Annotated in this window: 57 protein-coding genes, 1 pseudogene and 1 riboswitch (2 of these 59 running past the window's edge); of the genes and pseudogenes, 39 read left to right on the top strand and 19 right to left on the bottom strand. The window is 72.7% G+C overall.

All coding sequences use genetic code 11. The features are described 5' to 3' along the window. Positions 1-220, bottom strand: a pseudogene (locus tag ACQP26_RS23625) (phosphotransferase family protein); it reaches 856 nt to the left of the window's first position. Between ACQP26_RS23625 and ACQP26_RS23620 the strand changes: the two are divergent. The 7 genes from ACQP26_RS23620 to ACQP26_RS23590 all read left to right on the top strand — a co-directional run bounded on the left by ACQP26_RS23620 (position 219) and on the right by ACQP26_RS23590 (position 7,136). Beyond that, positions 219-755 (top strand): DUF4240 domain-containing protein, encoded by a 537-nt coding sequence (locus tag ACQP26_RS23620; RefSeq protein ID WP_433494029.1) that lies wholly within the window; start codon positions 219-221, stop codon positions 753-755. The pseudogene ACQP26_RS23625 and the gene ACQP26_RS23620 sit on opposite strands and share 2 nt — an antisense overlap. 127 nt (positions 756-882) lie before the next feature. After that, complete coding sequence (lepA, locus tag ACQP26_RS23615) at positions 883-2,760, top strand: translation elongation factor 4 (RefSeq protein WP_194802358.1); 1,878 nt, start codon at positions 883-885, stop codon at positions 2,758-2,760. 220 nt (positions 2,761-2,980) lie between these two features. Then, a complete protein-coding gene (locus tag ACQP26_RS23610) occupies positions 2,981-3,268 on the top strand; it encodes a GlsB/YeaQ/YmgE family stress response membrane protein (protein ID WP_116507974.1) in 288 nt (95 codons plus the stop codon). Between the two features lie 253 nt (positions 3,269-3,521). Continuing rightward, the gene (locus tag ACQP26_RS23605; RefSeq protein WP_013287983.1) at positions 3,522-3,806 is read left to right on the top strand and encodes a GlsB/YeaQ/YmgE family stress response membrane protein; all 285 of its coding nucleotides are present in this window, start codon (positions 3,522-3,524) and stop codon (positions 3,804-3,806) included. Between the two features lie 224 nt (positions 3,807-4,030). Next, positions 4,031-5,323, top strand: coding sequence for a sugar ABC transporter substrate-binding protein (locus ACQP26_RS23600; protein WP_281577016.1), 1,293 nt, complete (start codon positions 4,031-4,033; stop codon positions 5,321-5,323). Then, on the top strand, positions 5,320-6,306 hold the full coding sequence (locus ACQP26_RS23595) for a carbohydrate ABC transporter permease (RefSeq protein ID WP_281577017.1): 987 nt from the start codon (positions 5,320-5,322) through the stop codon (positions 6,304-6,306). Before ACQP26_RS23600 ends, ACQP26_RS23595 begins: the two co-directional genes overlap by 4 nt. Then, entirely contained in the window at positions 6,303-7,136 is an 834-nt protein-coding gene (locus tag ACQP26_RS23590; protein ID WP_128136489.1) for a carbohydrate ABC transporter permease, read from the top strand. The genes ACQP26_RS23595 and ACQP26_RS23590 overlap by 4 nt, the downstream gene beginning before the upstream one ends. A gap of 12 nt (positions 7,137-7,148) precedes the next feature. Here ACQP26_RS23590 and ACQP26_RS23585 read toward each other — a convergent pair whose 3' ends face one another. Together ACQP26_RS23585 and ACQP26_RS23580 are read right to left on the bottom strand one after the other, a co-directional pair. Continuing rightward, the gene (locus ACQP26_RS23585) at positions 7,149-8,009 is read right to left on the bottom strand and encodes a hypothetical protein (RefSeq protein ID WP_281577018.1); all 861 of its coding nucleotides are present in this window, start codon (positions 8,007-8,009) and stop codon (positions 7,149-7,151) included. 112 nt (positions 8,010-8,121) lie between these two features. Further along, positions 8,122-8,907 carry an enoyl-CoA hydratase-related protein gene (locus tag ACQP26_RS23580; protein WP_269704582.1) on the bottom strand — a complete coding sequence of 262 codons (786 nt, stop codon included), beginning with the start codon at positions 8,905-8,907 and terminating at the stop codon, positions 8,122-8,124. A 19-nt stretch (positions 8,908-8,926) separates the two neighbouring features. On the opposite strand from ACQP26_RS23580, the gene hemW reads away from it, so the two are divergent. Then, positions 8,927-10,150 (top strand): radical SAM family heme chaperone HemW, encoded by a 1,224-nt coding sequence (gene hemW, locus ACQP26_RS23575; RefSeq protein ID WP_269704583.1) that lies wholly within the window; start codon positions 8,927-8,929, stop codon positions 10,148-10,150. Between the two features lie 39 nt (positions 10,151-10,189). Here hemW and ACQP26_RS23570 read toward each other — a convergent pair whose 3' ends face one another. Continuing rightward, positions 10,190-10,837: a DUF4870 domain-containing protein gene (locus ACQP26_RS23570; RefSeq protein WP_269704584.1), complete on the bottom strand. Its 648-nt coding sequence runs from the start codon at positions 10,835-10,837 to the stop codon at positions 10,190-10,192. A 232-nt stretch (positions 10,838-11,069) separates the two neighbouring features. Between ACQP26_RS23570 and hrcA the strand changes: the two genes are divergently transcribed. From hrcA to ACQP26_RS23555, 3 genes are all read left to right on the top strand, one after another. Further along, positions 11,070-12,092 (top strand): heat-inducible transcriptional repressor HrcA, encoded by a 1,023-nt coding sequence (gene hrcA, locus ACQP26_RS23565; protein WP_135241584.1) that lies wholly within the window; start codon positions 11,070-11,072, stop codon positions 12,090-12,092. A 73-nt stretch (positions 12,093-12,165) separates the two neighbouring features. Next, entirely contained in the window at positions 12,166-13,311 is a 1,146-nt protein-coding gene (gene dnaJ / locus ACQP26_RS23560) for a molecular chaperone DnaJ (protein WP_269704585.1), read from the top strand. Between the two features lies 1 nt (position 13,312). Further along, positions 13,313-14,047, top strand: a complete 735-nt coding sequence (locus ACQP26_RS23555) for a 16S rRNA (uracil(1498)-N(3))-methyltransferase (protein ID WP_433494028.1) — start codon at positions 13,313-13,315, stop codon at positions 14,045-14,047. A 151-nt stretch (positions 14,048-14,198) separates the two neighbouring features. Here the strand turns inward: ACQP26_RS23555 and ACQP26_RS23550 are convergent, their stop codons facing one another. Continuing rightward, entirely contained in the window at positions 14,199-14,960 is a 762-nt protein-coding gene (locus tag ACQP26_RS23550; RefSeq protein WP_281577019.1) for an SDR family NAD(P)-dependent oxidoreductase, read from the bottom strand. 93 nt (positions 14,961-15,053) lie between these two features. On the opposite strand from ACQP26_RS23550, the gene ACQP26_RS23545 reads away from it, so the two are divergent. The 8 genes from ACQP26_RS23545 (at position 15,054) to ACQP26_RS23510 (ending at position 22,454) form a co-directional block, all read left to right on the top strand. Further along, a complete protein-coding gene (locus tag ACQP26_RS23545) occupies positions 15,054-15,398 on the top strand; it encodes a histidine triad nucleotide-binding protein (RefSeq protein WP_013475524.1) in 345 nt (114 codons plus the stop codon). Continuing rightward, entirely contained in the window at positions 15,395-16,771 is a 1,377-nt protein-coding gene (locus tag ACQP26_RS23540; protein WP_281577020.1) for a serine hydrolase domain-containing protein, read from the top strand. The genes ACQP26_RS23545 and ACQP26_RS23540 overlap by 4 nt, the downstream gene beginning before the upstream one ends. 131 nt (positions 16,772-16,902) lie before the next feature. Then, positions 16,903-17,961 (top strand): PhoH family protein, encoded by a 1,059-nt coding sequence (locus tag ACQP26_RS23535; RefSeq protein ID WP_269704589.1) that lies wholly within the window; start codon positions 16,903-16,905, stop codon positions 17,959-17,961. A 39-nt stretch (positions 17,962-18,000) separates the two neighbouring features. Continuing rightward, complete coding sequence (gene ybeY / locus ACQP26_RS23530) at positions 18,001-18,474, top strand: rRNA maturation RNase YbeY (RefSeq protein WP_269704590.1); 474 nt, start codon at positions 18,001-18,003, stop codon at positions 18,472-18,474. After that, positions 18,450-19,859: a hemolysin family protein gene (locus ACQP26_RS23525; protein WP_269707029.1), complete on the top strand. Its 1,410-nt coding sequence runs from the start codon at positions 18,450-18,452 to the stop codon at positions 19,857-19,859. The genes ybeY and ACQP26_RS23525 overlap by 25 nt, the downstream gene beginning before the upstream one ends. Beyond that, a complete protein-coding gene (locus ACQP26_RS23520; protein WP_194802347.1) occupies positions 19,852-20,238 on the top strand; it encodes a cytidine deaminase in 387 nt (128 codons plus the stop codon). Before ACQP26_RS23525 ends, ACQP26_RS23520 begins: the two co-directional genes overlap by 8 nt. After that, positions 20,235-21,131 (top strand): GTPase Era, encoded by an 897-nt coding sequence (era, locus tag ACQP26_RS23515; RefSeq protein WP_216928739.1) that lies wholly within the window; start codon positions 20,235-20,237, stop codon positions 21,129-21,131. Before ACQP26_RS23520 ends, era begins: the two co-directional genes overlap by 4 nt. Before the next feature lie 150 nt (positions 21,132-21,281). Next, the gene (locus ACQP26_RS23510) at positions 21,282-22,454 is read left to right on the top strand and encodes an acyltransferase family protein (protein WP_433494027.1); all 1,173 of its coding nucleotides are present in this window, start codon (positions 21,282-21,284) and stop codon (positions 22,452-22,454) included. Positions 22,455-22,497: 43 nt separating this feature from the next. Here the strand turns inward: ACQP26_RS23510 and ACQP26_RS23505 are convergent, their stop codons facing one another. Then, positions 22,498-23,295, bottom strand: a complete 798-nt coding sequence (locus tag ACQP26_RS23505) for a DUF4097 family beta strand repeat-containing protein (protein WP_269704592.1) — start codon at positions 23,293-23,295, stop codon at positions 22,498-22,500. Between the two features lie 102 nt (positions 23,296-23,397). Between ACQP26_RS23505 and recO the strand changes: the two genes are divergently transcribed. The 4 genes from recO (at position 23,398) to ACQP26_RS23485 (ending at position 25,706) form a co-directional block, all read left to right on the top strand. Further along, the gene (gene recO / locus ACQP26_RS23500; protein WP_433494026.1) at positions 23,398-24,270 is read left to right on the top strand and encodes a DNA repair protein RecO; all 873 of its coding nucleotides are present in this window, start codon (positions 23,398-23,400) and stop codon (positions 24,268-24,270) included. A gap of 32 nt (positions 24,271-24,302) precedes the next feature. Beyond that, positions 24,303-25,079 carry an isoprenyl transferase gene (locus tag ACQP26_RS23495; RefSeq protein ID WP_269707030.1) on the top strand — a complete coding sequence of 259 codons (777 nt, stop codon included), beginning with the start codon at positions 24,303-24,305 and terminating at the stop codon, positions 25,077-25,079. Positions 25,080-25,147: 68 nt separating this feature from the next. After that, positions 25,148-25,333 carry a hypothetical protein gene (locus ACQP26_RS23490; RefSeq protein WP_194802342.1) on the top strand — a complete coding sequence of 62 codons (186 nt, stop codon included), beginning with the start codon at positions 25,148-25,150 and terminating at the stop codon, positions 25,331-25,333. Positions 25,334-25,481: 148 nt separating this feature from the next. After that, positions 25,482-25,706 carry a thioredoxin reductase gene (locus tag ACQP26_RS23485; protein WP_269704594.1) on the top strand — a complete coding sequence of 75 codons (225 nt, stop codon included), beginning with the start codon at positions 25,482-25,484 and terminating at the stop codon, positions 25,704-25,706. 15 nt (positions 25,707-25,721) lie between these two features. Here ACQP26_RS23485 and gndA read toward each other — a convergent pair whose 3' ends face one another. Then, positions 25,722-27,164, bottom strand: coding sequence for an NADP-dependent phosphogluconate dehydrogenase (gndA, locus tag ACQP26_RS23480; RefSeq protein WP_433494025.1), 1,443 nt, complete (start codon positions 27,162-27,164; stop codon positions 25,722-25,724). Between the two features lie 343 nt (positions 27,165-27,507). Between gndA and ACQP26_RS23475 the strand changes: the two genes are divergently transcribed. Beyond that, the gene (locus ACQP26_RS23475) at positions 27,508-27,861 is read left to right on the top strand and encodes a hypothetical protein (protein ID WP_433494024.1); all 354 of its coding nucleotides are present in this window, start codon (positions 27,508-27,510) and stop codon (positions 27,859-27,861) included. A gap of 215 nt (positions 27,862-28,076) precedes the next feature. Here ACQP26_RS23475 and ACQP26_RS23470 read toward each other — a convergent pair whose 3' ends face one another. From ACQP26_RS23470 to ACQP26_RS23460, 3 genes are all read right to left on the bottom strand, one after another. Next, positions 28,077-28,877, bottom strand: coding sequence for an energy-coupling factor transporter transmembrane component T family protein (locus ACQP26_RS23470; RefSeq protein ID WP_433494023.1), 801 nt, complete (start codon positions 28,875-28,877; stop codon positions 28,077-28,079). After that, positions 28,874-30,307 (bottom strand): ABC transporter ATP-binding protein, encoded by a 1,434-nt coding sequence (locus ACQP26_RS23465; protein WP_433494022.1) that lies wholly within the window; start codon positions 30,305-30,307, stop codon positions 28,874-28,876. The genes ACQP26_RS23470 and ACQP26_RS23465 overlap by 4 nt, the downstream gene beginning before the upstream one ends. A 96-nt stretch (positions 30,308-30,403) precedes the next feature. Beyond that, positions 30,404-30,994, bottom strand: coding sequence for an ECF transporter S component (locus tag ACQP26_RS23460; RefSeq protein ID WP_433494021.1), 591 nt, complete (start codon positions 30,992-30,994; stop codon positions 30,404-30,406). A 75-nt stretch (positions 30,995-31,069) separates the two neighbouring features. Beyond that, positions 31,070-31,176, bottom strand: a riboswitch (TPP riboswitch). 76 nt (positions 31,177-31,252) lie between these two features. Between ACQP26_RS23460 and ACQP26_RS23455 the strand changes: the two genes are divergently transcribed. The 4 genes from ACQP26_RS23455 (at position 31,253) to ACQP26_RS23440 (ending at position 35,509) form a co-directional block, all read left to right on the top strand. Then, a complete protein-coding gene (locus ACQP26_RS23455) occupies positions 31,253-32,089 on the top strand; it encodes an alpha/beta fold hydrolase (RefSeq protein WP_433494020.1) in 837 nt (278 codons plus the stop codon). Then, positions 32,086-32,835, top strand: a complete 750-nt coding sequence (locus tag ACQP26_RS23450; protein ID WP_433494019.1) for a sugar isomerase domain-containing protein — start codon at positions 32,086-32,088, stop codon at positions 32,833-32,835. Before ACQP26_RS23455 ends, ACQP26_RS23450 begins: the two co-directional genes overlap by 4 nt. A 91-nt stretch (positions 32,836-32,926) precedes the next feature. Beyond that, complete coding sequence (locus ACQP26_RS23445; RefSeq protein WP_269704602.1) at positions 32,927-33,427, top strand: DUF6328 family protein; 501 nt, start codon at positions 32,927-32,929, stop codon at positions 33,425-33,427. A gap of 108 nt (positions 33,428-33,535) precedes the next feature. Continuing rightward, a complete protein-coding gene (locus ACQP26_RS23440) occupies positions 33,536-35,509 on the top strand; it encodes an acyl-CoA dehydrogenase family protein (protein ID WP_433494018.1) in 1,974 nt (657 codons plus the stop codon). A gap of 10 nt (positions 35,510-35,519) precedes the next feature. Here ACQP26_RS23440 and ACQP26_RS23435 read toward each other — a convergent pair whose 3' ends face one another. From ACQP26_RS23435 to ACQP26_RS23410, 6 genes are all read right to left on the bottom strand, one after another. Further along, complete coding sequence (locus ACQP26_RS23435) at positions 35,520-36,125, bottom strand: hypothetical protein (RefSeq protein ID WP_269704604.1); 606 nt, start codon at positions 36,123-36,125, stop codon at positions 35,520-35,522. A 52-nt stretch (positions 36,126-36,177) separates the two neighbouring features. Continuing rightward, the gene (locus tag ACQP26_RS23430; RefSeq protein ID WP_013287947.1) at positions 36,178-36,480 is read right to left on the bottom strand and encodes an ArsR/SmtB family transcription factor; all 303 of its coding nucleotides are present in this window, start codon (positions 36,478-36,480) and stop codon (positions 36,178-36,180) included. A 43-nt stretch (positions 36,481-36,523) separates the two neighbouring features. Further along, positions 36,524-37,399: a metal ABC transporter permease gene (locus ACQP26_RS23425; RefSeq protein WP_269704605.1), complete on the bottom strand. Its 876-nt coding sequence runs from the start codon at positions 37,397-37,399 to the stop codon at positions 36,524-36,526. Position 37,400: 1 nt separating this feature from the next. Then, a complete protein-coding gene (locus tag ACQP26_RS23420; protein ID WP_269704606.1) occupies positions 37,401-38,165 on the bottom strand; it encodes a metal ABC transporter ATP-binding protein in 765 nt (254 codons plus the stop codon). Continuing rightward, positions 38,162-39,109 carry a metal ABC transporter substrate-binding protein gene (locus ACQP26_RS23415; protein ID WP_269704607.1) on the bottom strand — a complete coding sequence of 316 codons (948 nt, stop codon included), beginning with the start codon at positions 39,107-39,109 and terminating at the stop codon, positions 38,162-38,164. The genes ACQP26_RS23420 and ACQP26_RS23415 overlap by 4 nt, the downstream gene beginning before the upstream one ends. 88 nt (positions 39,110-39,197) lie before the next feature. Further along, complete coding sequence (locus ACQP26_RS23410) at positions 39,198-39,461, bottom strand: DUF6703 family protein (RefSeq protein ID WP_269704608.1); 264 nt, start codon at positions 39,459-39,461, stop codon at positions 39,198-39,200. A 27-nt stretch (positions 39,462-39,488) separates the two neighbouring features. Between ACQP26_RS23410 and ACQP26_RS23405 the strand changes: the two genes are divergently transcribed. From ACQP26_RS23405 to ACQP26_RS23395, 3 genes are all read left to right on the top strand, one after another. Beyond that, the gene (locus ACQP26_RS23405) at positions 39,489-39,830 is read left to right on the top strand and encodes an antibiotic biosynthesis monooxygenase family protein (RefSeq protein ID WP_269704609.1); all 342 of its coding nucleotides are present in this window, start codon (positions 39,489-39,491) and stop codon (positions 39,828-39,830) included. 94 nt (positions 39,831-39,924) lie between these two features. Further along, positions 39,925-40,398, top strand: coding sequence for a hypothetical protein (locus ACQP26_RS23400; protein WP_269707031.1), 474 nt, complete (start codon positions 39,925-39,927; stop codon positions 40,396-40,398). 113 nt (positions 40,399-40,511) lie between these two features. Then, positions 40,512-41,891 (top strand): glycine--tRNA ligase, encoded by a 1,380-nt coding sequence (locus ACQP26_RS23395; RefSeq protein ID WP_194802327.1) that lies wholly within the window; start codon positions 40,512-40,514, stop codon positions 41,889-41,891. Between the two features lie 61 nt (positions 41,892-41,952). On the opposite strand, the gene ACQP26_RS23390 is transcribed toward ACQP26_RS23395, so the two are convergent. Beyond that, positions 41,953-42,276, bottom strand: a complete 324-nt coding sequence (locus tag ACQP26_RS23390; RefSeq protein ID WP_433494017.1) for a hypothetical protein — start codon at positions 42,274-42,276, stop codon at positions 41,953-41,955. Positions 42,277-42,476: 200 nt separating this feature from the next. On the opposite strand from ACQP26_RS23390, the gene dusB reads away from it, so the two are divergent. Beyond that, positions 42,477-43,640 carry a tRNA dihydrouridine synthase DusB gene (dusB, locus tag ACQP26_RS23385; RefSeq protein WP_269704611.1) on the top strand — a complete coding sequence of 388 codons (1,164 nt, stop codon included), beginning with the start codon at positions 42,477-42,479 and terminating at the stop codon, positions 43,638-43,640. A 56-nt stretch (positions 43,641-43,696) separates the two neighbouring features. Here the strand turns inward: dusB and ACQP26_RS23380 are convergent, their stop codons facing one another. Both ACQP26_RS23380 and ACQP26_RS23375 read right to left on the bottom strand, forming a co-directional pair. Further along, entirely contained in the window at positions 43,697-44,353 is a 657-nt protein-coding gene (locus tag ACQP26_RS23380) for a C39 family peptidase (protein ID WP_281577033.1), read from the bottom strand. 1,035 nt (positions 44,354-45,388) lie between these two features. Continuing rightward, positions 45,389-47,374, bottom strand: a complete 1,986-nt coding sequence (locus ACQP26_RS23375) for a family 20 glycosylhydrolase (RefSeq protein WP_433494016.1) — start codon at positions 47,372-47,374, stop codon at positions 45,389-45,391. A 311-nt stretch (positions 47,375-47,685) separates the two neighbouring features. On the opposite strand from ACQP26_RS23375, the gene ppdK reads away from it, so the two are divergent. From ppdK to ACQP26_RS23340, 7 genes are all read left to right on the top strand, one after another. After that, positions 47,686-50,394, top strand: coding sequence for a pyruvate, phosphate dikinase (gene ppdK, locus ACQP26_RS23370; RefSeq protein ID WP_433494015.1), 2,709 nt, complete (start codon positions 47,686-47,688; stop codon positions 50,392-50,394). A gap of 116 nt (positions 50,395-50,510) precedes the next feature. Beyond that, on the top strand, positions 50,511-50,864 hold the full coding sequence (locus ACQP26_RS23365) for a VOC family protein (protein ID WP_269704615.1): 354 nt from the start codon (positions 50,511-50,513) through the stop codon (positions 50,862-50,864). 163 nt (positions 50,865-51,027) lie between these two features. Beyond that, positions 51,028-52,257: a deoxyguanosinetriphosphate triphosphohydrolase gene (locus tag ACQP26_RS23360; RefSeq protein ID WP_433494014.1), complete on the top strand. Its 1,230-nt coding sequence runs from the start codon at positions 51,028-51,030 to the stop codon at positions 52,255-52,257. A 39-nt stretch (positions 52,258-52,296) separates the two neighbouring features. Then, positions 52,297-53,133, top strand: a complete 837-nt coding sequence (locus ACQP26_RS23355) for a siderophore-interacting protein (RefSeq protein ID WP_433494013.1) — start codon at positions 52,297-52,299, stop codon at positions 53,131-53,133. A 164-nt stretch (positions 53,134-53,297) separates the two neighbouring features. Then, a complete protein-coding gene (locus tag ACQP26_RS23350; protein ID WP_433494012.1) occupies positions 53,298-54,917 on the top strand; it encodes a BCCT family transporter in 1,620 nt (539 codons plus the stop codon). Between the two features lie 44 nt (positions 54,918-54,961). After that, positions 54,962-55,936, top strand: a complete 975-nt coding sequence (locus ACQP26_RS23345; RefSeq protein ID WP_433494011.1) for an ABC transporter ATP-binding protein — start codon at positions 54,962-54,964, stop codon at positions 55,934-55,936. After that, a protein-coding gene (locus tag ACQP26_RS23340) for an ABC transporter permease (protein ID WP_269704620.1) crosses the window boundary here: on the top strand, positions 55,933-55,961 show its beginning. It continues 823 nt past the right edge of the window; only the first 29 of its 852 coding nucleotides appear in the window; its start codon is at positions 55,933-55,935; its stop codon lies beyond the right edge, outside the window. Before ACQP26_RS23345 ends, ACQP26_RS23340 begins: the two co-directional genes overlap by 4 nt.

The raw sequence follows: 55,961 nt of genomic DNA, 5'->3' as shown, positions 1-55,961 counted from the left end.
TGAATCCCCCGCCCGTCACCCGTACCGCCGCCGGTTCGCCGCCGATCCGGGCGGCCAGCGCGCCGCGCAGCCCGGCCGGCAGGTCGGCCCAGCCGGGCCGGACCGCTGTCGACCCGTACGGAACGGGCGGTAGGGAGATCGCGCGCACCGCACCATGCTGCCGCACCGGCGGCGCGCGGCGGTCCGGCGCGTCGGTGGGCTCTGCCAGACTGCCCCCCATGAGGACCGACGAGTTCTGGCAGTTGATCGACGACGCCCGCGCCGGCGCCGGGGGAGAGCCCGACGCGGTGGCGGCCCGGGCGGTCGCGCTGCTGGCCGAGCGCGACCCGGAGGAGATCGTCGGCTACGCCCACCACCAGCGGCGGGTGCTCGCCGCCTCCTACCAGGTCGACCTCTGGGGCGCGGCGTACCTGATCAACGGGGGTGCCTCGGACGACGGCTTCGAGTACTTCCGGGGCTGGCTGATGACTCAGGGCCGGGCGGTGTTCGCCCGGGCGGTCGGCGATCCGGACGCGCTTGCCGAGCTGCCGCAGGTCCGGGCCGCGGCGCTCAGCGGCGAGGAGTTCGAGTGCGAGCAGATGCTCGCGGTGCCGTGGGACGCGTACCGGAAGGCCACCGCGTCCGACCTGCCGGCCGAGCGTGACCCGGTCCCGGTGCCCGACCTGAACGACTTCTGGGACTTCGACGACGAGGAGGAGGCCCGCCGCCGGTTGCCGAGGCTGGCCGCCCTCTTCGTCGAGCCACCCATGGAATAGCGCGAGCCACCCGTGGAATAGCCGTGGAGTGAAGGGGGAGTCCGGGCGTGCGCCGGGCGACGTGGGACCATGGAGGGGGCCGGCGGCGCGTCGGCCCGCTCACGTCAGCCGACCAGAACGGACCGCTGTGCCACCGACGCTCGATCCCGGCGCGAACGCTCCTGGTGCCACCGACCCGGCGCGCATCCGGAACTTCTGCATCATCGCCCACATCGACCACGGGAAGTCGACCCTGGCCGACCGGATGTTGCAGCTCACCGGTGTGGTCGACCCGCGGCAGATGCGCGCGCAGTACCTGGACCGGATGGACATCGAGCGCGAGCGCGGCATCACCATCAAGAGCCAGGCCGTGCGGATGCCGTGGACGATCCGCGAGGGTGACCGGGCCGGTGAGAGCGCCGTGCTCAACATGATCGACACTCCGGGCCACGTGGACTTCACCTACGAGGTGTCCCGTTCGCTGGCCGCCTGCGAGGGCGCGATCCTGCTCGTCGACGCCGCGCAGGGCATCGAGGCGCAGACGCTCGCCAACCTCTACCTGGCGCTCGAGAACGACCTGCACATCATCCCGGTGCTCAACAAGATCGACCTGCCGGCCGCCCAGCCGGAGAAGTACGCCGAGGAGCTGGCGCACCTGATCGGCGGCGACCCGGCGGACTGCATCCGGGTCTCCGGCAAGACCGGCGAGGGCGTGCCGTACCTCCTGGACGAGATCGTCCGGCAGTTCGTGCCGCCGGTGGGCGAGGCCGAGTCGCCGGCCCGCGCGATGATCTTCGACTCGGTGTACGACGTGTACCGGGGCGTGGTCACGTACGTCCGGGTGATCGACGGGCGGATCTCGGCCCGGGACCGGATCAAGATGATGTCCACCGGCGCCGTCCACGAGCTGCTGGAGATCGGCGTCATCTCGCCGGAGATGGTGAAGGCCGACGCGCTCGGCGTCGGCGAGGTGGGCTACCTGATCACCGGCGTGAAGGACGTGCGCCAGTCCCGGGTCGGTGACACGGTCACCATCAACAACAACCCGGCCAAGGAGGCGCTCGGCGGTTACAAGGACCCGAAGCCGATGGTCTACTCGGGGCTCTACCCGATCGACGGCTCGGACTACCCGAACCTGCGTGAGGCGCTGGACAAGCTCAAGCTCAACGACGCCGCGCTGGTGTACGAGCCGGAGACCTCCGGCGCGCTGGGCTTCGGCTTCCGCTGCGGCTTCCTCGGCCTGCTGCACCTGGAGATCATCCGGGAGCGGCTGGAGCGGGAGTTCAACCTCGACCTGATCTCCACCGCGCCGAACGTGGTCTACCGGGCCATCCAGGAGGACGGCGAGGAGATCGTGGTCACCAACCCGAGCGAGTACCCGACCGGCAAGATCGCCGAGGTGTACGAGCCGACGGTGCGGGCCACCGTGCTGACCCCGAACGACTACGTCGGCGCGGTGATGGAGCTGTGCCAGGGCCGCCGGGGCAGCCTGCTCGGCATGGACTACCTCTCCGCCGACCGGGTGGAGCTGCGCTACACGCTGCCGCTGGCCGAGATCATCTTCGACTTCTTCGACCAGCTCAAGAGCCGCACCAAGGGTTACGCCTCGCTCGACTACGAGCCCTCCGGCGAGCAGGCGTCCGACCTGGTGAAGGTCGACATCCTGCTGCATGGTGAGCCGGTCGACGCGTTCAGCGCGATCGTGCACAAGGACAAGGCGTACACGTACGGCACGACGATCGCGGCGAAGCTGCGCACGCTGATCCCGCGCCAGCAGTTCGAGGTGCCGATCCAGGCGGCCATCGGCAGCCGGGTGATCGCCCGGGAGACCATCCGCGCGATCCGCAAGGACGTGCTCGCCAAGTGCTACGGCGGTGACATCAGCCGCAAGCGCAAGCTGCTGGAGAAGCAGAAGGAGGGCAAGAAGCGGATGAAGATGGTGGGCCGGGTGGAGGTCCCCCAGGAGGCGTTCATCGCGGCGCTCTCGTCCGACTCCGGCGACGGCAAGCCCGCCGGCAAGAAGTAGCAGTCAGGCTCCGCGCAGCGGCCGGCATCCTCGTCCCGAGGGTGCCGGCCGTTCGCGTACCCAGGAAATTTTCAGCCGGCGGCAGCGCTCCCACCTGCGGGTTCGTCCCGGCAGGGGAGCGGCGGCCGATGCGGCCGGTTTCGTTTTTCGATGCGTCGGGCACTGAGCGGACACGACAGCAAACGCACAGAACGTGCGAAATCGCTTAGGAGGACCGACCGTGGAGTTCACCGTCTGGGGCATCATCACCGCGCTCGTCGTGGGTCTGATCGTCGGCGCGCTGGGCCGGCTGGTCGTGCCGGGCCGGCAGAACATGCCGATGTGGCTGCACATGGTGATCGGTGTCGGCGCGGCGCTGCTGGGCACCGTCCTGGCCCGTGCGCTCGGCATCGCCACGCAGACCGCCGGCATCGACTGGGCCGAGCTGGCCGTGCAGGTCGTGCTCGCCGCCATCGGTGTGGCCCTGGTGGCCGGCGTCGGCCGCCGCCGCAGCGTTTCGCGTTACTGATCGACGCATCACGCGCCTCGACGGGCGCCCGGCCGTATCGGCCGGGCGCCCGTCGGCGTATTCGGCGCATTGAACCCCGTCGGTGCCCCTGGCTCGCCCCGGGCGCCGGGTTTCGGGGAGAAGTAGCAGGTCAGAGCGCGTCTGAACAATTCGTCATCGGAGTCGGTTTGGATTTCCGGGCGGTCGGGAACTTAGCGATCACGACAGTAACCACACGAAAACGTGTGACCGGTTCTTAAGGAGGAGGGCGACCATGGAGCTCACCGTTTGGGGCATCATCACCGCGCTGGTCGTTGGTCTGATCGTCGGCGCGCTGGGCCGGCTGGTCGTGCCGGGCCGTCAGAACATGCCGATCTGGCTGCACATGCTGATCGGTGTCGGTGCCGCGCTTCTGGGCACGATCGTGGCCCGGGCCTCCGGCTTCGCCGAGACCGCCGGTATCGACTGGCGCGAGCTGATGCTGCAGGTGCTCTTCGCCGCGATCGGTGTGGCCCTGGTGGCCGGCGTCGGCCGTCGCCGCGGCGTCTCGCGCTACTGACCCCCGCACCACGCGCCTCGACGGGCGCCCGGCCTCACCGGCCGGGCGCCCGTCGGCGTGTGCGGCCCCTGAGCTGGCCCGGACGGCATCGATGTCGGCCGGGCCGCGGCTGCGATACGGTCGCCTGTGCCCTCCGTCACGAACACCCCCTGTTGTAAAGGAAATTTTCCTACTAAGGTGCGGCGGAGAAGGTTAGTGCCAAACGGCCCTGAGGGAGATATGGCGTGAACAGGTGGAAGCGGCTGGCTCCGGTCACCGCCATCGTGGCGTCGGCCGCGTTGGTGCTGACCGCGTGCGGTGGCTCCGGCGACGACGACAAGGCCGCCGACAACAGCAAGCTCACTGTGTGGATGATGGGTGAGGGCGGCGACGCCCAGACCGCGTTCCTCGACAGCGTCGAGGCGGAGTTCAAGAAGAAGCACCCCGAGACCGACGTTGTGGTGCAGTACATCCCCTGGCTCGAGGCGCCGAAGAAGTTCCAGGCCGCGCTCGCCGGCGGGGAGGGCCCGGACGTCACCGAGCTGGGCAACACCGAGACCCAGGGCTGGGCCGCGCAGGAGGCCCTGGCCGACGTCTCGGACAAGTTCAACGGCTGGTCCGAGGGCAAGGACATCCTGCCCGATCTGGTCAAGAACGCCCAGCTCGACGGCAAGCAGTACGGCGTGCCCTGGTACGCCGGCGTCCGCGCCGTCTACTACCGCACCGACTGGTTCGCCGAGGCCGGAGTGAAGCCGCCGACGACCTGGGACGAGATGGTCGCCGCCGCGAAGGCCGTGCAGGCCAAGAAGCCCGGCACCTACGGCATCGCCCTGCCCGGCAACTCCGAGCTGCCGTTCTACTCCTTCCTCTGGGGTGCCGGCGGCGAGATCGCCACCAAGGAGGGGGACAGCTGGAAGTCCGGCTACAACACCCCCGAGGCGCAGAAGGCGGTCAAGTTCTGGACCGACCTGGTCACCGTGCACAAGGTCGCCCCGCCGGCCGCCGCCGGGTGGAACGAGGTCGACGCCCGTACCCAGTTCGCCACCGGGAAGGCCGCCATGGCGTTCGCCGGTAGCTGGCAGGGCGGCGCGATGAAGAAGGACAACCCCGACATCGAGAAGGTGTGGGGCACGTTCCCGATCCCCGGCCCGGACGGCAAGCCCGCCCCGGCGTTCGCCGGTGGCTCCGACATCGCCATCTGGAAGGACAGCGAGCGGCAGGCGCTCGCCTGGGACTACATGACCGTGCTGCTGAGCAAGCAGAAGGACAAGGAGTTCGCCAGCAGCCTCGGCTTCTTCCCGGTCTACCAGGACCTGGTCAGCAGCGGCGACTACGCCAACGACAAGGTGATGGCCGCCTTCGCGACCGCCATCCAGAACACCAAGCTGACCCCGCTCACCCCGAAGTGGGTCGAGGTCAGCCGGACCAAGACGGTGACCCAGGCGATGAACAGCTCGGTCATCAAGGGCCAGAAGACGGTCGAGAAGGCCACCGCCGACGCGGCCACCGAGATGGAAAGCATTCTCAACGCCAAGTGACCACGCTGACCGAGGCCACCGACGGCGCCGCCGCGCGGGACACCCCCGCGCGGCGGCGCCGTCGCCGGGTGGACCACCTTCCGTACCTGCTTCTCCTGCCCTGCCTGGCGATCATCGCCGTGCTGCTGCTCTGGCCGCTCGGCCAGGTCGTGTGGATGTCCTTCCACAAGCTGGACAGCGTCCGGCAGCTGCGCGGCGACCGCGAGTGGCCGTGGGTCGGCCTGGCCAACTACGCGCAGATCCTCGGCGACCCGTTCTTCCGTACGGTGCTGCGCAACACCGTGCTGTTCGCGATCGCCAACGTGGCGCTCACGATGATCCTCGGCACCCTGGTCGGGCTGCTGCTCAACCGCCTGGGCAAGAAGATGGCCACGTTCGTGGCGAGCTGCGTGATGCTCGCCTGGGCCACCCCGGCGCTGACCGGCACGATCGTCTGGAAGTGGATCTTCGACGATACCAGCGGCCTGGTCACGTGGTTGTTCAACAAGCTCCCGGACGGGCTCTCCACGGCCCTGTTCGGGCGCAGCGACTGGACCGGCTACGGCTGGTTCAACGACCCGCTGCTGTTCTTCGCCATCCTGACGCTCGTGGTGGTCTGGCACTCGTTCCCGTTCATCGCGGTGAGCGTGCTGGCCGGGCTCAAGAGCGTGCCGACCGAGCTGCAGGAGGCGGCCCGGGTCGACGGCGCCGGGCCGTGGAAGGTGTTCTGGTCGGTCACGTTCCCGGTCCTGCGGCCGGTCTTCGGCATCCTCGTGGTCCTCTCCACGATCTGGGACTTCAAGGTCTTCACCCAGCAGTTCGTGCTGGCCGGCGGCACCCAGGACCGGTCCACGTTCATGCTGTCCATCTACTCGTACGCGGAGGCGTTCTCGCCGCCGCCCAAGTACGGCCTCGGCTCCGCCATCGCGGTCATCCTCACCGTGATCCTGCTCGTGGTGACCGCCCTGTACGTCCGCATGGTGCTGCGGCAGGAGGACGAATGACGAAGAAGATCGCCCTCAACGGCGCGGGCCTGCTGGTCGCGCTCTTCGCCGCGTTCCCGGTCTACTGGATGGTGGCGACCTCGCTGAAGCCCAACCGGGAGATCTTCTCGTCCACGCCCCGGCCGGTGCCGGCGGAGCCGACGCTGGAGCACTACCGGGAGATCCTCACCGGCAACCTGATCCCGGGCGTGACGTTCGCCGACTTCTTCCTCAACAGCGCGCTGGTCGCGCTGGCGACGGTGCTGCTGAGCGGGCTGGTCGCGCTGCTCGCCGCGACCGCCGTGGCCCGGTTCCGGTTCAAGCTGCGCACCACGTTCCTGATCATGCTGCTGGTGGTGCAGATGATCCCGCTGGAGGCGCTGGTCATCCCGCTGTTCCTGATGATCCAGCGGCTCGGCCTCTACAACACGCTGCCCAGCCTGATCCTCACGTACCTCGGTTTCTCGCTGCCGTTCGCGGTCTGGATGCTGCGCGGCTTCGTCGCCGCGGTGCCCAAGGAACTGGAGGAGGCCGCCGCCATCGACGGCGCCAGCCGGGCCCAGACGTTCCGCAAGGTGCTGTTCCCGCTCGTCGCGCCCGGCCTGGTCGCCACCAGCATCTTCTCGTTCATCACCGCGTGGAACGAGCTGATCTTCGCGCTGACCTTCATCAACGACCAGCAGAAGTACACGCTGCCGGTGGCGATGACGTTCTTCTTCGGCCGGGACGACACCGCCTGGGGTTCGGTGATGGCGGCGTCCACGCTGTTCACCCTGCCGGTGATCGTCTTCTTCCTGCTGGTGCAGCGCCGGATGGTCTCCGGCCTGGTGGCGGGAGCGGTGAAGGGCTGACCCGGCGGGCCGTCAGGCCGCGGCGAACACCTCGGCCCGTACCTCGGTGGCCGGGTCGCCCTTCACCCGGGCCCAGGAGCCCTGCTCGGCGGTCCACTCCAGGTTGCCGAAGCGGACCTTCTTCACGCCGTGGTCGTCGGCGTGCGAGACCAGCCAGTGCGCGTACCGCCAGCCGTTGCGGTCGCCGCCGGCCGGCACGGTGAGCGCGGTCAGGTCGGTCGCGGTGGCCAGCCGGGGAAGCCCCCAGTCCAGGGACAGGCTCTCCAGCACGGCGCTGGCCGCGGCCGGGCCGCGCATCGTCGGCGGCGAGGAGACGGTGCAGGCCACCGCGCCGGTCGCGTGGCCGAGCAGCGCCCGGGTCAGGACCTCCGACTCGTCCGCCCACTTCTCGTACGCCTCGGGGAACGCCGACCGCTGCACCCGCTGGGCGGCGTCGGTGACCCGCATCCGCTCCCAGCCCTTGACCTTCTTCAGCGCGGCGTAGAACTTGTTCGCCGCGTACCGCGGGTCCTGGACCTGCTCCGGGGTGCCCCAGCCCTGGCTCGGGCGCTGCTGGAACAGGCCGAGCGAGTCGCGGTCGCCGTGGGCGATGTTGCGCAGGTGCGACTCCTGGTACGCGGTCGCCAGCGCCACCACCACCGCCCGCTCGGGCATCCGGCGCTGCATCCCGATGGCCGCGATGGTGGCCGCGTTCGCCATCTGGTCGGCACCGAGCACCACCTCGCCGTCGGCCTTCACCGTGCACGTCCGGCTGGACAGGGGGAGCCGCAGGTGCTCACCGAACTGCTTGGTCACGACGTAGACCGCGAGCAGTGCCAGCACGCACACCGCCACCCCAGATGCCACGATCGCCGCTCGCGTCCGCACCCGCACCCCCAGTCCCGACAGTCCGACAAGCGTACGTCCCACCCGCACCGGCGTGTCTCGGCCGACCGGCGGGCCCCACCACGGCCGCAATGGCTCCCGGGGGGGCCCGCCGCGCACCTCAGTCCCCGGCGGGCACCCAGGCGGCGGGACGCTTCTCCCGGAACGCCATCACGCCCTCGCGCCCTTCGTCGGAGAGGAAGTACCCGGTCGACAGCGCGGCCAACTCGGCGATCTCGGCCCGCAGATCGGCCCCGGCCGGCCGGCGCAGCAGTTCCTTCGCCCCGGCCAGCGCCCCCGGCGCGCCCTTGACCAGCGAGTCGCAGTAGCGCCCGACGGCGGCGTCCAGCTCGTCGGCCGGCACCGCGGCGGTGACCAGGCCGATCTCGGCGGCGCGGCGGCCGTCGAACGTGTCGCCGGTCAGGTACAGCTCGGCGGCGGCCCGCTGGCCCAGCCGGGGCAGCACGGTCGCCGAGATCACCGCCGGGATCACCCCGATCCGCACCTCGGTGAACGCGAACGTCGCCTCCTGCGCGCAGACCGCCAGGTCGGCGGCGGCGATCAGGCCCAGCCCACCGGCCCGGGCCGGCCCGGCGACCTTCGCCACCACCGGCTTCGGGCACTCCCGCACCGCGACGAGCACGTCGCCGAGCATCCCGGCGGGCACGGTGCCGCTGGCGTACGCGGCGGCGGTTTCCTTCAGGTCGGCGCCGGAGCAGAAGACCGGGCCGGTGTGGTCGAGCACGATCGCGCGTACCGCGTCGTCGGCCACCGCGTCGGCCAGCCCGGCCAGCAGCTGGGTCATCAGGGGCGTGGAGAGCGCGTTGCGATTGTGCGGGCTGTCCAGGGTGAGGGTGGTCACCCCACGGGCCGTGGCGACTCGCACGAGAGCGTCCGGAGAGGTCATGCCGGGCACACTAGTGGCCATGCCCGGCGTCCTTCCAGAAGGCGAACCCGTCCCGCGCGACGGATCGCTGCCCGCCACCGCCCGCCGCGACGTCGGCGCGCGCGGTTTCGGCGTGTACGTCCACGTGCCGTTCTGTGCCAGCCGGTGCGGTTACTGCGACTTCAACACGTACACCGCCGCCGAGCTGGGCGGCGGAGCGAGCCGGGAGACGTACGCCGACTCGGTGCTGGCCGAGCTGGCGCTGGCCGCGCGGGTGCTGGGCGACTCGCCACCGCCCCGGGTCGACACCGTCTTCGTCGGCGGCGGCACGCCCACCCTGCTGCCCGCCGACGACCTGGCCCGGATCCTCGACGGCATCGACCGCGTCTGGGGGCTGGCCGCCGACGCCGAGGTGACCACCGAGGCCAATCCCGAGTCGGTGAGCCCGGAGTCGCTCAAGACGCTGCGGGCCGCCGGGTACACCCGGATCTCGCTCGGCATGCAGTCCGCCGCGCCGGGGGTGCTGGCGGTGCTGGACCGGCGGCACAGCGCGGGCCGGGCCACCGCCGCCGCGCTGGAGGCGCGCGACGCGGGATTCGAGCACGTGAACCTGGACCTGATCTACGGGACGCCGGGCGAGACGGCCGACGACTTCGCCGCCTCGCTGGCCCAGGTGGTCGACGCCGGGGTCGACCACGTCAGCGCGTACGCCCTGATCGTGGAGGACGGCACCCGGCTGGCCGCGCGGATGCGGCGCGGCGAGCTGCCGTACCCCTCCGACGACGTGGCGGCGGACCGCTACCTGGCCGCGGAGGCCGCGCTCGGCGAGGCCGGATTCTCCTGGTACGAGGTGTCGAACTGGGCCCGCTCGTCGGCGGCGGCGTGCCGGCACAACCTGCTCTACTGGACCGGCGCCGACTGGTGGGGCCTGGGCCCGGGGGCGCACAGCCACGTCGGCGGCGTGCGCTGGTGGAACGTCAAGCACCCGAGCGCGTACGCGGCGCGGCTGGCCGAGGGCGCCTCGCCCGCGCTGGCCCGGGAGCGGCTCACTCCGGACGAGCAGCACATGGAGGACGTGATGCTGCGGGTGCGGCTCGCCTCCGGGCTGCCGCTGGACGTGCTGGACGAGCCCGGCCGGGCGGGCGCCGAGCGGGCCCGGGACGCCGGGCTGCTCGACGCCGGGGCGTACGCGCGAGGGCTCGTGGTGCTGACGCTGCGCGGCCGGCTGCTGGCCGACGCGGTGGTACGCGACCTGCTGCCGTGACCGGCACCGGCCGGCCGCCCCCTCGGCCGGCCGGCGGTGTCACTTGATGAAGTTGTAGGTCATCGGGTAGCGGTAGAGCACACCCTCGTTGGCCTTGATCCCGCCGATGATCCCGAAGATCAGCGGCACCAGCCAGACCAGCATCGGGACGAAGAACAGGATCCCGCAGGAGATCACCGTGATCACCCAGGCGAGCACGCTGGCGATGGTCCAGGTGATCTGGAAGTTCAACGCCGCGACCGCGTGGGCGCGGACCGTCGGCGACTGCTGACCGCGGGTCATCATCGCGATCAGCGGGGCGACCCAGCCGAGCAGGCCGCCGCCGACGATGACGCCCGCGGCGCCACCGAAGTGCGCCACCAGGGCCCACGTCTTCTCGTCGTTGTTGGCGTACGAGGCCGGGCCGTACCCGCCACCGGCGGGGTAGCCGGCGCCGTAGCCGGGCGCTCCGCCCGGCGGGGGGTAACCACCGGGGGGCGGGTAGCCGCCCGGCGGAGGCTGGCCACCCGGCGGCGGGTAGCCGCCCGGAGGCGGATAGTCACCGGGCGGGGGATAGCCGCCGGCGCCCGGAGCCCCGGACAGTGGAGCGGTGGGCGGTTCGCTGCCCGGCGACGAGCCGTAGGGCGCCGACGGGTCGGGCTGGGGGCCGGAGTCCCCTGCCCCGGGTGGGCGAGGAGGTTCAGTCATGGTCGCCACGGTAGGGGCACCGGGCAACTGGCACCAGAGCGACACAGACCGACGATGACCGGCTGTTCGGCCCTGGTGGGCCGGGTTGTGTGGCGGGCCGCACCCCGGGTCCGTCAGGCGATCATCGCCTCGGCGGGGGTGCCGACGTAGACTGGCACTCGCTACAGTCGAGTGCCAGCCGCCCGGCGGATGTCGCGTGCCGGCCCGGCCGAGGTGCGTCAGGAGGTGGGGAATGGGTCTCGACGACCGCAAACTCGCCGTGCTGCGCGCGATCGTCGAGGACTACGTCGCCACGCAGGAGCCGGTCGGCAGCAAGGCTCTGGTCGAGCGGCACCAGCTCGGCGTCTCGCCGGCCACCGTCCGCAACGACATGGCGGTGCTGGAGGAGGAGGGCTACATCCGGCAGCCGCACACCAGTGCCGGCCGGGTGCCCACCGACCGCGGCTACCGCCTCTTCGTCGACCGCCTGTCCCGGGTCAAGCCGCTCAGCCCGGCCGAGCGCCGGGCGATCGAACGCTTCCTGGTCGGCGCCGTCGACCTGGACGACGTGGTGCACCGTACGGTCCGGCTGCTCGCCCAGCTCACCCGGCAGGTCGCCGTGGTGCAGTACCCGAGCCTGGCCCGCTCCAAGGTGCGCCACCTGGAGCTGGTGCCGATCTCCACCACCCGGCTGATGGTCGTCATGATCGCCGACACCGGCCGGGTCGAGCAGCGGCTGGTCGAGCTGCCCGCCCCGGTGCCCGCCGACGACGTGACCGATCTGCGCCGGCTGGTGAACGAGAAGCTCGTCGGCAGCCAGCTCGCCGAGACGCCGCCGCTGGTGCAGGCGCTCGTCGACGAGTCGGCGCCGCACCTGCGCCCGGCCATGACCACGCTGTCCACCGTGCTGCTCGAGACGCTGGTGGAGCGGCACGAGGAGCGCCTCGCGCTGGCCGGCCAGGCCAACCTCACCCGGGGCGGCCTGCTCGACTTCCAGGGCTCGCTGCGCCCCATCCTGGAGGCGCTCGAAGAAGAGGTCGTGCTGCTCAAGCTGATCGGCGAGACCGAGCCGAGCACCACCCGGGTGCTCATCGGCGACGAGAACGAATTCGACAACCTGCGGGCCGCCTCGGTGGTCAGCACCGGCTACGGACCGGGCAGCACGATCGTCGGTGGACTCGGCGTGCTCGGGCCGACCCGGATGGACTACCCCGGCAATATCGCCATGGTGAGGGCCGTGGCACGCTACGTGGGCGAACTGCTGGCCCAGAACTGACCAGTCAGGGCCGACGGCCGGTTCCGGCCGACGACCGGAGCGACGCGAGACGAACATGAGGACACCTAACGCAGTGGCCAGGGACTACTACGGCATTCTCGGCGTGAGCCGGGACGCCTCCGACGACGAGATCAAGCGCGCCTACCGCAAGCTGGCGCGGCAGTTCCACCCGGACGTCAATCCGGACCCGGAGGCCCAGGAGAAGTTCAAGGACATCAACGCCGCGTACGAGGTCCTCTCGGACGACCGGAAGCGGCAGATCGTCGACCTGGGCGGCGACCCGCTCGCCCCGGGCGGCGGTGGCATGGGCGGCCCGGGCGGGCCCGGCGGCGCCGGTCCGTTCGTCGGCTTCCAGGACATCATGGACGCGTTCTTCGGCGGCGCCGCGGGCGGCAGCCGGGGCCCGCGGCCGCGTACCCGCCCCGGCGCGGACGCGATCCTGCGCCTGGAACTGGACCTCAACGAGACGGCGTTCGGCGTCGAGGCGCCGATCACCGTCGACACCGCAGTGCTCTGCACCACCTGCTCCGGCGCCGGCACCGCCGCCGGCACCCACCTGGCCACCTGCGAGGCGTGCGGCGGCCGGGGCGAGGTGCAGTCGGTGCAGCGGACGTTCCTCGGTCAGGTCGTCTCCGCCCGGCCGTGCACCGTCTGCCAGGGCTACGGCACCACCATCCCGCACCCCTGCCCGACCTGCGCCGGTGACGGCCGGGTGCGCACCCGCCGCTCGCTGACCGTCAAGATCCCCGCCGGGGTCGAGGACGGCATGCGGATCCGCCTGGCCCAGCAGGGCGAGGTCGGCCCGGGTGGCGGCACCGCCGGTGACCTCTACGTGGAGATCCATGAGCGGCCGCACGACGTGTACTCCCGCAAGGGCGACGACCTGCACTGCCGGGTGACGGTGCCGATGACCGCCGCCGCGCTCGGCACCCGGCTGACCATCAAGACGCTGGACAGCGAGGAAGCCGTCGACGTCAAGCCCGGCACCCAGCCCGGCAGCACGCTGCGGCTGCGCGCCCGGGGCGTACCGCACCTGCGCGGCACCGGCCGGGGTGACCTCTACGTGCACCTGGACGTGCGTACCCCGACCAAGCTCGACGCCGACCAGGAGCGGATGCTGCGCGACTTCGCCAAGACCCGCGGCGAGGAGGTCGCCGAGCTGACCAAGCAGGGCGGCTTCTTCTCCCGGATGCGCGACGCGTTCAACGGGCACGCCTGAGGTGTCCGCGCCGCTGTTCCTGGTCGAGGCGCTGCCCACCGGTGACACGCTGACGCTCGACGGCCCGGAGGGCCACCACGCGGCCACCGTGCAGCGGTTGCGCGTCGGCGAGGAGCTGCTGCTCGCCGACGGCCGGGGCGGCACCGCCGCCGCGGTGGTCACCGCCGTCGGCCGTGGCACGCTCGACCTGCGGGTCACCAGCCGGGGGTACGCGGACGCGCCGGTACCCCGGCTCGTCGTGGTGCAGGGCATCGCCAAGGGCGACCGGGGTGAACTCGCCGTGCAGGCGATGACCGAGGTCGGGGTGGACGAGATCGTGCCCTGGGCGGCGTCCCGCTCGGTGGCGCAGTGGCGCGGCGAGCGGGGCGAACGGGCCCGGCAGAAGTGGGTCGCCACCGCCCGGGAGGCGGCCAAGCAGGCCCGCCGCCCGTGGCTGCCGGTGGTGGCCGGCGCCCCGGACGAGTCCACCGCGACGGTGGCCCGCCGGATCGCGGGCGCGGCCGGCGCGTACGTGCTGCACGAGGGCGCGCAGGACCGGCTGACCACAGTCGACCTGCCGGCCGCCGGGGAGATCGTGCTGGTGGTCGGCCCGGAGGGCGGCATCGCCGACCACGAACTGGCCACCTTCGCCGAGGCGGGCGCCCGCACGGTCCGCCTGGGCCCGTCGGTCCTGCGCACGTCCACAGCAGGCGTGGCAGCCCTGACAGTCCTGGCCACCCGCCTGACCCACTGGTAACCCGCGCCCGCGTTCTCTCCCCGCGCGCCCTCCGCGCGCTCCCCGCGTGCTCTCCCCGCGTGCGTCGATCTTGCGGTTTCGGCCCGTGCTGCGCCCTTTTTACGGTGCTTCGTCGGGGCCGAAAGTGCAAGATCGCGGGGGAGGGGCGGGGTCAGGAGCGGAGGTAGGAGGCGCCGTTCAGGTCGATGATTGTTCCCGCGGCCCACTCGGCCTCGGGGCTCGCCAGCCAGTGCACCGCCGCGGCGATCTCCTCCGGCCGGGCCACCCGGTGGAACGGGGACTGGGCGCGTACCGCCTCGCCCCGCTCGCTCTTGAGGTGCTCGTTCGTCATGTCGGTCTCGACGAAGCCGGGCGCCACACAGGCCACCCCGATGCCGTACGGCGCCAGGGCCACCGCCAGCGACTGGGCCATCGCGTTCATCCCGGCCTTGCTCGCCCCGTACGCCGGGTTGGCCGGCTCGCCCCGGAACGCGCCCCGGGACGACACGTTCACGATCCGGCCCCCGCGTTCGCGCATGTGCTGCGCGGCGCACCAGGCCGCGTTCGCGGCGCCGACCAGGTTGGTGTCCAGCACCTCCCGCCACCGCGCCCGCCACTGCTCGTAGCTGCTCTCGAAGACCGGGTGCGGGGGATCGGCCGGCCCGAACACGCCCGCGTTGTTCACCAGCACGTCGAGGCCGCCGAGCCGCTGGGCCGCCTCGTCCACCATGGCGCGTACCGCGTCGGGGTCGGCCAGGTCGGCGCGTACCACCACGTGCCCGTCGCCGGGCAGTTCGGCGCGCAGCCGCTCGGCCAGGTCGGCCGAGTCCCGGTGATGGATCGCCACCCGGTCCCCACCCGCGGCGAACGCCCGCGCCACCGCCCGCCCGATGCCCCGCGAGGCCCCCGTCACCAGCACCGCCCGTCCCGACATGTCGGCCATCCTGCCGCACCGGGCCGAGGCGTTAAGAAGGGACCCTTCCCCTACCGGAGGCGTTAACAAGGGGCCCTTCCTTACACTGCTGCGATGGACTGCCTCTTCTGCCGGATCGTCGCCGGGGAGATTCCCGCCACCATCGTCCGCGAGACCGCCACCACCCTGGCCTTCCGGGACATCGACCCGAAGGCGCCCACCCACGTGCTGGTGATCCCGAAGGAGCACTACGCGGACGTGGCCACGCTGGCCCAGGGCGCGCCCGAACTGGCCGGCGAGGTGCTCCAGACCGCCGCCGTGGTCGCGGAGGAGGAGGGCCTGACCGTGGACGGGTTCCGGCTGATGTTCAACACCGGCCCGTACGGCGGCCAGGAGGTCTTCCACGTGCACGCGCACCTGCTCGGCGGCGCGCCGCTCGGCCCGATGCTCTGCCGATGACCGACGTCTCCGACCGGCTCGCCCGGATGGTGCGCCAGGCGCAGGCCACCGGGCGGATCCCGGCGGTGTCGGCCGCCCTGCACCGGGCCGACCGGCCGCTCTGGACCTGCACCGTGGGCGACACGGGCAACGACAGCCCGCTCGGGCCGGAGACGGTTTTCCGGATCGGCTCGGTCACCAAGACCTTCACCGCGGTGCTCGTCATGCAGTGCCGCGACGACGGCCTGCTCGACCTGGACGACCCGATCGGGCGGCACCTCGACCTGCCCGCGCACGGCGACGCGACGGTACGCCGGCTGCTGTCGCACACGGCCGGCATGCAGCGCGAGCCGCACGGCGACGTGTGGGACAGCCTGCGCGCCCCGGCCGTCGACGAGATGCTGGCGGACCTGGCCCGGGTCGAGCGGGTGCTGCCCACCGGCCGGCGCTTCCACTACTCCAACCTCGGTCTGGCGCTGCTCGGCGAGGCGGTCGCCCGGCTGCGCGGCGGCACCTGGGCCGAGGTTCTGGCCGACCGGGTGCTCGGCCCGCTCGGGCTGACCGCCACCGGCCCGCACCCGACCGAGCGTGCCGCGACCGGGTTCCTGGTCGACGCGTACTCCGACGAGGCCCACCCGGAACCACCCGCCGACTTCGGCGCGGTGGCCCCCGCCGCGCAGCTCTGGAGCACCGCGACGGACATGGCCCGCTGGGCCGCGTTCCTGGCCGACCCGGCGGCGGTGGACCCGGACGGCGCGGTGCTCGCCGCGACGACGGTCGAGGAGATGCGCTGGCCGCTCACGCCCACCGACGAGTCGGTCTGGTCGGCGGGCTTCGGGCTGGGCCTGATCCTGATCCCGCAGCCGGAGCGGGTGACACACGTGGGCCACGACGGCGCGATGCCCGGCTTCCTCGCCGCCGTGTACGGGCGGCGCGGCGGGCAGGGCACCGCCGGGGCGACGGGCGCCGCCGTGCTCGGCTCGTCCGGCACCGGCGCGGAGGTGTTCGACCTGGTACACCGGCTGCTGGCCGCCGCCGCCGAGCACGACCCGGCGGAGATCGAGCCGTGGCGTCCCGGCCCGCCCGCCCCGGCGCACCTGCGCGGCATGCTGGGCCGCTGGTGGGGCGAGGGTTTCGAGTACGTCTTCTCCTGGCACGACGGGACGCTGCGGGCGCGTGGCGCGGACGACCCGGCCGGGAAGCCGCCCGCCGTTTTCGCGCCACTGCCGGACCGGCCGGACGTGTTCCGCACGGTCTCCGGCCGCGAGGCGGGGGAGCTGCTGCGGCTGACCCGCGACGAGCGCGGCGTGGTGGTCCGGATGCACTGGGCGACCTACCGCTTCACCCGCACCCAGGAGACCTTCGACGGGTACGACTTCCGCGCCGGCGGCTGACCGCCGGCCACCCGAAATGGGCGCGGTGCGTACGGTGCCGACCCGATACGATGGAGGGGTACGCCGCGCCAGCAGGGCCCGGCGCCCGAGAAGCGGAGAGCAGGTGGCGCAGGGCCCGACGGGCCCGACCTATGACCGGCACCCCACCTCCCGGCACGCCGCGTGTGCAGACCAGGATCACGGTCGGAGACCAGAAGATCATGGTGAACCTGCTCGGCGCGGGCGACGAGATCCTGCGGCTCGTCGAGCGCTCGATCGACAGCGACGTCCACGTCCGCGGCAACGAGATCACCATCACCGGCGCCCCCGCCGACAACGCCCTCGCCGAGCGCCTCTTCAGTGAGCTGCTCGAACTGATCGAGAAAGGCGAGACCCTGACCACAGACGCGGTACGGCGTACCGTCGGCATGCTCGAGCAGGGCGGCAGCGAGCGGCCCGCCGAGGTGCTGACGCTCAACATCCTCTCCCGGCGCGGCCGCACCATCCGTCCCAAGACGCTGGGGCAGAAGAAGTACGTCGACGCGATCGACGCCCACACCATCGTCTTCGGCATCGGCCCGGCGGGTACCGGCAAGACGTACCTGGCGATGGCGAAGGCCGTCCAGGCGCTCCAGGCCAAGCAGGTCAACCGGATCATCCTGACCCGGCCGGCGGTCGAGGCGGGCGAGCGGCTGGGCTTCCTGCCCGGCACCCTGAACGAGAAGATCGACCCCTACCTGCGCCCGCTCTACGACGCGCTGCACGACATGCTCGACCCGGAGACCATCCCCAAGCTGATGGCCGCCGGGACGATCGAGGTCGCGCCGCTGGCATACATGCGCGGAAGAACCCTTAATGACGCGTTCATCATCCTGGACGAGGCGCAGAACACCACGCCCGAGCAGATGAAGATGTTCCTCACCCGGCTCGGCTTCGGCTCCAAGATCGTCGTCACCGGTGACGTCACCCAGGTGGACCTTCCCGGCGGGACGACGAGCGGCCTGCGAGTGGTCCGGGAGATCCTGAACAACGTCGAGGACGTGCACTTCGCCCAGCTCTCCAGCTCCGACGTGGTGCGTCACAAGCTGGTGGGCGAGATCGTCGACGCGTACGCCCGCTGGGACGCCGAGCGGGAGAACCAGCAGGCGCAGAGCGTGCACGCCGTACCGGGGCGGACCGCCCAGGGCGGCCGGGCCGGCCGGCGCCGCTGACCGGCCGGCGGAAGCCGTCACATCATCAGAGGAAGACAGTTGTCCATCGAGATCGCCAACGAGTCGGGTGTCGACGTCGACACCGACGCCGTGCTCGCCGTCGCGCGGCACGCTCTCGACGAGATGGGGGTCAACCCCCTCGCCGAGTTGTCAGTGCTGCTCGTCGACATCGAATACATGTCGGAGCTGAACCACCGCTGGATGGGTGGCGACGGCCCGACCGACGTGCTCGCCTTCCCCATGGACGAGGGCAGCGTCGACCACGGTCCGGGGGAGAGCGCCCCGGCCGGCGGTGAGCCGGCCCTGCTGGGCGACATCGTGCTCTGCCCGGAGGTGGCGTCCAAGCAGGCCGCCGCGGCCGGGCACTCGGCCGCCGACGAGCTGCACCTGCTCACCGTGCACGGCGTGCTGCACCTGCTGGGCTACGACCACGCGGAGCCCGAGGAGGAGCGGGAGATGTTCGGTCTCCAGGCCCGGCTGCTGGCCAGCTGGCGGTCGACGCGGTCGCGGTGATGGACATCGTGGCGGCGGTCCGCACCCCCGCCGGTCTGCCTGATCTTCAACTCCTGGTCTTCGCCGCCGGGCTGGTGGTGCTCGCCGGCCTGATCGCGATGACCGAGGCGGCGCTCGCAGCGGTCTCGCCGGCCCGCGCCGCGGAGCTGACCCGGGACGGGGCCCGCGGCGGGCGCGCCCTCCAGGTGGTCGCCGGTGACGTGGTCCGCCATCTGAACCTGCTGCTCCTGCTGCGCCTGCTGGCCGAGCTGACGGCCACCACGCTCGTCGCGCTGGTGGCTGTCGACACGTTCGGCGCGGGCTGGCGGGCGGCGCTGGTGACCGCGGGCGCGATGACTGTGGTGAGCTTCGTGGTGGTGGGCGTCGGCCCGCGCACGATCGGCCGCCAGCACGCGTACGCGGTCGGCCGTGCCGTCGCGCCGCTGGTGCGCTGGCTCGGCCGCGCGCTCAACCCGCTGGCGTCGCTGCTGATCCTCATCGGCAACGCGGTGACCCCCGGGAAGGGCTTCCGCGAGGGGCCGTTCGCGACCCAGGTGGAGCTGCGGGAACTGGTCGACCTGGCCGAGCAGCGCGGCGTGGTGGAGCACGGCGAGCGCCAGATGATCCACTCGGTCTTCGCACTCGGCGACACCATCGCCCGCGAGGTGATGGTGCCGCGTACCGAGATGGTGTGGATCGAGGAGCGCAAGACACTCGCGCAGGCGCTGGCGCTGTTCCTGCGCTCCGGGTTCTCCCGCATCCCGGTGATCGGCGAGAACGTCGACGACGTGCTCGGTGTGCTCTACCTCAAGGACCTGATCCGGCGGGTGCAGGGCGACCAGGCCGCCCGGCAGATGCCGGTGGCCGAGCTGATGCGCCCGGCCACGTTCGTGCCGGAGTCCAAGCCGGTGGACGACCTGCTCTCCGAGATGCAGGCGGCCCGTAACCACCTGGTCATCGTGGTCGACGAGTACGGCGGCACCGGCGGGCTGGTCACCATCGAGGACATCCTGGAGGAGATCGTCGGGGAGATCACCGACGAGTACGATGTCGAGCGCCCGCCGGTCGAGCACCTGCCCGACGGGGCCGTGCGGGTGACCGCGCGGCTGCCGGTGGAGAATCTGGGCGAGCTGTTCGACACCGAGCTGCCCACCGACGAGGTGGAGACGGTCGGTGGCCTGCTCGCCCAGGCGCTCGGCCGGGTGCCCATCCCGGGCGCCGAGGCCGAGGTGGCCGGCCTGCGGCTGATGGCCGAGGGCACCACCGGCCGGCGCAACCGGATCGACACGGTTCTGGTGAGCCGGGTCGACCGGGGCGACGCGCCGGAGGGCACGAACCGACACGACCCGCCCGATTCCCGTGGCGACAACAACCGTTCCGAGGAGAGGCAATCCGCCGATGCCTGAGTCACCCGCCGTACCGGCCGCCCTGCCCACCCCCGCCGACCCGGCCGAGCTGAGCGCGGAGGACGCCAAGCTCGTGATCCTGGCCCGGGGCGCGCGGAGCCGGGTGGCGGCAGTGGAGGGCGCCGCGGTCCGCGACCAGGACGGCCGGACGTACGCGGCGGCCAGCGTGGCGCTGCCGTCGCTGACCCTGACCGCGCTTCAGCTCGCGGTGGCCTCGGCGGTGGCGGCGGGCGCGAGCCGGCTGGAGGCCGCGGTGGTGGTGACCGAGGCGTCGACGCTGGACGGCTCCGGGCACGCCGCCGTGCGTGACCTGTCCGCCGACGCGCCGGTGCACGTGGCCGCGCCGGACGGCACCGTCCTCGGCACGGTGGTCGAGTGACCACGCCCGAGGCGCGTCCCTACCGGGCCGGGTTCGCCTGTTTCGTCGGTCGGCCGAACGCCGGCAAGTCGACGCTGACGAACGCGATCGTCGGCACGAAGATCGCGATCACCTCGAACAAGCCGCAGACCACCCGGCACATCATCCGGGCGGTGCTGCACCGGCCGGACTCGCAACTCGTGCTGGTCGACACCCCGGGTCTGCACCGGCCCCGCACGCTGCTCGGCGAGCGCCTCAACGACCTGGTCCGGGAGACCTGGAGCGAGGTCGACGTGATCGGCCTGTGCGTACCGGCGAACGAGCCGATCGGCCGGGGCGACCGCTTCATCACCGGCGAGCTGGCCAGCCTCAAGGCAACGGTGCTGGCGGTCGTCACCAAGACCGACCTGGTCGACAAGAAGCGGCTGGCCGAGCAGTTGCTCGCGGTCAGCGAGCTGGGCGAGTTCGCCGACGTGGTGCCGGTCAGCGCGGTCTCCGGCCACCAGGTGGACACGCTCGTCGACGTGATGACCGGCTACCTGCCCGAGTCGCCGCAGCTCTACCCGGACGACATGCTCACCGACGACCCGGAGCAGGTGCTCGTAGCGGAGCTGGTCCGCGAGGCGGCGCTGGAGGGCGTACGCGACGAGCTGCCGCACTCGATCGCCGTGGTGGTCGAGGAGATGATTCCGGAGGGCAACCTCACCAAGATCTACGCCGACGTGTACGTGGAGCGGCCGAGCCAGAAGGCCATCGTCATCGGCCATCGGGGCAGCCGGCTCAAGCACGTGGGCACCACCGCGCGGCGGCAGATCGAGGAGCTGCTCGGTACCCGGGTCTACCTCGACCTGCACGTACGTGTGGCGAAGGACTGGCAGCGCGACCCGAAGCAGTTGCGCAAGCTCGGCTTCTGACCGGCGTCCGGGGCAGGCCCGGCGAGACGTGATCAGGATCAGCCAGACCTATGGGACATCTCACTTTCCATAGGTGTTCTTGGCTGTTTCACGGCGCCCCGGAGCAGGGTAGGGACCATTGTCTCTGCCCCCGGACCCCGCCGTGAGCTGATGCGAAACCGCTATCTGGACCTGCTCCGCTTCCTGGCCATCCTGCGAGTCGTCACCTACCACGTCACCGGTTACGCCACCCTCACGCTGGTGTTCCCGGCGATGTCGGTGATGTTCGCCCTGGCCGGGTCGCTGATGGCGGCGTCGCTCGACCGCAGCGGGGTACGCGCGGTCGGGCGACGCCTGCGCCGCCTGCTGCCGTCGCTGTGGGTGGTCGCCGCGGTCTTCGTGCCGGCCATGCTGCTCACCGGGCTGGCGTTCGGCCCGAAGGTGCTGCTCTGGCTGTTCCCGATCAGCGACCCGCCGGCCAACTACTGGGGCGGGCTGGCGCTCAGCCCGATCTGGTACCTGCGGGACTACCTGTGGTTCGTGCTCGCGTCGCCGCTGGTGCTCTGGCTGTTCCGCCGGGCGCCGCTGCCCACGCTCGCCGCCCCGTACCTGCTGCTCGTCGCGATCGAGGTGGGCGTCCTGGCGAACCCGCCGACGGTGCTGCGGGAGTTCGGCCTCTACTTCGGCGCCTGGCTGCTCGGCTTCGCCCACCACGACGAGATGCTGCGCCGGATGCGCAACCGGGTGCTGCTGCCGGTGGCCGCCGTGGTCGGCGCCGCCGGGCTGGCGTGGATCGTCACCCACCCGGGCCCGCGCGGATTCGACATCAACGACATCCCGCTCGGCAACGCGCTCTGGTCGGCCGCGTTCATCCTGGTGGCGATCGGCCGGGCACCGGTCGGGGTGACCTGGGTCGACCGTGTGCCGGCGCTCGGCCGGGCGGTCACCGTGGTGAACCGGCGCGCGCTGACCGTCTACCTCTGGCACATGCCGTTCGTGGTGCTGCTCACTCCGCTCGTCGGCCTGGTCGGCTGGTCGCCGCGTGACCCGGTGGGCCTGTGGCTGCGGGTGGGGCTGGTCTTCGCGCTCGTCGGCGTGGTGACGCTGCTCGTGGGCTGGGTCGAGGACGTGGCCGCCCGGCGTACCCCGGAACTGGTCCCCGGCAGGCCGCGGCGGACCGTGGCCGACCGGGCGGCGGCCGCACCGGCCAGCCCGGCACCCGCCGGGGCGGAGGACGCGCTGGTGAGCGTCGGCGCCCGGGTGCCGGCGCCACGCCGCGGGACGGAGGATCCCGGCCGGGCCGGCGGCGTCCCGGCGGCCCGGCGTGCCGCGCCGGGCGACTGAGCCCCGGCGGAGCGCGGCGCGGCGCCGCCGGGGCGCGGCCCGCTCAGCGGGTGCTGACCGTGACGTTGCCGCTGGTGGCGGACGCCTCCAGCGTCACCGAAGCCGTCGGGTCGTCGTCGACACGCACGTCGGTGTCGCCGGAGGTCGCGGTGGCGCGTACCCGGTAGCGGCCCGCCGGTACGGCGAGGTCGACGTCTCCGCTGGTGGCGTGCACCCGGGCCGGTGCGGGCTGGTCCAGCTCCACGACGATGTTGCCGGAGGTGGTCTCCACGTCGACGGCGGAGGCGAGCCGGCGGGCCTCGATGTCGCCGGAGCGGGCCCGCAGCCGCACCGGGCCGGCCGCCTCGACGACCCGGATGTTGCCCGACGTGGTGGAGGCACGGACCTCGCCGGTGGTGCCCCGGACGGTCAGGTCGCCGGAACTGAGCGTGAACTCGACGGCGCCCACGTCGGTGAGGTCGACGTTGCCCGAGCCGGTGCCACCGCGGACCACCACGCCGGGCGGCGCGGTCACCTCCCAGGAGATGCTGCACCGGTGCCCGCAGTCGGTGGGCAGGACGAGTTCGTCGCCCTTGATCTCGTACCGGCTGGTCGGCTCGTCGCCCTGGTAGCGGACCACGCGCTTGACGCGTACCTGGTCGGCGGGGCCGTTGGCCCGCACCACGACGTCGCCGGCGCCGTCGTCGTCCACGGTGATCTTCGTGATCTTCGTCCGTTCGGTGTGGTCGTAGTCGAGGCGGCGGAACGAGAGGGTGTCACACCCGGAGAGAACGATGAGCGCGGCGGCAGCGGCGGCGGCCACCACACCACGCAGCCGGGGAGCGGTGCGGAGCGAAGCCATGGCCAGCACATTAGGACCGGCCCGGCGCCCGGCACATCGGGGATCGCCCGCCGGTCCACCCCGAGCCGACCCTGAGATCGCACCCGGAGGGAGAATGGCCTGATGGCCGGGTACCGCCGACAGCTCTACCGCGACGACGCGGTGGTGCTGCGTGTGCAGAAGCTGGGCGAGTCGGACCGCATCATCACGCTGTTCACCCGCCGGCACGGCCGGCTGCGCGCGGTCGCCCGGGGCGTGCGGCGCACCATGAGCCGCTTCGGCGCGCGGCTGGAACCGTTCGGGCACGTCGACCTCCAGCTCGCCGGCGACCCCAAGGGCAACCAGGGCAGCTCGTTGCACACCGTCAGCCAGGTCGAGGCGATCGAGCTGTACGGCAAGCGGTTCCTCGGCGACTACCCCCGCTACACGGCGGCCAGCGCGATCGCCGAGACCGCCGAGCGGCTCACCCCGGTCGAGCGCGAGCCGTCGCTGCGGCTGTTCCAGCTCACCCTCGGCGCGATGAAGTCGCTGGCCCGCGGCGAGCACGCCACCACGCTGGTGCTCGACGCGTACCTGCTGCGCGGGATGGCGTTCGCCGGCTGGGCGCCGGCGCTCGCGGCCTGCGCGGTCTGCGGCGAGCCGGGCCGGCACCGCGCGTTCTCCGTACCGGCCGGCGGCGCGGTCTGCCCGGACTGCCGGCCCCCCGGCGCCGCCCACCCCGCGCCCGCCACGCTGGAGCTGATGTCCGCGCTGACCTCCGGCGACTGGGGGTACGCCGACGCGGCCGACACCGGCGTACGCCGGGAGTGCAGCGGACTGGTCGCGGCGCACCTCCAATGGCATCTGGAGCGCGCGCTACGCTCGCTGCCGCTGGTCGACCGGGGCGCCCCGGCGTCCGGCGCGGTCCCGCCGCCCGGCGGCGCGGGGCCGGATGTGGTCCCGCCGCGCTCCGGGGCCGGGCCCGGCGCCGGAGTGAACAGGGAGATGACCGAGTGATCCGATCGACGAGGGCGACCCGCCGCGAGCCGGTGCCGCCGACCCCGCACCCCTCCGGCGCCCGCCCGCCGGCGCTGCCGCCCGCCGCGGTGCCCCGGCACGTCGCCATCGTGATGGACGGCAACGGCCGCTGGGCCAAGGAGCGGGGCCTGCCCCGCACCAAGGGGCACGAGCAGGGCGAGCACAGCCTGTTCGACACCGTCGAGGGCGCGATCGAGATGGGGATTCCCTACCTGTCGGCGTACGCGTTCTCCACCGAGAACTGGCGGCGCTCGCCGGACGAGGTCCGCTTCCTGATGGGCTTCAACCGCGACGTCATCCGCCGCCGCCGCGACCAGCTCGTCGACCTGGGCGTCCGGGTGGTCTGGTCGGGCCGCGCCGGCCGGCTCTGGAAGAGCGTCATCTCCGAGCTGCAGACCGCCGAGGAGATGTCCCGCGGCAACTCGACGCTCACGCTGCAGTTCTGCGTCAACTACGGTGGCCAGGCCGAGATCGCCGACGCCGCCGCCGGGATCGCCCGCGACGTCGCAGCGGGCAAGCTCGACCCGGCCAAGGTGAACGAGAAGACGATCGCGCGATACCTCTACCACCCCGAGGTGCCCGAGGTCGACCTGTTCCTGCGCCCCTCCGGGGAGCAGCGCATCTCCAACTTCCTGCTCTGGCAGACCGCGTACGCCGAGCTGGTCTACCTGGACACGCTCTGGCCCGACTTCGACCGCCGCCACCTCTGGTACGCCTGCGAGCTGTACGCCCAGCGCGACCGCCGCTTCGGCGGTGCCCTGCCCAACCCGGTCGCCCCGGGCGCCTGACGTCACGCTTACCAAGGCGCCGCGGTGGGTACCGATACCTCCAGACAGCAAACGCGGAGGTGAACCACATGATTCAGAAGCGGATCGCGCAGTGGGCGTTCATGGCGGTCGCCGTGCCGCTGGCGGCGGCCGGCGCGCGCCGGCTCAGCCACACCCTGGAGGCCCGTCGCGGCCCGTCCGGGGTGAGCCGTCTGCTGACCAAGGGCGCCGACCTGGTCCGGCCGCAGAAGGCCAAGCGTCGCCGGTTCTTCTGACCGCGACGTCCGGCCCTGATGGCCGCGGCCGGCACCCGACGTGAGCGTGACGCCCCGCATCCGGCTTTCCCGCCGGGCGCGGGGCGTTCCGCTCTACGATCGGCGCAGGGCGTGCCGCCGGGTGCGCGCCCGCCACGGGGGGTGGAGGATGCGCGATCTCCGGTACGAGATGACTGCTGCCCTGGCCGCCGCCGATCTGGTGGAGGCGACCCACCGGGACGCCGTAGCGGCACTCTGCGCCGACGTGGCGCAGCGGTGGTGCGCCGACCTCGGGCACACCCCGGCGGTCCGCTCCGGCGAGATCGGCGAACTGGCGGCAGGCGAGCCGGCCGCCGGCTGGGCGCCCGACCCGCATGCCCCGCGAGCCTGGTGACCTGTCCGGCCGGGCTCACGCCTCCACTTCGGAGCGGTCACCCGCCCATAGCGTGTGGAACGAGCCGTCCCGGTCCACCCGGTGGTAGGTGTGCGCGCCGAAGTTGTCCCGCAGGCCCTGGATCAGCGCGGCCGGCAGCCGCTGCGCCCGCAGCGCGTCGAAGTAGGCCAGCGACGAACCGAAGGCCGGGGCCGGCACGCCCGCCCGGGCCGCGTCGGCCACCACTCGTCGCCAGGCCGGAACGCCGGCGCTGACCCGCTCGGCGAACCACGGCGCGACGAGCAGCGTCGACAGGTCCGGCTCCGCGTCGTACGCCTCCCGGATCCGGTCCAGGAAACCGGCCCGGATGATGCAGCCGCCCCGCCAGATGGTGGCCGTGCCGCCCAGGTCGATGTCCCAGTCGTACTCCCGGCTGCCGGCCCGGATGTGGTCGAACCCCTGCGCGTACGCGACGATCTTGCTGGCCAGCAGCGCACGGCGCACGTCCTCGACGAACGCCTCCCGGTCGTCCACCTGCCACTTGTCGCCCGCGTCCGCGAACACCCGGCGGGCGGCCTCGCGCTGGTCGGCGTGGCCGGACAGCGACCGGGCGAACGTGGCCTCGGCGATACCGGTGATCGGGATGCCCAGGTCGAGCGCGCTCTGCACGGTCCAGCGGCCGGTGCCCTTCTGCTCGGCCTGGTCGAGCACCACGTCCACGAACGCCTGACCGGTGGCCGCGTCGGTGTGGCCGAGCACGTCGGCGGTGATCTCGATGAGGAAGGACCCCAGCTCGCCGCCGTTCCACTCCCGGAAGATCTCCGCGATCTCCGCCGGGCTCGCCGACAGACCGGCCCGCAACAGGTCGTACGCCTCCGCGATGAGCTGCATGTCGGCGTACTCGATGCCGTTGTGCACCATCTTCACGAAGTGGCCCGCGCCGTCCGGCCCGACGTGCCGGCAGCAGGGCTCGCCGTCCACGTGCGCGGCGATCTTCTCGAAGATCGGCCCCAGCTTCTGGTAGGACTCCGCCGACCCGCCGGGCATGATGCTCGGGCCGAGCAGTGCGCCCTCCTCGCCGCCGGACACGCCGGTGCCGACGAAGTGCAGGCCGTGCTCGCGCAGCGCCTCCTCCCGGCGGCGGGTGTCGGCGAAGTGCGCGTTGCCGCAGTCGACGACGATGTCGCCCTCCTCCAGCAGCGGGACCAGTTCGTCGATCACCGCGTCGGTCGGGGCGCCAGCCTTCACCATCACGATCACCGCGCGGGGCCGCTCCAGCGAGCCGACGAAGTCCGCGAGGGACTCCGACGGCACGAACGTGCCCTCGTCGCCGTGCTCCGCGACCAGGCTGCGGGTACGTTCCGGCGACCGGTTGTGCACCGCCACGGCGAAGCCGTTGCGGGCCAGGTTCCGGGCCAGGTTGCGGCCCATCACCGCCAGACCGGTGACTCCGATCTGCGCCGTCGCCTGCTCTGCCATGCGTACCGCCACCTCTCGTTCGTGCTGCCGTGCTGCGACCGTATCGCGGTCGTCGGGGCATTGGGCGGGGACGTCGACAGGGCGTGACCGGTGGGTGGCCGTGCGTTCTTCGCGTTAATTCGGGTGCGGGACGTCCGGTGGCCGGATAGCGTTGCCGCATGCGTAAGTGACGCCCCACCTCCGAGCCCGGTCCACCGCCGAAGTGCCGTGGACCCGTCCTGCTCCGGGCGTCCGCATCCCTTCCCCGCTGCCGTCGGTCGCGGTGTCTGTCGTGATCGGTTCGCACCGGAGCCCCCGCTCGGCGCGTCCCGGTCGGCGCGCCCGCACGACAGGAGGCCCGCGAATGCCCGCGAAGCGCAATCCGAAGGAGTCCCGCAAGCAGTCCGCGCCGAAGCTCGACGCGCTCACGGTGACGCCACCCGAGGTGGTGCTCCCCACGGAGCCGCCGGCGTCCGCCGTGTCCCCGGACTCGGTGCCGCCCATCGTGGCTGCGCCAACGGTCTCGCCCGTCATCGGCGCGGGGGTGCCCGCTGTGGCTGCGGGATCGGAGTCCCCGCAGTCCCCGGAGATCCCGGCCCTGCCCGGCGCGTCCGCGAAGCCGCCTCGGTCCGGCCCACCGTCGGGGCGGCAGGCCCGGCTCGGCGGGCGTAGTCAGCGCGCCGGCCAGACCCGTTTCTACGCCTTCCGCCGCAGCTGACCGCCAGCCCTTTCCCGCTCAGCCGCTCACCGGGCAGGCCCCCATCCGGGGCCTGCCGAGCGTCCCCGAAGATCTTGGATGATTCCGGCCCCCATAGGGGCCATTCCGTACCAAGATCTCACCCGGCCCTGGTTGATCATGAAGTTGGCGGCGGCAAAACGGGCAGCCGGTGCCGTCAACTTCATGATCAACGGGGTGGGAGGGGAGAAGGGGGGTCAGCCGATCAAGGGGCGGAAGGTGCCCAGGGCGATGCTTGTCGCCAGAGCGGCGGCGGCCAGCAGGGCGGCGCCTGCGACGAGCAGGGCGTCGGCGCCGGTGAAGCGCTGGGGACGGGCCACTGTGCGCGGGGTGCCGGCGTCGAAGCCCCGGGCGTCCATCGCCACCGCCAGCCGGGTACCCCGCCGGATCGCGCCCACCAGCAGCGTGAACGCGGTGGACGCGAACAGCCGCAGCTTCGCCACCGGGTTGCGGCCCGCGTCCACGCCGCGGGCCCGGCGGGCCATGCTGATCATCCGCCACTCCTGTTCCAGCAGCGGCACCATCCGGAACGCGGCGAGCGCCCCGATGGCGAACCGGGCGGGCGTCCTCGCGTTCTGGATCAACGCGTCGGCCAGGTCCGTCGGGTCGGTGGTGGCGAACACGACGATGCCGGGCAGCGCCACCGCGAACATGCGCAGCACCAGCCCGAGCGCGGTCATCAGCACGCCCTGGGTGACCAGGATCGGCCCGGCCTGGAGCAGCACCGGGCCGGAGCGGTCGGCGGCGAACAGCACGAGTGTGACCAGGATGCCGACGGCGCCGGCGAGCAGCGGCCAGGCCCGGCGGGCCAGCACCCGGTAGCGCACACCGAACAGCGGCAGCACCGCGAGTTCGACGGCGATGGCGAGGGCCGGTGCCACCGGATCGAGCGTCGCCACCAGGATCAGCGTGAAGACCACCGCGGCGGCGAGCTTCGCCACCGGGTTGCGCCGGGCCAGCGGCGCGCCGGGCGCGGCGACCGGTTCGAGGTTGATCACGGGAGCACCTCGGCGGGCGGGCGGTCCAGGGCGAGCGTCCGGTCGGCGAGCGCGGCGACGAAGTCGTCGTCGTGGGTCACCGTGACCACGCCGTGCCCGGCGTCGCGCAGCTCGGCGAGCAGGTCGACCAGCTCCAGCCAGGTCCGCCGGTCCTGGCCGAACGTGGGCTCGTCGCAGATCAGCAGGCGGGGCGCGGTGGCCAGTGCCGTCGCCACGCTCAGCCGCCGCGCCTCGCCACCGGAGAGGGTGTACGGGTTGGCGCCCGCCAGCCGGTCCAGCCGCAGCCGCTGCAACAGCTCGTCCACGGTGGCGGTGACCGCCGGCTCGGCCCGGCCGATGCGGCGCGGGCCGAGCGCCAGCTCGTCGCGGACCGTGGCGGTGACGAACTGGTGCTCCGGGTCCTGGAAGACCGAACCGATCCGGCGGACCAGCGCGGGTGCCCGCCAGCGGTGCGGGGGAGTGCGCGCGTCCCGGCCGGCGAGTTCGGCGGACGCGGTGACGGCCCCCGCTCCGGGTTTCAGCAGGCCGCCCAGGAGCAGCGCCAGTGTGGACTTGCCGGCCCCGTTGGGGCCGAGGACGGCGAGCGCCTCGCCGGCGCGTACCCGAAGATCGGTGGGGTTCAGCCGGGGCGGGAGGCCGAGCCGCTCCGCGGTGAGCAGCACGTCGCCGGGCGGCGTGGTGGCGTGCCGGGGTGGCGCGACGTGGCCGGGTACCCAGACCCCGGCGGCGGCCAGCGCGTCGCCGTGCGCGGCGAAGACCGCCTCGGGCGGCCCGTCGGCGCGGACGCCGCCGCCGGGTTCCAGCACCACGACGCGGTCGACCAGCGGCAGCGCCTCGGTGACCCGGTGCTCGACCAGGATCATCGTGGTGTCCGGGTCGAGCGCGTTCGCGACGGCCCGGCGGATCAGGCCGGCGCCGGCCGGGTCGAGGTTGGCGGTGGGCTCGTCGAGCAGCAGCAGCCCGGGGCGCAGCGCGAGCGTGCCGGCCAGGGCCAGCCGCTGCTGCTCCCCGCCGCTGAGCGCGGCGGTCGGGCGGTCCCGGGGGTACGGGAAGCCGACCCGGTGCAGCGCCTCGTCGACGCGGGACCAGATCTCGCCGGCCGGTACGCCCCGGTTCTCCAGCCCGAACGCCACGTCGTCGCCGGAGCGGGCCATGACGAGCTGGGTCTGCGGGTCCTGGAACAGGATGCCGACGCGCTCACGCGCCTTGCGCGGGTCCAGCCCGTCGATCTCGACGGTGCCCTCATGCTCGCCGGAGTCCTCCGGCAGCAGCCCGGCCAGCGCCGCCAGCAACGTGCTCTTACCGGCCCCGGAGGGCCCGAGCAGCAGCACCCGCTCGCCGCTCTCCACACGCAGATCCACTCCGCGCAGAGCCCAGCGCTTGCGTCCTCCGTGCCGCCACCCGAACCCCCGCAGCACCACAGCGCTCACCGCCCACCCGCCCCCTTTCCTCCGTCGATCATGAGGTTGACGGCGATGACGGGTGCCGAAACGGCCGCCAACTTCATGATCAACACGATGGGGGCGTCAGACCAGGGCGCGGTCACGGCCGGCGGGGAAGCGGTCCAGCACGCCGGTGTTCGCCAGCGCGCGGGTGAGGGCCACCGCACCCAGGCCGGCCACCAGCAAGCAGCTGAGCACACCGAACGCGATGTACGGCAGCCGGAACGTCGTCCAACTCGTGTCCGGGTACCAGTACAGGGCGTCGAACAGCGTGGCGAAGAGGCCGCCGCACGCGCCGGCGAGCGCCGCCGTGAGCGGCCGGTAGAGGCGGTACCGGGTGGCAGCGAAGACCGCCTCGACGCCCAGGCCCTGCACCGCGCCCTGGAGGATCGCCATCGCCCCGTACGGGGAGCCGAGCAGCACCGAGACCGCCGAGGCGACCGTCTCGGTGAGCAGTGCCGCTCCCGGCTTGCGGACGATCAGCGCGCTCAGGACGGCCGGGATGAGCCAGACGCCGTACATGACCGACTGGAGCGGGGCGAAGAAGGCGAACGGCCCGTCGCTGCCCTTCCAGAGGATGTTCCAGAGCTGGAACACGACGCCGAAGGTGACGGCGATGACCGAGGCGACGACGATGTCGACGGTACGCCAGCGGTTGCTGTCGGTACGGTTCACGATTGGCTCCCAGTTCGTCGAGGTGAACCAGGAGAAGACGCACGCCGCGCCCGGTGGTCACCGGACGGCGACGCGGCTGGAGGTCGACCGAACTCCCTGCGCTGGCATTACCCAGATCAGGTTCGAGGGTCTGCGGGCACCGGCCCGCACTCTCAGCGCTGTGCGCTCCCCTGTCGGATGTGAAGTTGTCTCGTCGCAGACGCTAGCACCGACCACGGCCCGGGGCCCAGCAGGGCGAGTGTCGGTATGGTGGCGATCATGCTGGTGGATGCGCGGGGACTGACGTTCGAGGTACGCGCCGGCGGCCCCGAGGGCGGCGATCCCGTCCTGCTGCTGCACGGCTTCCCGCAGCACTCCGGCGAGTGGGACGCGGTCACGCCCGCGCTGCATGCCGCCGGGCTGCGCACGTACGCGCTCGACCAGCGCGGCTACTCGCCCGGCGCGCGTCCGGCCGACGTCGGGGCGTACCGGATTCCGGAGCTGGTGGCCGACGCGGCGGCCGTGCTCGACGCGCTCGGGGTGACCCGCGCCCACGTGGTCGGCCACGACTGGGGCGCGATCGTGGCGTGGGGCCTGGCGGCGGCGCACCCGGACCGGGTGCGGACGCTGACCGCGGTGTCGGTGCCGCATCCGGCGGCGATGGGCCACGCGCTCGCCACCGACCCCCGGCAGAAGGTCAAGTCCGCCTACATCGCGTTGTTCCGCAAGCCCGGTACGGCGGAGAAGGTGCTGCTGGCGTGGAACGGCGCCACGCTGCGCAAGCTGCTGAGCGGCGTGGGCGACGCCGGTACGGTGGCGCGCTACGCCGAGCCGATGCGCGAGCCGGGCGCCTTGACGGCGGCGCTGAACTGGTATCGCGCGATGACCGGGGCGGACATGAAGGCGGTCGCCCCGGTCGGGGTGCCGACCACGTTCGTCTGGAGCGACAAGGACGTGGCGATCGGCCGGACGGCCGCGCAGGCGTGCGCCGCGCGCGTCACCGGTGACTACCGGTTCGTGACGCTGTCCGGCGTCAGCCACTGGATTCCGGACGAGGCGCCCGGCCCGCTGGCCGAGGCGATCCTCGCCCGGTGCACGGGAACGGAGGAGGCATGACGGTGAGCGCCGACGCGTACCTGGCGGTGGTGACCGAGACGATCGCCCGGGTGGCCGCCGCGCAGCGGCAGAACGTGGCCGACGCGGCCGACCTGATCGCGGCCGCGCTGCGCGCCGACGGTGTGGTGCACGCGTTCGGCACCGGGCACTCCGAGGCGCTGGCCATGGAGATCGCCGGGCGGGCCGGCGGCCTGGTGCCCACCAACCGGATCGCGTTGCGGGACCTGGTGCTGATCGGCGGCGACCCGGCCGACGTGCTCGGCCCGAAGCTGGAACGCGATCCGGCCGTGGCGCACCGCCTCTACGAGCTGGCGCCGATCCGGCCGCAGGACGTGTTCGTGCTGGCCTCGAACTCGGGCGTGAACGGGGCGATGGTCGAGTTCGCGTCCATCGTGAAGGAACGCGGGCACGGCCTGGTGGCGATCACCTCGGCGCAGCACTCGGCCCGGATGACCTCGCGGCACCCGTCCGGCCGCAAGCTCGCCGACTTCGCCGACGTGGTGCTGGACAACGGAGCCCCGTACGGCGACGCGACGTTGCCGCTTCCGGGTGGCGGCGCGGTCGGCGCGGTCTCCTCGATCACCGCGGCGCTGCTCGCGCAGCAGATCGTCACCGAGGTGGTGGCCCGGCTGGTCGCGGCGGGGCAGCGCCCGCCGGTCTACCTGTCCGCGAACATCACCGGCGGCGACGAGCACAACGCCGAGCTGGAGGCACGGTACGCGGGCCGGATCCGCAGGGGTTCCTGAACCGGTTTCGTGATCGCCCGTACGGGGCACAGGCGGTGCTGCCGGGGGGCGTTCACCCGCCGGCCGTGCCGTCTCCCGGGGAGGTCCGCGAGTGTCCAAGGAATCCGAGAAGCAGCGCTGGCAGCGCAACTTCGCCGATCTGTTGCAGGAGCTGCGGGTCGCGCAGACAGGCGTGCAGATCCTCTTCGCCTTCCTGCTGACGCTGCCGTTCAGCAACGGGTTCGGCCGGACCACGGAGTTCCAGCGCGACGTCTACATCCTGGCGCTGCTGACCGCCGCCGCGTCCGCCGCGATGATCATCTCTCCGGTCGCGTTCCACCGGGCGTTGTTCCGGCAGGGCCGCAAGCCGGAGCTGGTCCGGTTCGCCCACCGGATGGCCACCGGCGGCCTGTTCTTCATGCTGATCGCGATGGTCAGCTCGGTCCTGCTGGTCACCGACTTCGTGCTGGATCGGCCGATCGCGTTCCTGCTCAGCGCGCTCACCGGCCTGTGGTTCCTGACCTTCTGGGCGATCCTGCCGTTCAGCCGGCGCAACTGGGGTGAGGACGACATCGACGACGAGGACGACAGCCCGCAGTCGCTGACCGACTGACGGTCCGCCAAATCGGACGTGCACGCAACGCTACCCCTGGGTAACACCCGGGGGTAGCGTCGTTTTCGTCGCACGCGTCGACGCAGCCGGACCGACGAGGAGGCAGCCGTGACCACGACACAGAACAGCCGGCCCGAGTCACCCGACGGTGCGGGGCCGCTTCCCACCGAGGCGGGCCAGGTCTCCGAGAAGGAGGCCCGCCAGGTCGCCGAGGCGGCCCGCGAGTCGGCCTGGGACCGGCCCAGCTTCGGCAAGGAACTGTTCCTCGGCCGCTTCCGGCTCGACCTGATCGACCCGTGGCCCCGCCCCGACCCGGCCGAGGTGGCCCGCGCGGACGAGTTCCTCGGCGCGCTGCGCGCGTATCTGACGTCCGAGGTGGACGGTGAGGCGATCGAGCGGGAGGCGCGCATCCCCGACGAGGTGTTCCACGGCCTGGCCGGGCTCGGCACGTTCGGCATGAAGATCGACCGGAAGTACGGCGGGCTGGGACTGAGCAACCTGCACTACTGCCGGGCGCTGATGCTCGTCGGCTCGGTGAACCCGGCGGTCAGCGCGCTGCTCTCCGCGCACCAGTCGATCGGCGTGCCGCAGCCGCTGAAGATGTTCGGCACACCCGAGCAGAAGGAACGGTTCCTGCCCCGGCTCGCGGCCGGTGAGGTCTCCGCGTTCCTGCTCACCGAGCCGGACGTCGGCTCCGACCCGGCCCGGCTCGCCACCACCGCCGAGCCGACGGCGGACGGCACCGGCTACCGGCTCAACGGGGTGAAGCTCTGGGCCACGAACGGCACGCTCGCCACGCTGCTGGTGGTGATGGCCCGGGTACCGGCGGCCGAGGGGCGGCGCGGCGGCATCACCGCGTTCGTGGTGGAGGGCGACAGCGACGGCATCACCGTGGAGCGGCGCAACTCCTTCGTCGGGCTGCGCGGCCTGGAGAACAGCCTCACCCGGTTCCACGACGTGTTCGTGCCGAAGGAGAACGTGATCGGCGGGGAGGGCAAGGGCCTGAAGATCGCGCTGACCACGTTGAACACCGGGCGGCTCTCGCTGCCGGCCATGTGTGTCGGCGCCGGCAAGTGGGCGCTCAACGTGGCCCGGGAGTGGGCGGCGGACCGGGTCCAGTGGGGCCGGCCGGTGGGTGAGCACGAGGCGGTGGCGAAGAAGCTGTCCTTCATCGCCGCCACCACGTACGGCATGGAGTCGATGCTCGACCTGTCCTGCATGCTCGCCGACGACGACCGCAACGACATCCGGATCGAGGCGGCGCTGGTCAAGCTCTACGCCAGCGAGATGGCCTGGCGGATCGCCGACGAGCTGGTCCAGATCCGCGGTGGCCGCGGCTACGAGACGGCCGACTCGCTCGCCGCCCGGGGAGAACGACCGGCCGCCGTCGAGCAGCTCCTGCGCGACCTGCGGATCAACCGGATCTTCGAGGGTTCCACCGAGATCATGCACCTGCTGATCGCCCGCGAGGCGGTCGACGCGCACCTGTCCGTGGCGGGCGACATCATCGACCCGGACGCCGGTCTGGGCCGCAAGGCCAAGGCGGGCGCGCGGGCCGGCGCCTTCTACGCGAAGTGGCTGCCCACGCTCGCCGTCGGCAAGGGGCAGACGCCCGGGGCGTACCAGGAGTTCGGGCCGCTGGCCGGGCACCTGCGCCACGTCGAGCGGACCTCCCGCAAGCTGGCCCGGTCGACCTTCTACGCGATGTCGCGCTGGCAGGGGAAGATGGAGCGCAAGCAGGCGTTCCTCGGCCGGGTGGTGGACATCGGGGCGGAGCTGTTCGCGATGAGCGCGGTCTGCGTCCGGGCCTACGCCGAGCGCGACGCGCACCCGGAGAACGTCGAGCTGGCCGACCTGTTCTGCCGTCAGGCCCGGCTGCGCGTCGACGAGCTGTTCACCGGCCTGTGGTCGAACACCGACTCGGTCGACGTGGCCGCCGCCAAGCGGATCGTCGCCGGCCGGTACGCCGCACTGGAGGACGGCGTGGTCACGCCGCCGGCCGACCTGCCGTGGGTGGCCCGCTGGGAACCGGGGCCGTCCACCGAGCAGGACGTCCGCCGTCGCATTCCGCCCGCCGGCTGACCGGCGCGCCTCACCGGCCGCCGCGCAGCCCCAGTTCGCGCAGCTCCAGCGCGGCGAGCGCGTCGACGGTCGCGTCGTCGCCGCGCCGCCACGCCTCGGCGACGTCGGGCGCGATCCGGGTCAGCTTCGACAGCGGCTGACCGGCCAGCGCGCGCAGCGCCAGCAGGTCCCGGCCGGCCGGCGCACCGGCCAGCGCCTTCGCCGCGCCGGCCCGGCGCATCCAGCGCAGGCGCAGCGGCAGCCAGCCGAACAGCACCAGGCCGAGCGGGAACACCAGCACCGCGACGGTCAGCCCGAGCGCGAGCTGCCCGACCAGTTCCTGCTGGTCGCGGCCCGCGTCGGCGACCGCGCGGGCGGCGTCGGCGGCCCGGGTGAACGGCGCGGTCAGCTCGTCTCCGACGATCGGCACCCGGCCGACCTTGCCGCCGGCGTCGGCCAGGTTGTCGGCGAGACCACCGCCGGCACCCTCCAGCTTCTGCCCGGGTACGGCGAGCTTCTCGACCACGTCGTGCAGCCACAGCGCGAAGCGGATCGCCGCGTACACCCAGACGACCACGAGCAGGTCGGTGAGGAACTGGCGGACGGCGGTGGGAAAACGGTCGGCGTAGATCTTCACGCCGGACAGCGTCCCACGGCGCGGGCGCGTCGGCACCTGGCCGATTTCGCGCTCAGTGCGACCCTTCGCCGGCGTGACTGACCGCGTCCGCCACGATGTGCGCGACGTGGTCGTCGACCAGCGCGTACGCGATCTCCCGGCCGCGCCGCGACCCGCGTACCACCCCGGCGCCGCGCAGCACCCGCAGGTGCTGGGAGACGAGCGGCTGCGGCGCGCCGAGCTTCTCGACCAGCTCGTGCACGCAGCGCTCGCCCTCGGCCAGCTCGCTGACGATCGCGAGCCGGATCGGGGCCGAGAGCGCGCGCAGCAGGTCACCCGCACCCTCGAAGGCGTCGTACCCGTTCGTGCCGGTCACCCTGTAACGGTAACCAATCCCAGCTGCGCCGGCGGGTAGGGCCTCACCGCAGCAGCACCTCGTGCTCGGCCGGCTCGGGCGGCGGCGTCGCCCGGTCGGCCCGGGTCCTCCGCCGCAGCGCCCGCAGACCGGCCGCCGCGAGCGCGACCAGCAGGAACGAGCCGATCGCCACGAGCACCACCGACGCGCCGGGCGCGGTGTCCGCGGTGGCGGCCACCCACACCCCGGTGCCGGCGGCGAACAGGCCCAGCGCCATGGCCGCCGCCATGGTCGACCGGAAGCCCCGGGTCACCTGCTGCGCGGCGGCCACCGGCACCACCATCAGCGCGCTGATCAGCAGCACCCCGACCGCCCGCATGGCGATGGTCACCGTGACCGCGGTGCCGACCGCGATGACCAGGTTCAGCGTCCGCACCGGCAGGCCGGACACCCGGGCGTACTCCTCGTCGTGGCACACCGCGAACAGCGCCGGGCGCAGCACCAGCATGGTCACCAGCAGCACCGCGCCGAGCACACCGATGGTGATCAGGTCGGTGCGGGAGGTGGTGGTCAGCGACCCGAACAGGTACGCGTTGAGCGACCCGCTGCTGGCGTCGGAGAGCCCGACCAGCATCACGCCACCGGCGATGCCGCCGTAGAACAGCAGCGCCAGCGCGAGGTCGCCGGACGTGCGCCCGTACGCGCGGACCAGCTCGATCACGATCGCGCCGAGCGTCGCGGCGATCACCGCCACCAGCACGGGGGAGCGGTTGAGCAGCAGTCCCGCGCCGACGCCGGTGAGCGCCACGTGCCCGAGCCCGTCGCCGATCAACGCCAGCCGGCGCTGCACCAGGTAGATGCCGAGCGCCGGGGCGGCCAGCCCGATGATCAGCGCGCCGACCAGGGCGCGGAGCATGAAGTCGTACTGGAAGAGGTCCATCTCAGATGCCTGTCCAGAGCCGGGCCGGCTCCTCGTCGCAGTGCGGGTGCACGTGCTCGTGGTCCGGGTCGGCGTGGTGGCCGGCCGGTTCGGGCACCGCGCCGTCGTGGGCGATCCCGCCCTGGTGCACCACCACGGCCCGGCTGATCAGCGGGCGCAGCGGGCCCAGCTCGTGCGCGACGAGCAGCACCGTGCCCCCGCCGTCGCGGAACGTGCGCAGCGCCCCGGCGAACGCCTCCTGGCTGGCCGCGTCCACCCCGGCGGTCGGCTCGTCGAGCACCAGCAGCTCCGGCCCGCCGGCGAGCGCGCGGGCGATCAGGGTGCGCTGCTGCTGGCCGCCGGAGAGCGTCGACACTGGGTCGCCGGCCCGGTCGGCGAGCCCGACCGCGTCCAGCGCCGCCGCCACCGCCTCCCGGTCCGCCCGCCCGGCGGGCCGCAGTACGCCCCGGCGGGCCAGCCGCCCGGACGCCACCACCTCGCCCACGGTGGCGGGCACTCCGCTGCCCGCGCCGAGCCGCTGCGGCACGTACCCGATGCGGTGCCACTGCCGGAAGCGGCGCTGCGGTGTGCCGAACAGGGCGACCGACCCGGCGCCGACCGGCACCAGGCCGAGCGCGGCGCGCACGAGCGTCGACTTGCCGGAGCCGTTGGCGCCGAGCACGGCGACCACCTCGGAAGCGGTCACTGTCAACGAGACGTCACGCAGCACCGGGCGGCCGTCGTAGCCGACGGTGGCGTGCGCGATCTCGATCACCGGTGGGGTCATGAACAGTCCAGAGCGGTTCGCAGGGTCTGCAGGTTGGTGCGCATCGCGGAGAGGTAGTCGCCGTCGGCGGGCGGGCCCTCCAGCGGGTCCAGGACGGCCGTCTTCGCGCCGACCTCACGCGCGATGGTCTCGGCGACCTTCGGGCTGACGAGCGTCTCGAAGAAGATCGTGCCGGCCTGGTGCTTCCGGGCCTCCTCGGCGACCTCGGCGAGCCGCTTCGGGGACGGCTCGGACTCCGGGGTGAGCCCGCTGATGCCGATCTGCTCCAGCTGGTAGCGCTCGGTCAGGTAGCCGAACGCGGTGTGGCTGGTGACGATCTCCCGGCGCTGGCAGGTACGCAGGCCGTCGGCGTACTCGGTGTCGAGCTTCGTCAGCTCGGTACGCAGCGCGCCGGCGCGGGCGGTGTAGTCGGCGGCGTGGTCCGGGTCGGCCTTGCCGAGCCGCTCGGCAAGCTTGTCGCCGATGGTGGCCAGCCGGGTCGGGTCGAGCCAGACGTGCGGGTCCTTGCCGCCGCCCTCCTCGGCGTGCCCGGCCTCGCCCTCGTGGTCGTGGTCGTGGCCACCGGCGGCGGCGTCCCGCAGCGGCGTGACGCCCGCCACGTCGAACGCGCGGGCGCCGCCGTTCTGCTCCACCGCCTCGTCCACCGCCGGCTGGAAGCCGCTGAGGTAGACGACCAGGTCGGCGTCGACCACCTGGCCGACCTGCCGCGGGTTGAGTTCCAGGTCGTGCGGCTCGGCGCCCGGCTTGGTGAGGTTGCTGACCGCTACCGTGTCGCCGCCGATCCGCTCGGCCAGGAACTGGAGCGGGTAGAACGCGGCCACCACGCCGACCTTGCCCGGCTCGCTCGCGGCGCCTGTGCCGTCCCCGCAGGCGGTCAGGCCGGCGGCGGCGAGCAGGGCGGTGGTTGCGGCGGTCAGGATGCGGCGAGGTGCGCGAACGGTCATGGGCTCAACTGTCCGCGACAACGAAAACTATTGTCAAAAACGCATGATTGCATGTCAGCGCAGGTCAGCTCGGCTCTGCTTCCCCGAGTCAGCCGACCATGACCTTCGCCAGCGCCACCGCGATCAACAAGGTGAGCATCACCAGCCGGAGCATCCGGGTCGCCGGGGCCTGCACCGGCCAGGTGACCGACATCAGCCAGACCAACCCGCCGGCCAGCACGAGCAGCAGGACGCCGCCCGCCGGGCCGGGCGCGAAGAGGCCGACAAGCACCACGGCCAGCGTGGCCAGGAACACCGCCGTCGGGTTGAGCCGTGCCAACCGGGACAGCACAGGACTCTGCGTACGCTGCATGCCACAAACTCTACGAGGAGGAACCCCGTGCTGGTCACCAACCGCTTCGTGGTGGAAGCCGAAACGGTGGACGAGTTCACCCGGGCGGCGCACGCCGCACTGGCCGCGCTCGCCGCCCGCCCCGGCTACCTGCGCGGTGAACTGCTGCGGGCGCTCGACGACCCGGCCCACTGGGTCCTGATCACCGAGTGGGAGTCGGTCGGGGCGTACCGGCGGGCACTCGGCGGATTCGACGTCAAGGTCACCGCCGTGCCGTTGCTCGCCCGATCGGTGGACGAGCCGTCCGCGTACGAGACGCTCGCCAGCGCCGCCCCCGACGGGGAGATCGTCGTCGTCGCCAGCGATCGTGCCGCAGGCCCGTACCGCTGAGTGCCGGGGCACTACCCTGGCGCGTATGACCGCTCCCGGACCGGCCGCGCCACCCCCGCCATCCGTTCCGCCCGCGCTGCCGGCGGACCCCGGGGTGCCCGCACCGCCGCAGGGGCCCGGCGCCGCGCCGCCGTTCGCCGCCCCGCCCACCGAGGGCGGGCGGACCCGGCTCTGGCTCGGCCTCGGCGCGGGCGCGCTCGCAGTGCTGATCTGCTGCGGCGGGGGCGGCGCGGCGGTGGTCGGCCTGGCGGTGAGCAACGCCCAGGCCGTCGGCGAGCAGGGCCGGGCCGTCACGAACGACTACTACCAGGCGCTCGTCGCCCGGGAGTGGTCCAAGGCGTACGACACGCTCTGCGACGACATCCGGCGACGCGAACCCCGGCGGGAGTTCGAACGGCGGGTGGCCACCGAGCCGCAGATCTCCGGCTTCCGGGTCGGCGAGGTCGACCTCGCCACGCTCACCGTGCCGGTGGACGTGACGCTGGCCGGCGGCCGGCGGGAGGCGCAGACCGTGACGCTGGCGCCGGACCAGCAGACGGGCGGCGTGGAGGTCTGCGGGGTGAGCTGACCGGCCCCCGGTATTCTGCTGGGCTCGGGACGGACACGGTCGTACCGTTGTCCCGAACAGCCCGGTTCCATCCATCTCAACCGCGCCGACCGCCAGCCGGCGTAGGAGGAAACATGCCAGCCGACCGTATCGACGCCGTCACCAGCCTCGCCAAGCGCCGGGGCTTCGTCTTTCCCTCCAGCGAGATCTACGGGGGCACCCGGTCGGCGTGGGACTACGGTCCGCTCGGCGTCGAGCTGAAGGAGAACGTCCGCCGGCAGTGGTGGCGGACCATGGTGCAGCAGCGCGACGACGTCGTCGGCCTCGACTCGGCGGTCATCCTGGCCCGCAAGGTCTGGGAGGCCAGCGGCCACATCGCCGAGTTCGTCGACCCGCTCACCGAGTGCCAGTCCTGCCACAAGCGGTTCCGGGCCGACCACCTGGAAGAGGCGTACGAGGCCAAGCACGGCAAGCCGCTGACCTCGCTGACGGAGCTGAACTGCCCCAACTGCGGCAACAAGGGCACCTTCACCGAGCCGAAGATGTTCAACGGCCTGATGAAGACGTACCTGGGCCCGGTGGAGAGCGACGAGGGCATGCACTACCTGCGGCCGGAGACCGCCCAGGGCATCTTCGTCAACTACAAGAACGTCGAGACGGTCGCCCGCAAGAAGCCGCCGTTCGGCATCGCGCAGACCGGCAAGTCGTTCCGCAACGAGATCACCCCCGGCAACTTCATCTTCCGGACCCGCGAGTTCGAGCAGATGGAGATGGAGTTCTTCGTCGAGCCGGGCACCGACGAGCAGTGGCACGAGTATTGGCTTCAGGAGCGCTGGAACTGGTACCTCGACCTGGGCCTGTCCGAGGAGAACCTGCGCTTCTACGAGCACCCCAAGGAGAAGCTCTCCCACTACTCGAAGCGCACCGTCGACATCGAGTACCGGTTCCGGTTCGGCGGCAGCGAGTTCGCCGAGCTGGAGGGCATCGCCAACCGCACCGACTTCGACCTGTCCACGCACAGCAAGCACTCCGGCGTCGACCTGTCGTACTTCGACCAGGGCAAGGGCGAGCGCTGGATGCCGTACGTGATCGAGCCCGCCGCCGGTCTCACCCGCGCGGTGCTGGCGTTCCTGCTCGAGGCGTACGACGAGGACGAGGCGCCGAACACCAAGGGCGGCGTGGACAAGCGCACCGTCATGCGCTTCGACCCGCGGCTGGCCCCGGTCAAGGTCGCCGTGCTGCCGCTGTCGCGCAACGAGGCGCTGTCGCCGAAGGCCAAGCAGCTCGCCACCGACCTGCGCAAGCGCTGGGTGGTCGAGTTCGACGACTCGCAGGCGATCGGCCGCCGCTACCGCCGGCAGGACGAGATCGGCACGCCGTTCTGCGTCACAGTCGACTTCGACACGCTCGACGACAACGCGGTGACGGTCCGGAACCGGGACACCATGGCCCAGGAGCGCGTCTCGCTGGACCAGGTCGAGCGCTACCTGATCGAGCGCCTCCCCGGCTGCTGAGGGTAAGGAAGGGCCCCTTCTTAACGCCTCGCGTAGAGAAGGGGCCCCTTCTTAACACCCGTCACCCGGGGGAGATCGACTCCACCCGTACGCCGGTCGCGGCGCCCAGCCCGCGCCGGGCCGCGTACGCGTCCTCCACCGTGCGCCGCACGCGGCCCGGCTCCCGGCGGATCTGTGCCGGCGTGAAGTGCAGGATGAGCACCCCGTGCCGGCTCAGCTCGTTGTGCCGGTCCAGCGTCCGCGCCCAGTCGTCCGGGCTGAGGTGGTACTCCCGCGAGTCGACCTCCAGCGCCACCGCGCAGTCGGCGAGGTAGCCGTCCGGCGTCGGCAGGCGGGTGCCGTCGGCCGCCGACAGCCGCGGATTCCACAGGATCTCGCCGAGCACGCCGCTGCCGCCCAGGCACTCCCGCAGCTCCGTCTCGGGCGCCGAGCGGACCCCGTCGGTGATCTGCCGGTACCTGTGGACAGCCGCCCCGGTTGTGGAGAACGCCCGCCGGGCGGGCCGGCTGTGATATGTGCCCTGTTGAGAAGGGGCCCCTGCTCTACCGGAGACGTTAAGAAGGGGCCCTTCCTTACACTTGTGCGGTGACTGCCCCGACCCTGCCCGCGTTGACCATCGGCCCGCACCGGGTGTGGCCGCCAGTGGTGCTCGCGCCGATGGCCGGGATCACCAACGTCGGCTTCCGCCGGCTCTGCCGTGAGCAGGGCGGCGGCATCTACGTCTGCGAAATGATCACCACCCGGGCGCTCGTCGAGCGGAACCCGAAGACGCTGCGCATGATCGCCTTCGGCGCCGAGGAGCAGCCCCGCAGCCTCCAGCTCTACGGCACCGACCCGGAGATCACCGCCGCGGCCGTACGGATCGTGGTCGAGCGCGACCTTGCCGACCACATCGACCTCAACTTCGGCTGCCCCGTGCCCAAGGTGACCCGCAAGGGCGGCGGCTCGGCCCTGCCGTGGCGCCGTCGGCTGTTCGCCCGGCTGGTCAGGGCCGCGGTGGACGCCGCGTCACCCGCCGGGGTGCCGGTCACCGTCAAGATGCGCAAGGGCATCGACGACGACCACCTGACGTACGTCGAGGCGGGGCTGGCCGCCCAGGACGCGGGCGTCGCGGCGGTCGCCCTGCACGGGCGTACGGCCGCGCAGCGCTACTCCGGCACCGCCGACTGGGACGCGATCGCCACGCTCAAGGCAGCGCTCGACGTGCCGGTGCTCGGCAACGGCGACATCTGGGAGGCCGACGACGCGCTGCGGATGGTCGCGCACACCGGCGTCGACGGCGTGGTGATCGGGCGCGGCTGCCTGGGCCGTCCGTGGCTGTTCGCCGACCTGGAGGCCGCGTTCAACGGGAGCGCCGAGCGGCGGCTGCCCAGCCTCGGCGAGGTGGCGGTGACCATGCGCCGGCACGCCGAGCTGCTCGTGGAGCAGTTCGTGGCGGGCGCGCGCAACCCGGCCCGGGGCGAGCGGGACGGCTGCACCGACTTCCGCAAGCACGTCGCCTGGTATCTGAAGGGCTTCCCGATCGGCAGCGAGCTGCGCCGCTCGCTCGCCATGATCGAGAGCCTGGCGCAGCTCGACGACCTGCTCGGCAAGCTCGACCCGGCCGTACCGTTCCCGGTGGAAAACCTCGGCCAGCCGCGCGGCCGCACCAACTCCCCGGGCAAGGTGTTCCTGCCCGACGGCTGGCTGGCCAGCCGCGACGACGACACCCCGCCGGACGGCGCCGAGCTGGACGACTCCGGCGGCTGACCCGGATACGACGAAGGGCCCGGCCCCCGTGGGGGGCCGGGCCCTTCGGTGTTCGGTCAGGAGCTGTAGCCGCGGCTGGCGATCCAGCGGGCGAGCTCGTCCACGTCCATCCGGTAGGAGGCCTGGTTCGGGTTCGCCGAGTCGGCGATCGTCACGACCTTCCCGCCGTCGCGGTAGCCGACCACGCTGATGTAGTGGCCACCCTCGAAGGAGTGGGTGGTGCCGTCGGTGTCGGTGGCGGTGCCGGCGATGTTGGCCACCACGGCACGGCCGTCGTCCACCGTCTTGACCACGTCGGCGCGCAGCTTGTCGACCTTGTCGCGGTCGCGGGCCTTGTCCATGGGGATCTCGGTGGACTTGTAGACGTCCTTACCGGTCTCCTTGTTCAGGACGGGGGTGATGTCGTTGATGGAGTTGGTGCCGGCCTCGGTGGTGCCCATTTCCTCGGCCATGGCGTGCACGTCGATGTTCTTGCCCTGCACGCTCAGCGCGTTGCGCGCGGCGGCGGGGCCGCAGAAGTAGAAGTTCGGCTGCGCCTCGTAGCGCACGTCGAGTTCCCGCTCGCCGTGGCCCTTGCGGTCGGTGGTGACCTGGGCGGCGGCGCGCTCGGCCGGAGTGGCCTGGGCGGCGATGGCGGGGCCGGCGATGCCACCGGCGGTGGCGACGACACCAGCAGCGGTCAGAACGGTCTTGCGCAGCAGAGTGGTAGCCATGATCAGTTGCCTCTCTGTCGGGGGTACGCGGCGATGGGGGATGCCGCGAAGAAAGATCAGGTGGCCCGGTATGTGCGTCGGGCCGGTGGCTCGCTCGGGCGGCCAGGGGGACGGCCTGCTCCGGCGGCTCGGGGATGTAACGACCGGGGGTCCGGGGTCATTCCCGGGGGTGCTGCCCGGCGGTGTGGCCCGCTCGACAGGCGCTGTCGGCCTGCTCGGCGGCCCGGGGGATGTAACGACCGGCGTCCCGGCCTGATTCCCGGCCCGAGGGGGCGGGTGGTCGGCGGGTGCGGCGCGGTCTGCCATGTACAACGCCCCGCACCCGCCCCGGATTCCGCCCCACCGGTGACCCCGACCACCCGAAACCCGGACACCGACCCCACCCGAGCCCACCGCTGACAGACGACCCAGCCTGCCCAAGCCGACACCGAACCCGTCTGCCCTCGCCGCAGCTACCCCGGCCCGGGCCGCACCGGGTCCGGCCCGCCTAGGCGGTGTTTCGAGCCAACCCACTTGGCGCGCGGCGACTCCGCTTCGACCTCACCGCCCAGGGACACCGTCCCCGCCCCCAGGGCCGCCCCCACCACCCCGTTGATCAAGGAGTTTGTGTCCGTCTGGGGCCGTCCGCCCGACACAAACCCCTTGACCACCGATGCGGTGGGAGGGGTGGCGCCGAGCTTTGAGATCTTGGTAGATCGGCGCCCCTCCGGGGACGGTTTCGTACCAAGATCTCGGCGATCGGAAGGGATCGCGCCCGACGAGGGGTGGCTGGACGCGCACCGCCCCGGATGAGGCAGCCGGTGGGCGTCGCCGGTGACGGTGAGCGGCTCGTCGGGCAGGTCGAGTTGCCAGCGGTGGTCGGGGCTGGCGACGTGGCGGTCGATCATGAAGTCGGCGGCGGAATGTGTCCGGATTGTCGCCGTCAACTTCATGATCGACGCGGGTCGGCGGGTCGGCGGGTCGGCGGGTCGGCGGGTCTGCGGGTCGGCGCTCGGCGGGGTCGGCGGGCCACGCCGGGCGGCGCGGCCGTGCGGGTCAGGGGGTCGTGGGGATGGGGGTGGGCTGGGTGGGGATCTGGGCTGCGGTGGGGGGCCAGGGGATGTCGGGGGAGGGGTGGAAGGTGATGCCGGCGGTGGCCCAGCGCGGGCCGTGGCCGGCGAGCCGGCTGCGGAACCGGGACCAGTCGTGCGTCTCGCGCGGTGACCAGCCCAGCTCGGCGACGGCGGGCAGGCGCGGGAAGAGCATGAACTCGATCTCGGCCACCGTGGTGACCGACTCGGTCCACAGCGGCGCCTCCACGCCCAGCACGGCCTCGGCCGGTACGGCCCGCACGTGAGTGGCCGGGTCCCACTCGTACGCCCGGCGGACGTCGATCAGGCCCGCCCAGTCGTGTCCGATCGGGGTGTCCGGGGCGTACTTCATGTCCAGGTACGCGTGGTTGCCGGGGGAGAGGATGAGCCGGGCGCCCCGGCGTACCGCGTCGGCGGTCTCCGGGTCGTCGCCGTTCGTGCCCCACCACTGCAGGACGCGCCCGTCGACGTGTTCGGCCGGGGCGAGCTGGTGCCAGCCGACGACGGTCTTGCCGGTGGCGGCGACCAGGCGCTGGGCCCGCGCCACGAACGCGCGGTAGCTGTCGGCCGGCACCTTGAACGCCTCGTCGCCGCCCAGGTGCAGCCACGGTCCGGGCGTCAGCGCGGCCACCTCACCGACGACGTCCGCGACGAAGGCGTACGTCCGCTCGTCGGCGGGGTCGACGTAGCTGAACCCGACCTCGGTGCCGGTGTACGGCGGCGGCGCGACCTTGCCGGGCGCCAGTTCGGGGTACGCGACCAGCGCCGCGTTGGTGTGGCCCGGCAGGTCGATCTCGGGCACCACCGTGACGTGTCGGCGGGCGGCGTACGTGACGATGCGGCGGTAGTCGTCGCGGGTGTACCAGCCGCCGGGGCCGCCGCCGACAGCTGTCGCCCCGCCGACCTCGGCGAGCCGGGGCCAGGAGTCGACGGCGATCCGCCAGCCCTGGTCGTCGGTGAGGTGCAGGTGCAGGTGGTTGAGCTTGTAGCGGGCCAGGTGATCGATCACCCGCAGCACGTCCCCGACCGGGAAGAAGTGGCGGGCGACGTCGAGCATGGCGCCCCGGTAGGGGAAGCGGGGCCGGTCGACGATCGTGCCGCCGGGCACCGCCCAGCGCACCGCGACAGCGGTCGGGTTCTCGATCGGCGCGGGTAGCAGCTGCCGCAGCGTCTGCGCGCCGTGGAACAGGCCGGCCGGGGTGGCCGCGGTGATCCGGACGCCGTCGGCGGTCACGTCGAGGCGGTAGCCCTCGTCCCCGAGCCCGGCGTCGTCCGGCGCAGCGGTGCGGGCCGTCGGGCCGGACGGCTCACCGCCCGCGACGTCCGCCGCCGCCCGGCCCGTGGACGCCGGCCCGCTCGCGACCGCGCTCGTGTCCGCCGCGGACAGCGGGAACGTCAGCAGGTCGCCCTCGCTGTCCGCCGGGGACAGCGTGAGCGTCAGCGGGTCGCCCTCGGGGGTGTCGGCGACCGGGAGCGGGAAGCCGGTGGCCGGGCGCAGCCAGCCGGCGAGCTGTTCGGCCACGTCCCGCCCGGCGGGGCTGACCCGCAGTACCGCGTCGGCGTTCAGCGTGAAGTCGCCGGCCGGGTCGGGGCGTACCTGTTCGGGCGCCGGCACCACGTCGCCGAGCCGGACCGGCGCCGGTCCGGCGAGCGCCCCGGCGGCCCGGCCCGCGGCGACCCGGGCCAGCTCGGCGGGGGACGTCGCCACACCCGGCAGGCCGTCGGCGGGCGTCACACCCGGCAGGCCGTCGGCGGGCGTCGTCGCAGTGGGCAGACCGGCGGAGGAGGGCGCCGCCGCATCGGGCAGGCCGGCGGAGGGCGACGCCGCGGCGGCCGGGGTGAGCGCGCCGGGCGAGGCCGCCTCCGAGAGCGTCGGGTCACCGGACGGGCTGGTGGGACGGGTGTCGGTCGGCTCCGGCCCGGTCTGCGGGGCGGCGGGGTTGGTCGGCACGGCGACGGCTCCGAGGGGTGTATTCGCGCGGGATATGGCAAAGGTCAGGTTCCGCGAGATGCAGTGACGTCAAGAGTACGAGGAGAAATGGAATTGCGTGATCGTGCTCGTGGAAGCGTTCCCAAAAACCCGTACGAACGCGGATTGTGGTGACCGTTGTGCCGAAAGTCACCGAACGCTCCCAGGTTTCTCCAAACTCGCCTAGCCTTCGCCCCACCGACGCTGACGAGCCGGGATTGCCGGTGGTCACTACCGGGGTATGTCCGAACTGAACCTTCGTTAAGTGTCAATGGCGCGCGTGGGAGGCTCTGGTGGCAGCGCACGATTCGGTCGAGCAGAAGTACGTCTACGACTTCGCCGAGGGCAACAAGGATCTCAAGGATCTGCTCGGCGGCAAGGGGGCCAACCTGGCCGAGATGACGAATCTCGGCCTGCCGGTTCCGCCCGGCTTCACGATCACCACGGAGGCCTGCAAGGCGTACCTCACGACCGGGCGCGAGCCGGACGGCCTGGCCGCGCAGATCGAGGCGCACCTGGAGTCGCTGGAACGCGAGATGGGCCGGCGCCTCGGCGACCCGGACGACCCGCTGCTGGTCTCGGTACGCTCCGGCGCCAAGTTCTCCATGCCGGGCATGATGGAGACCGTCCTCAACGTGGGTCTCAACGACCGCAGCGTGATCGGCCTGAGCAACCAGGCAGGTGGGAACGACAGGTTCGCCTGGGACTCCTACCGCCGGCTGATCCAGATGTTCGGCAAGACCGTGTGCGAGGTGCCGGGCGAGGAGTTCGAGCACGCGCTCGACGAGATCAAGAGCGCCAAGGGTACGCACAACGACCTCGACCTGGACGCCGACGACCTGCGCGGGCTGGTCGACGCGTACAAGAAGATCTTCGCCAAGCACACCGGCCGCGAGTTCCCGCAGGAGCCGCGCGAGCAGCTCGACCTCGCCATCCGCGCGGTCTTCGACTCGTGGAACGCGGAGCGGGCGATCCTCTACCGCCGCCAGGAGCGCATCCCGGCCGACCTGGGCACCGCCGTCAACGTGGTAGCGATGGTCTTCGGCAACCTCGGCCCCGACTCCGGCACCGGCGTCGCGTTCACCCGCGACCCGGGCAGCGGCGCGCAGGGCATCTACGGCGACTACCTGGCGAACGCCCAGGGCGAGGACGTCGTGGCCGGTATCCGCAACACGGTGCCGCTGCAGGAGCTGGAGCAGCTCGACAAGACCTCCTACGACGAGCTGCTCGGCATCATGGCCCGGCTGGAGGAGCACTACAAGGACCTCTGCGACATCGAGTTCACCATCGAGCGCGGCAAGCTCTGGATGCTCCAGACCCGGGTCGGCAAGCGCACCGCCGCCGCCGCGTTCGTCATCGCCGGGCAGCTCGTCGACGAGGGCCTGATCGACCTGGACGAGGCGCTGCACCGGGTCAACGGCGCGCAGCTCGCCCAGCTGATGTTCCCGCGCTTCCAGCTCGACCACGAGTTCGAGGCGGTGGCCAAGGGCATCGGCGCCTCCCCGGGTGCCGCGTCCGGCAAGGTGGTCTTCACCTCGGCCCGGGCGGTCGAACTGGCCGCCGAGGGGGAGTCGGTGATCCTGGTCCGCCGGGAGACCAACCCGGACGACCTCAACGGCATGATCGCCGCCAAGGGCATCCTCACGTCCCGGGGCGGCAAGACCAGCCACGCCGCAGTGGTGGCCCGCGGCATGGGCAAGACCTGCGTCTCCGGCGCCGACGAGCTGGACGTCAACGTGCCGGCGAAGAAGTTCACAGTCGGTGGGCGCGTGGTGAACGAGGGCGACATCGTCTCGATCGACGGCACCACCGGTAAGGTCTACCTCGGCGAGGTGCCGGTCATGCCGTCCGAGGTGGTGCAGTACTTCGAGGGCGAACTCGACCCGGAGACCACCGACGACGCGCTGGTCCGCTCCGTACACCGGATCATGACGCACGCCGACGCCGCGCGGCGGCTGCGGGTCCGCACCAACGCCGACACCGGCGCGGACGCGGCCCGGGCGCGGCGCTTCGGCGCCGAGGGCATCGGCCTGTGCCGCACCGAGCACATGTTCCTCGGCGACCGGCGCGAGCTGGTCGAGCGGCTCATCCTGGCCTCCGGGGAACGGGAGCGGGAGGACGCGCTCGCCGCGCTGCTGCCGCTGCAGCGGGCCGACTTCGTCGAGATCTTCCGCGAGATGGACGGCCTGCCGGTCACTGTGCGGCTGATCGACCCGCCGCTGCACGAGTTCCTGCCCCCGCTGGAGCAGCTCGCGGTGAACGTCGCGGTCGCTCAGGAGCGCGGCGAGGACGTCGCCAAGGAGGAGGCGCTGCTCGCCGCCGTGCGGCGGATGCACGAGGAGAACCCGATGCTGGGCCTGCGCGGTGTCCGGCTCGGCCTGGTCATCCCCGGCCTGTTCGCCATGCAGGTCCGCGCGATCGCGGAGGCCGCCGTCGCGGTCGTCCGCGACGGCGGCACGGCCTGCCCGGAGATCATGGTGCCGCTGGTCGGGGCCGTGCAGGAGCTGGAGACGGTACGCGCCGAGGCCGAGCGGATCATCGCCGAGGTGGTCGGAGACAGCGGCGTCGAGGTGCTGATCGGCACGATGATCGAGGTGCCCCGGGCGGCGCTGACCGCCGGGCAGATCGCCGAGGCGGCCGAGTTCTTCTCCTTCGGCACCAACGACCTGACCCAGATGGGCTGGGGCTTCTCCCGCGACGACGTGGAGGGCGCGTTCTTCTGGCGGTACCTGGAGCTGGGCATCTTCGGCATCTCGCCGTTCGAGTCGATCGACACCGACGGCGTCGGTCGGCTGATCCGCATCGCCGCCGAGGAGGGCCGGGCGGCCCGCCCCGGCCTGAAGCTGGGCGTCTGCGGCGAGCACGGCGGCGACCCGGACTCGGTGCACTTCTTCCACGAAGTCGGGCTGGACTACGTCTCCTGCTCGCCGTTCCGGGTGCCGGTGGCGCGGCTGGAGGCTGGACGGGCGGCGATCACCACCGCCGGCTCCGACTCCCGCTGACGAGGACGCGGGGCCGCCGGTGTTCATCGACGGCCCCGCGTACGCCCGGCGCGCCTTTCCGGCTTCCTCGGCGTAACCTGAGCTTCCGCCGCGTGTCGATCAGGAGGGGTGTCCACATGACCGCCGTCTGGGAGAACCTGGTAGTCGACGCCCGGGACCCGTCCCGGCTCGCCAGCTGGTGGGCGGAGGCGCTGGGCTATCAGGTGATCACCGACAAGCCGGACGAGGTGGAGATCCGCCGGACCCCCGACACGCTGCCCGGTCTCGTCTTCGTCCCGGTCGCCGGGCCGAAGGAGGGAAAGAACCGGCTGCACATCGACCTGCGCCCGGCCGACATGGAGGCCGAGGTGGAGCGCCTTGTCGACATGGGCGCCCGGCACGTCGACATCGGCCAGGGAGACGTGGAGTGGACGGTGCTCGCCGACCCGGAGGGCAACGAGTTCTGCGTGCGTCGGGAGCGCGAGGAGTGAGCCGGTCTTGCGAGCCCCGCAGTCGCGACCTCGGCGGTCCGGGAGCGCGAGGAGTGAGCCGGTCTTGCGAGCCCCGCAGTCGCGACCTCGGCGGTCCGGGAGCGCGAGGAGTGAGCCGGTCTTGCGAGCCCCGCAGTCGCGACCTTCTGCGCGTCCGGGAGAAGTGAGCGGCGACGCGGCGCGGCTGGTCGACGAGGCGCCCAAGGACACCGGGTACGGCCGCTCGCCGTTCGAGCGGGACCGCGCCCGCGTACTGCACTCGGCGGCGTTCCGCCGGCTCGCCGCGAAGACCCAGGTGCACACCGCCGGCACGAACGACTTCCTGCGTACCCGGCTGACCCACTCGCTGGAGGTCGCGCAGATCGCCCGCGAGATGGGCGCCCGGCTGGGCTGCGACCCCGACGTGGTGGACACCGCCGGACTGGCCCACGACCTGGGCCACCCGCCGTTCGGGCACAACGGTGAGTACGCGCTGGACGAGCTGGCGGCCACCTGCGGCGGGTTCGAGGGCAACGCGCAGACACTGCGGGTGCTCACCCGGCTGGAGGCGAAGGTGCTCACCCCGGACGGGCGTTCGGCCGGGTTGAACCTGACTCGGGCCGCGCTGGACGCGGTGAGCAAGTACCCGTGGCCGCGCCGCCCCGGCGAGCGCAAGTTCGGCGTGTACGCCGACGACCGCCTGGTCTTCGACTGGCTGCGTGAGGGCGCCCCGCCCGGCGAGCGCCGTTGCCTGGAGGCCCAGGTGATGGACTGGGCCGACGACGTGGCTTACTCGGTGCACGACGTCGAGGACGGCATCCACGGCGGGTACGTGGACCTGCGCCCGCTGCTGGCCGACCCGGACGAGCGGCGGGCGCTCTGCGCCGACGTGGCCGCCACGTACTCCGGCGAGGCGCCGGAGGACCTGGGCGAGGTGCTGGCCGACCTGCTCGCCGATCCGGTGCTCGCCCCGCTGGCCGCGTACGACGGCAGCCACCGTGCCCTCGCCGCGTTGAAGACCACCACGAGTGTGCTCACCGGCCGGTTCGTCTCCCGCGTGGTGGACGCCACGCAGCAGCGCCACGGTCCCGGTCCGCACCGCCGCTACGCCGCCGACCTGGTGGTGCCGCGCCGGATCCGGGCGCAGTGTGCGCTGCTCAAGGGCATCGCGCTGCGGTACGTGATGCGCCGCCCCGGTGCCGAGGACCGCTACGCGCGGCAGCGTGACGTCCTGGCCGGGCTGGTCGCGGCGCTGCTGGACCGGGCGCCCGACGCGCTCGACCCGGTGTTCGCGCCGCTGTGGCGGGACGCGGCGGACGACGCCGGGCGGCTGCGCGTGGTGGTCGACCAGGTCGCCTCGCTCACCGATCCGGCCGCGCTGGCCTGGCATGCCCGTCTGGTGTCGCCGAGCTGACCGGATCACCCCGCCGGAGCTTAGGCTAGCCTAAGCAGTATGACGGATCGCCCGAAGAAGCTCACCGCCGCCACGGTCGTCCGGACCACGCGGCCCACCCCGCACCTCATCCGCCTCGTGCTGGGGGGTCCGGAGCTGGCCGGGCTGCCGGTGGGCGCGTACACCGACCACTACGTCAAGTTCGTCTTCCCGCCGGCCGGGGTGACCTACCCGCACCCGGTGGACCTGGCGACGGTCAAGCGGGAGTTCCCGGCGGAGCAGTGGCCGCGCCTGCGCGCGTACACGGTCAGGGCCTGGGACGCCACGGCCGGTGAGATGACGGTGGACGTGGTGCACCACGGCGACGAGGGTCTGGCCGGGCCGTGGGCGGCGGCGCTGCGTCCCGGCGACCGGGTGTTGTTCACTGGGCCGGGCGGCGCGTACGCGCCGGACCCGGACGCCGACTGGCATCTGCTGGCGGGTGACGAGAGCGCGCTGCCGGCCATCGCCGCCGCCCTGGAACGGCTGCCGGCGGGCGCGCGGGCGAAGGTGTACGTCGAGGTCGGCAGCCCGGCCGACGAGCTGCCCCTGGCCGGCGCGGGCGAGATCGAGGTGCGCTGGCTGCACCGCGACGGACGCCCGTTCGGTGAGCCGCTGGTCGAGGCGGTCCGGGCGCTGGAGTTCCCGCCCGGCCGGGTGCACGCGTTCGTGCACGGCGAGGCCGGCGCGATGAAGGAGCTGCGGCGGCTGCTGCGCGTCGAACGCGGCGTGCCCCGGGGTGACCTGTCCATCTCCGGCTACTGGCGGCAGGGCCTGGACGACGAGGGCTGGCGGTCCACCAAGCCGGCCTGGAACGCCGCCGTGGAGGCCGAGGAGGCCGCCGCCGTCGTGTCCTGACCCGCCCCGCACTCGCCGCCCCGCTCCCGGCGCCGATCTTGGAGTTGTGGCACCTCTGATACCGGCATGGAACCGGCATTCCGGGCGCCACTACTCCATGATCGACGGAGGCGGAGTGGGGCGTTTCGTCCTACCCGGGCGGCTGCGCTGCCCAGGATGGGGCCATGGGGGAAGACGTGGGGAAGCGGGTCGACCGGGTGGTGCTCGGGCTCGGCGTGGCCGGCGTGCTGGCCGTGGTGGCCTGGGGCGTGTTCGCCCGGGGCTCACTGGCGCGGTTCGGCGAGTCCGGCCTGGCCTGGACCGTGAGCACGTTCGGCTGGTTCTTCGTGGTCGCGGCGGACGCCTTCCTGGTGCTGGCGGTCGTCGTGGCCGCCTCCCGGTTCGGCCGGATCCGGCTGGGCGCCGACGACGACGAGCCGGAGTTCGACACGCTGGCCTGGGTCGCCATGATGTTCAGCGCCGGCATGGGCATCGGCCTGGTGTTCTTCGCCGTGGCCGAACCGATCCAGCACTACGCGACGCCGCCTCCCGCCTCCGGCGTCGCGCCGCAGACCGGGGCCGCCGCCGCGACCGCCATGCAGTACACGCTCTTCCACTGGACGCTGCATCCGTGGGGCATCTACGCGATCGCGGCGCTGGCCCTGGCGTACTCGACGTTCCGCAAGGGGCGGGGCAACCGCATCTCGTCCGCGTTCACGCCGCTGCTCGGCGACCGGACCGACGGCCCGCTCGGCCGCGCGATCGACCTGCTCGCCGTCTTCGCCACCGTGTTCGGCTCCGCGACCAGTCTCGGGCTGGGCGCGCTCCAGGTGGCGGCCGGCCTCGACCTGGTGGCCGGTGTGCCGGACGGCCGGGCCGTCGAGCTGACGATCATCGGCGCGCTCACGCTCGCCTTCGTCGTCTCCGCCTTCTCCGGACTGCACCGGGGCGTCAAGTGGCTGTCCACCACGAACGTGCTGATCGCCGTCGTACTGATGCTGTTCGTGTTCGTGGTCGGTCCGACCGTCTACACGCTGGAGGTGTTGCCGGCCTCGGTCGGTGACTACCTGAGCGGCCTGGTGCGCATGTCGACGCGTACCGGGGCGTTCTCCGATCCGGCCTGGCTGGGCTCGTGGACCATCTTCTACTGGGCGTGGTGGATCTCCTGGGCGCCGTTCGTGGGCACGTTCATCGCCCGCATCTCACGCGGCCGTACGGTCCGCCAGTTCCTGATCGGGGTGCTGCTGATACCCAGCGGCGCGAGCACCGTCTGGTTCGCGGTGATGGGCGGGACCGCCCTGCGTACGCAGACCACCGGCACCCGGGACCTGGTGGCCGACGTGGAAGCCGGGTCCGAGCAGGCGCTGTTCGGGCTGCTCGACGCGCTGCCGCTGGCCACGCTGACGAGCGTGCTCGCCATGGTGCTGATCGCCCTCTACTTCGTCACCAGCGCGGACTCGGCGTCGCTGGTGCTCGGCTCGCTCAGCTCGCGTGGCGCGCTGCGGCCGCACCGCGGGGTGGTGGTGCTCTGGGGTGTGCTGATCGGCGCTGTCGCGGCGGCGTTGCTGCTGGCCGGCGGGCTGGCCGCGCTGCAGCAGGCGACCATCCTGGTCGCGCTGCCGTTCGTCGTGGTGATGCTGGGCCTGGCCGTCGCGGTGCTCCGGGAGATGGCCGCCGATCCGGTGCTGCGCGCCGGGCCCAGGCCCCGCCGCTCCGGCCTGGCCGCCGCGGTGAACGCGGCCCGGTCGTACGAGGAGGAGGAGCCGGCCCCCGTCACACGCTGGTTCCACCGCCCTCGCTCCTGAGTGGGGGTACCTCTGTTTGTAGTATGAGTGCTACATTCCGAGGCATGACTGCGGTCGAACTCCCCGGGGCCGTCGCGTCCCCCCGACCTCCCGACGAGGACCTCGTCCTCGACGTGCGGGATCTGCGCATGCGCTACGGCGCCGTCGACGTGCTGCACGGCGTCGACCTGACCGCCCGGCGGGGCGAGGTGGTGGCGCTGCTCGGGCCCAACGGCGCCGGCAAGACCACCACCATCGAGATCCTCGAAGGCTTCCGGCTGTCCTCGGCCGGCACGGTGCGGGTGCTCGGCGTCGACCCGGCCCGCGGCGACGAGCGGTGGCGGGCCCGGCTGGGCGTGGTCCTCCAGTCCTGGCGCGACCACGGCAAGTGGCGGGTACGGGAACTACTCGCCCACCTCGGCGACTTCTACGCGCCGTACGGCACCGACCGGATCCCGCGCCCGTGGCCGGTCGACGAGCTGCTGGAGACGGTGGGCCTGACCGCGCACGCCGGCAGCCGGGTGTCCCGGCTCTCCGGTGGACAGCGCCGCCGGCTCGACGTCGCGGTCGGCATCGTCGGCCGCCCGGAGCTGCTGTTCCTGGACGAGCCGACGGTCGGCTTCGACCCGGCCGCCCGGCGCGAGTTCCACGAGCTGGTGCACCGCCTGGCCGACCTGGACGAGACCACGATCGTGCTGACCACGCACGACCTGGCCGAGGCGGAGAAGCTGGCCGACCGCATCCTCATCCTGGCCGGCGGCCGGATCATCGCCGAGGGCTCGCCCGACCAGCTCGCCCGGCGCGTCGCGGGGGACGCCGAGGTGCGCTGGACCCGGGACGGCGAGCGGTACGTGCACGCCACCGCCGACGCCACCGCCTTCCTGCGCGACCTGCTGCGCGAGCACGGCGACGGGGTGCGCGAGCTGGAGGTGCGCCGGGCCAGCCTGGAGGACGCGTACCTGGCGCTGGTGCACGAGGAGGAGACCGGCATCCGTACCGGCCGGGCCGAGCGGGTGTGGCAGCAGGAGGCGAACCGATGAACCCGACCACGAACGCGCTGCGGGC

The organism is Micromonospora sp. CA-248089 (genome assembly GCF_050948515.1).
Lineage (GTDB): Bacteria > Actinomycetota > Actinomycetes > Mycobacteriales > Micromonosporaceae > Micromonospora.
The sequence above is the reverse complement of the archived record's forward strand: the minus strand, read 5'-3'. Positions and strand labels throughout refer to the sequence as shown.

Excerpts from the sequence above, each read along its gene's own strand:
- ACQP26_RS23620 (WP_433494029.1), top strand. The coding sequence starts at position 219 with ATGAGGACCGACGAGTTCTGGCAGTTGATCGACGACGCCCGCGCCGGC.
- ACQP26_RS23605 (WP_013287983.1), top strand. The coding sequence starts at position 3,522 with ATGGAGCTCACCGTTTGGGGCATCATCACCGCGCTGGTCGTTGGTCTG.
- ACQP26_RS23590 (WP_128136489.1), top strand. The coding sequence starts at position 6,303 with ATGACGAAGAAGATCGCCCTCAACGGCGCGGGCCTGCTGGTCGCGCTC.
- ACQP26_RS23580 (WP_269704582.1), bottom strand. The coding sequence starts at position 8,907 with ATGACCTCTCCGGACGCTCTCGTGCGAGTCGCCACGGCCCGTGGGGTG.
- hemW (WP_269704583.1), top strand. The coding sequence starts at position 8,927 with ATGCCCGGCGTCCTTCCAGAAGGCGAACCCGTCCCGCGCGACGGATCG.
- ACQP26_RS23570 (WP_269704584.1), bottom strand. The coding sequence starts at position 10,837 with ATGACTGAACCTCCTCGCCCACCCGGGGCAGGGGACTCCGGCCCCCAG.
- hrcA (WP_135241584.1), top strand. The coding sequence starts at position 11,070 with ATGGGTCTCGACGACCGCAAACTCGCCGTGCTGCGCGCGATCGTCGAG.
- ACQP26_RS23550 (WP_281577019.1), bottom strand. The coding sequence starts at position 14,960 with ATGTCGGGACGGGCGGTGCTGGTGACGGGGGCCTCGCGGGGCATCGGG.
- ACQP26_RS23545 (WP_013475524.1), top strand. The coding sequence starts at position 15,054 with ATGGACTGCCTCTTCTGCCGGATCGTCGCCGGGGAGATTCCCGCCACC.
- ACQP26_RS23540 (WP_281577020.1), top strand. The coding sequence starts at position 15,395 with ATGACCGACGTCTCCGACCGGCTCGCCCGGATGGTGCGCCAGGCGCAG.
- ACQP26_RS23535 (WP_269704589.1), top strand. The coding sequence starts at position 16,903 with ATGACCGGCACCCCACCTCCCGGCACGCCGCGTGTGCAGACCAGGATC.
- ACQP26_RS23520 (WP_194802347.1), top strand. The coding sequence starts at position 19,852 with ATGCCTGAGTCACCCGCCGTACCGGCCGCCCTGCCCACCCCCGCCGAC.
- ACQP26_RS23510 (WP_433494027.1), top strand. The coding sequence starts at position 21,282 with ATGCGAAACCGCTATCTGGACCTGCTCCGCTTCCTGGCCATCCTGCGA.
- ACQP26_RS23505 (WP_269704592.1), bottom strand. The coding sequence starts at position 23,295 with ATGGCTTCGCTCCGCACCGCTCCCCGGCTGCGTGGTGTGGTGGCCGCC.
- recO (WP_433494026.1), top strand. The coding sequence starts at position 23,398 with ATGGCCGGGTACCGCCGACAGCTCTACCGCGACGACGCGGTGGTGCTG.
- ACQP26_RS23490 (WP_194802342.1), top strand. The coding sequence starts at position 25,148 with ATGATTCAGAAGCGGATCGCGCAGTGGGCGTTCATGGCGGTCGCCGTG.
- ACQP26_RS23485 (WP_269704594.1), top strand. The coding sequence starts at position 25,482 with ATGCGCGATCTCCGGTACGAGATGACTGCTGCCCTGGCCGCCGCCGAT.
- gndA (WP_433494025.1), bottom strand. The coding sequence starts at position 27,164 with ATGGCAGAGCAGGCGACGGCGCAGATCGGAGTCACCGGTCTGGCGGTG.
- ACQP26_RS23475 (WP_433494024.1), top strand. The coding sequence starts at position 27,508 with ATGCCCGCGAAGCGCAATCCGAAGGAGTCCCGCAAGCAGTCCGCGCCG.
- ACQP26_RS23455 (WP_433494020.1), top strand. The coding sequence starts at position 31,253 with ATGCTGGTGGATGCGCGGGGACTGACGTTCGAGGTACGCGCCGGCGGC.
- ACQP26_RS23450 (WP_433494019.1), top strand. The coding sequence starts at position 32,086 with ATGACGGTGAGCGCCGACGCGTACCTGGCGGTGGTGACCGAGACGATC.
- ACQP26_RS23425 (WP_269704605.1), bottom strand. The coding sequence starts at position 37,399 with ATGGACCTCTTCCAGTACGACTTCATGCTCCGCGCCCTGGTCGGCGCG.
- ACQP26_RS23420 (WP_269704606.1), bottom strand. The coding sequence starts at position 38,165 with ATGACCCCACCGGTGATCGAGATCGCGCACGCCACCGTCGGCTACGAC.
- ACQP26_RS23415 (WP_269704607.1), bottom strand. The coding sequence starts at position 39,109 with ATGACCGTTCGCGCACCTCGCCGCATCCTGACCGCCGCAACCACCGCC.
- ACQP26_RS23410 (WP_269704608.1), bottom strand. The coding sequence starts at position 39,461 with ATGCAGCGTACGCAGAGTCCTGTGCTGTCCCGGTTGGCACGGCTCAAC.
- ACQP26_RS23395 (WP_194802327.1), top strand. The coding sequence starts at position 40,512 with ATGCCAGCCGACCGTATCGACGCCGTCACCAGCCTCGCCAAGCGCCGG.
- ACQP26_RS23380 (WP_281577033.1), bottom strand. The coding sequence starts at position 44,353 with ATGGCTACCACTCTGCTGCGCAAGACCGTTCTGACCGCTGCTGGTGTC.
- ACQP26_RS23365 (WP_269704615.1), top strand. The coding sequence starts at position 50,511 with ATGACCGCCGTCTGGGAGAACCTGGTAGTCGACGCCCGGGACCCGTCC.
- ACQP26_RS23355 (WP_433494013.1), top strand. The coding sequence starts at position 52,297 with ATGACGGATCGCCCGAAGAAGCTCACCGCCGCCACGGTCGTCCGGACC.
- ACQP26_RS23350 (WP_433494012.1), top strand. The coding sequence starts at position 53,298 with ATGGGGGAAGACGTGGGGAAGCGGGTCGACCGGGTGGTGCTCGGGCTC.
- ACQP26_RS23345 (WP_433494011.1), top strand. The coding sequence starts at position 54,962 with ATGACTGCGGTCGAACTCCCCGGGGCCGTCGCGTCCCCCCGACCTCCC.